The sequence below is a fragment of the Nocardia sp. NPDC056541 genome (assembly GCF_042794235.1).
In the GTDB taxonomy this organism is placed as follows: domain Bacteria; phylum Actinomycetota; class Actinomycetes; order Mycobacteriales; family Mycobacteriaceae; genus Nocardia.
Genome location: NZ_JBHTUD010000005.1, coordinates 115344 through 172091 on the forward strand (window position 1 = coordinate 115344; position 56748 = coordinate 172091).

Here is a 56748-nt window from a genome sequence, read left to right on the forward strand (position 1 = left end):
ACTGAACGCGGCACCGGCGGTTCGGGCGCGGGCGGCATCCGCGGCCAAGGTCACCGTCAGCCGTGCCGCTCGATTCATCGGCCAGAACTCCGTTCAGCTACACGGTGCGATGGGCATGACCGAAGAACTCGCCGTCGGCCACTACTTCAAGCGGCTGACCGCGATCGAGCACGAATTCGGATCCACCGACCACCACCTCGCTCGCTACGCCGAGCTGACGAGGCCATAGTCGTGACCAGCGGCGAAAGTTCGTCGCCGCAACCGGAGGACCCGGCCTCGAGCACACCTGCGAAACCGGCGCGCGAGGATGTTGTCGACCTCGCGCGCCGGTGGTTCCTCGAGGGCCGCCGAATCGATATGCAACAGCTGGCCCGGACATCCGGGATCGGCCGCGCCACGCTGTATCGCTGGTGGGGAAGCCGGGAAGTCGTCATCGGTGAAGTGGTGTGGCGGATCATCGCGGAGGCGATCGGTCGCGTCGAGGCACGTGGCGCGAGTGTGTCCGAGGATCCCGCCGGACGCTTCGTCCGCCACTTCGGCACCCTCGCGGATACGGTCCGCACCTTCGAACCGCTGACCCGATTCGTCGCCGACGACCCGGAATACGGCTTGCGCGTACTGACTTCCGGATACTCCGTCGTCCAGGGCCGAATGATCGACTGGGTCGCCTCACGACTGACCGACCTGCCCGATCTGGATCCGCGTATCGAAGTCCGCGATCTCGCCTACGCGATCGTGCGCGTCGGCGAAGCTTTCGTCTGGAGCGACATCATCACCGGCGACCCGCCACAGTCCGGCAAGGCCACCGCCATGGTCGAGCTGCTCGTGTCCGCCGCATCCGGCAAACGCTGAACCGAGGAGTCGAATTGTCCTACAAAACCATCATTTACAGCGTTGATGCGGCTGTCGCCACCATCACGCTGAACCGTCCCGAGGCGCGCAACGGCTTCACCACCGCGATGGCCGACGAACTCGGCGCTGCCTTCACCGAAGCCGACCGCGACGACGCCGTTCGCGCGGTGATCTTCGCCGCCGAGGGACGTGACTTCTGCGTCGGCATGGATCTCACAGCGGACGGATCCGAGGAGGACGTCACCGATCCCGACTGGGTCGAATGGTCCACCCGGGTCGTGCGCCCGATGACCGACCTGAACAAACCCGTCATCGTCGCCATGCAGGGCGCCGCCATCGGTGTCGGCCTCTCCATGACCCTCGCCGCCGACTTCCGCCTTGCCGCAACCGATTCTCGCTTCGGTTTCGTCTTCGCCCGCCGGGGCCTGTTCCCCGAGGGTGGTTCGCTCTGGTTCCTGCCGCGCATCGTCAGCCTGGCCAAAGCCAAGGAGTGGATGATCACCGGCCGCGTTTTCGGCGCCGACGAGGCCCTCGCCGCAGGCCTGGTCACCAGCCTGCACGCCCCCGAAGACCTCCTGCCCGCCGCTCGGGCCCTTGCCGCGGAACTGACAACCCAGGTCGCCCCCGTCTCCGTAGCCGCCATCCGTCGCGGGCTGGTCGCCATGTCCGGCGACAAGACCCCCGACGACGTCTTCGCACTCGACGCCCGCCTCATCTCCTACGCTTTCTCCAGTGCCGACCTCCGCGAAGGCATCATGTCCTTCCTCCAGAAGCGCCCACCTCGCTTCACCGGCACTGTGGCCACCGAGCTCCCCCACCTCGACGATTGGCTGTCCTGAACTGGCGCAGCTGCTTCGGCAGGCTGTCCCGCCCGGCTGAGGACTGTCCCCGGCCGGGACAGCGGGCATTTTTGTTCGTAAAGTTCATGATTGTGTCACCGAACTCGAATACCGCGGCTGTGGCCGGGGCGCTGTCCTTACTGACTGTGAGACTCGATCGCCTCCTGCGCCTGCATCACACCGACCAGCCGATCTCGTTGGTCCAACGCTCAGCGCTCACCACCCTCGTCCGCGACGGCGCCATGTCCTCGGGCGCGCTCGCCGTCAAAGAAGGAGTGCGGCCGCCATCGATGACGCGCACGATCAACGCGTTGGCGGCGCTGGGACTGATCGAGCGCAGACCCCACCCGTCCGACGGCAGGCAGGTCGTCGTCGCGGCCTCGCGATCGGGCCGGTCACTGCTGACCGACAAAGTCTCGGCTCGTGATGCCTGGCTCGCCGGGCAGTTGAGCAAGCTCTCCGACGAGCAGGCCACCCTGCTGAGGCAGGCCGTGGTGATCATGAGCCACATCGGCGAGCCGGAACCCCTCCCTGAATGATCGTCTCGCCAGGGCGTGATGGACCGGTCGGCTCGCCTCGAGCTCACCGGCCACAGCGATGTCAGGCGACCGTCGTGGCTGGATCCGCCTCAGATCCGGCGCATGAAGGCGAGCGTGTAGTAGACGTTGTCGATGTTGCGCTCGACCACGCTGACCAGTTGCCACCCCTGCGATTCGAGCATCTCGACACCGTTGAGCAGGTGCACGACAGGTTCGAAGATCGCGCGCTGATACGCGGCCGAACCGAACACAAAGCCGCCGGTCTGCGGTGAGCTCAGCACCAGGTTGCGACGCGGATAGGACCGCAGGTCCACCGCACCGTTCAACACGGCGATGACATCGAAAACAGGCCCGGGCGCAGGAGCATTCACGCCCTCATCGTCCTACACCCACCGGGCGCCCGGCACCTTTCGTACCACCACGACCGAACGCGGAGATCGTTCTCGCCGTGACCTATCCGCGCGAGGCCACGGTTTCGGCTGTCTTGTCGGTGCGGCGTCTGCCCGGCGCCCACACGGCGATGAGTACGGCCGCCCCGATGGTCAGGAATCCCAGCACGGTCGCGGACTCCTGCATGCCGTGGATGAACGCGGACTTCGCGAAATCGCCGAGCTGCTGCGCGGGCGGGCCCACGCGCTCCACCACCTCGAGCGCGGCCGCGAGCGAGTCACCGACCGGTTCACGCGCGGCCTCGGGGAGGCTGGGCAGGGCGGGGGCGATGCGCTCGCCGTAACCCGCCGCGAGCACGCTGCCCGCGATCGCGATGCCGATGGCGGCACCGATTTCACGGGCGGCATCGTTGACCGCCGCGGCTACACCGTGCTTCTGCACGGGGGTGCCGTCGACGATCGCCGCTGTCGCCGGCGCGGTGGACAAACCGATCCCCGCGCTCATCAGCAGCAACGGGCCGAGGAGGTCCCCATAGGAAGTGTGCGAATCTACTTGCGCGATCATGAGCATCGCGACCCCGATCGCCAGCAAACCGGCAGAGGCGGGGATTCGCAGGCCAACCCGTTCCGCCACCCTGGGCGCGATCACGGAGATCACCACCATCGGGATGCCCATGGGAGCGAGCGCGAGTGCCGACATCAGCGGACGGTAGCCCAGAATCAGCTGAAAGTACTGCACGACCAGCATGAACAGGCCGAAGGTGACCAGGAACTGCACCGTCACTATCGCGGTGCCGCTGCCGAAGCCCCGGTGCGCGAAGAGCCGGATATCGATCAACGGGTGCGCGACCCGTCGTTCGATAGCGACGAAAGCTGTTGCCACGGTCAGCCCTACAGCGGTCGCGCCGATCACTATCGGATCGAGCCAGCCGCGTACGGGCACCTCGATCGCCGCGACCACGATCGCACCGATCGCCACGGCGCTGGTGACCGCACCGAGCGGGTCCATCGCGGACCTCGAGGTGTCCACCGACTCGGGCAGTGTGAAGGCTGCCACCGCGAGCATCGCGCCCGCGACCGCCATCCCGGCGAAGATCGCAGCCCAAGACCAATTTTCGATCAGAACGCCCGAACCGAGGATGCCGAGGATCGCGCCGACGCCCGCGACACCGGCCCACAATCCGACCGCGCTGCTCCGCCGTTCCTCCGGAAATCCGGCGGTCAGCAACGACAGCGTGGACGGCATCACCAGCGCCGCGCCGACTCCTGTCACGACCCGCGCGACGATCAGCCACGTCGGGCTGTCGAGCAACAAGGGAGCCGCTGAAGCGAACGAGAAGATGACGAGCCCCGTGACGAGAACGACGCGCCTGCCGTACCTGTCACCGATCGCACCCCCTGGCAGGACGAGGCAGGCCAGCGCCAGCGTGTAGCCGTCGACAATCCAGGTGAGTTCGGCCTGGCTCGCCCCGGTGTCGGCCGCGATCTCCGGCAACGCCGTATACAGCGCGGCCATCGACGACGTGACGAGAACTACCGCGAGACAGGACAAGGTGAGCAGCCAACGCTGGGCCGCGGACAATCGGTCGCGTCCGGGGGGAACCATCGGGCCTCCGCTACTGTCAGTATCGCTTCGCTACTATGTGTAGCATAAGTATCTGACGGGAGGTAGACCGTGGGAAAGGTCCACCGGCAGAGGAATACTGGACGATATGAGCGGAACTGACGCCGCCGAGGTCGACCCACGCCGGGTGCGCTCACGCGCCCGGCTACTCGACGCGGCCTCCGCGCTCCTCCAGGACGGCGGCGTGGAAGCGGTCACCGTCGAGGGCGTGACCAGGTTGTCCAAGGTCGCCAGAACCACCCTGTACCGGCATTTCGACAACGCGATTCAGCTACGCGCCGCCACCATCGAACGGCTGCTGCCGTCGGCCCTGGAGACCCCGCCCGAAGGCCCGCTGCGCGACCGCCTAGTCGCTCTGCTGGAACGCCAGGCCGAGGCGATTCGAGACACGCCACTGCAGGTGTCGACCTTGGCGTGGCTGGCGACCGGCTCGGACCACAACGCCGACAACGCGGCCGTCAGCTCGCTGCGCCAGCGCATCATCGACCACTATCGGGTGCCGTTCGACCAGGTGCTCGATACCCCCGAGGCCCACCGGCAACTGGGCGAATTCGACACGTACTTCGTACTGTCGCAATTGGTCGGGCCACTCGTTTTCGCGAAGCTCATCGGTCTACGCGCATCGACCCCGCAGGATTGCGCTCGGATCGTCGACGACTTCCTCGCGGCGCGCGCCGAGACTCCTCCGGCGTCCTGAATCCCGCCTGCGCGCCACCATCATTCGCACCACCGTCGACGCAGTCCACCCGGCTGTGCTGCCGATCGCCGGGACCGGCAGCACGACATCACAGATCCGATGTCAGCGAGTTGCCCTCGGGAATCGTGCCGCAACTCGATCCAGCGGCCTCGCCGGCGAAGCGCGCATCGATCCACGAGACAGCGCCGACACTCCACGCAGCCAAGGTCGGGATGTGGCTGAGCTCGTCGTATTGCCGGTATTCGACGAAGGGGTTGCCGTCCGCGCAGTACCGGCGGGCGAGGCTACGGACATCTCCGGCGACCATGACGCCGTCACCGGCGCCGACTGTCGGCTTGCTCCCGTCCGTACCTTCCATGACCCCGTTGGCGCCCTGGGCGATGTAGAGCGGGATGGTCGGGGTCGGCGCGTTCGCGAGGTTGACCTTCTCGACCGCTTCCACCAGGGGCGCAACACTATTGGGGTCGGCGTACTCGGGCTTGACCATCTGCTGCCACGACAGGCCGGGATACTGGAACAGCACGTTGGCGATCGACGCGGACCGCAGTGCGGCGACGACCTGCGCGCCGTACGCACTCAGGTAGGGCGAGAAATCGAGGTCATAGGAGCGGGCGACACCGATGACCGCCATCGCGGCGACACCGGACCAGCCGACGCTGCCGCTGACGTAGCGCAGGTTGTGCGCGGGATTGACCAGCAGACCGCCCTGGGTCGCGCCGACGAGCGCGGCGTTCACGTCGGGGGCGTAGTCCGGCGCCAGCGCCGCGGCCCAGTCGGTCGCGATCGCGCCGCCGGAATAGCCGACCAGACCGATCCGTGTCTGCGCCGTGAGCCCGGTGGCCTCCGAACGGACCGCCGCGCGGATCGAGTCGAGTGTGTTCATGCCGTACTCGGGCCCCGCCGCGAAATTCGCTTGCTGCCCTTCGGTATCGGCGATGATCACCGTGTAGCCGCGCGCGAGCAGGTCCGCGATCACCGCGGCCTCCGAGGTCAGCACCATACCGCCGAAGCTGACGTCACCGGCGATCGAACGTGAGGGTCCGTGCTCCGGGTCGAGCGAGTCATAGAAGGACTGGTAAGCGACCGCCCGAGTCGGATCCACTCCACCGGGCGGGATCAGGATCGAGGTGACGTTGGCACTCGGCCGATACCGGGCATCGGTGGTCCGGTACAGCAATTGCACCGCGGTGATCGGCGTGGGGATGCCGACGAGGTGATAGGTCGTGGTCCGGCTGTCGAGGACAGCTCCGGGCGCGAGGTCGGCCAGCGGCGTGTCGTCGCGGTAGCTGTAGAACGGGTCCGATGCCGCAGAGACCGGTGGCGCGAACACTGTGGTCGAGGCGAACGCGACCGACAGCGCGGCGATCGCCGACATCATCGGGGCGACCGAGCGTGCATTCTTCAAGAATTTCCCCTGAAATCTGATACCGCCACCGGATGAAATCCAGCAGCCATTCGAACGAGGCCGAGTACGGGATCGACACGAATTCCCGACCACAACCGGACACGAGTATCCGGTTGCTGGAACGTATTGTTGACGAAATGGCCCCGCTCCGTCAAGTACTCGAGTTCTAGTCACACAGGGCGTGCAGCAACAGGCCCCGGCATTTGCCCGCCACCGATGCCCGTTCACATTCCGGCGTCTTGTTCAGCAGCGCACCCAGCATTCCCACGGCGAGGAAGATCTCCTCGGCGGTGACGCCCCGGCGCACACTGCCACGACGGCTGTCGTCGGCGAGTTTCTCGTCGAGCAAGGCGTACAGGCGGGCGATGATGCCCACCAGGCGCGGGTCGCTGCTGTCCGCGACACGGAACAGATCGAACAGCACAGCAACCTCGACGATTTGGTCGAAGATCTCCGCCAGCAGCTCGTCCAGCGTCGAGTCGACATTGGCGACCATCGACTCCAGCTGGCCGAGATTTTCCTCGAAGACCGCGAGGATGATCGCCTCTCGGTTCGGAAAGTGCCGGTACAGGCTGCCTTGACCGACGCCCGCCGTCCGCGCGATCAGGTTCAGCGGAACGTCCAGGCCGTGTTCGGCGAATGCGGCCTTCGCCGCGACGAGCAGGGCGAGACGATTCTCCGCGGCGGCAGCAGGTCCCCTGTTGGTACGGCGCGGCGAGCTCATCCGGCCAACGTTACCCATCGGCCGATCCCGTCCGGCACCGAACGGCGCCGGACGCTGGTGTCGATGCGCGCGCCCGAGCCCCGTCGACGCGCGCCCATCACCTGAAGAATTGTTGAATCAACAATTCGAAGAATTGAGCCGACGCCAGACAGCTTCCGGCACCACACTGTACGGAATTCATACGCGGCCCGGCGTTGACCTATTCGAATCTAGCAGCGAAACCCTGCCTTACCAAACGAATGTCAGACATTTGTCCGCCGTTCCAACCGCGAATGCGCGATTGGTACGCCCCCACAATCTCTACCCGCCTTCCATCGCGGACCGGGAAACATCCGGACACAACAGTCCGGTTGCGCTAAGGTGCACCTATGCCGGCTTCCGCTCCCTCCGACAGCACATCCGGGCGCCGCGCGCGGCCGACCCGGCGCGACCACCACCTGACCGTGCGGTGAAGACGGCGATCCCGCGCACGCAACGCCACGTCCGCGAGCCGATGCCCGCGTCCGCGGAGGACACGGCGCCGGCCTTCGAATGGCTCACGGCTTTCGCACTGCGGATGCGATCCGAGGCCGAGTCCGAGCCGATCCTGTCCGCCGTCGACTCCGCGATCCAGGAGACCTTCCCGCACTACCTCGCCGACGTCGAAGTCCATCGAGAAGTCCGGGCGGCCACCAGAGCCCACTGGTTGGGCTTCCTCGCGGTGATCGGGCGCACGCAGTTCGAGGCGCGGCCACCCGCCGAGGCAGTGAACGGCGCGCGGACCGTGGCCCGCCGCGGCTACGGAGTGGACATGCTGCTCAAGACCTACCGCGCCGCGCAGCGGGGGTTGTGGCGATACATCACCCAGGTGCTGCACCAGCAGATCCCCGATCCCGAACTGCGCGGGGCTGTCCTGGTCATCTTCTGGGAGCACAGCACCCTGTGGCTCGATACCTGCCTCGACGGCATCGTCGCCGCCTACATGGACGAGCGTGAGCACCACACCCGCAATTCCGATGCCCAGCGCACAGAGATCGTGCAGGCCATCTTGCGCGGGGAACCGGCACCACCGGCCGATTCGCCCGACAAACTCGCACACTCGATGGACAACGTCCATGTCGCGCTTGTTCTCTGGACCGACCCCGAGGTGCCGGCTCGATACGCCACCGGTCTGCTGCGTGACTACGCGGCCCAGATCGCGCGCGCACTCGGGGCGCCCCCTCCGCTCCTGATCAGCAGCGGCGTCCACGGTTTGTGGGCCTGGATCGCGACGTCGCATCTCCCGGACATCGCCGCGGTGGCGCCGCCGCCGAGCGCACACCTTCACCTCGCGCTCGGCACCCCCCGCCCCGGTGTGGCGGGCTTTCGGCGAAGCCATCTGGAAGCCTGTGCCGCTCAGCGGATCGCGACCAGCGCACAGAATTCCGGCGCGGTCACCGCCTACCAGGACATCGACCTGGTCTGCCTGCTCACCGGCGACGGAGACATCGAGTCCGTGCGCGCGCTCATCGAACGCGAACTCGGGCAACTCGCCGATCGGAGCGAGCAAGGCGCCCGTCTCCGCGACACCGTGTTCGAATTCCTCTGTGCCGGAGGCACTATCGATGCGGCCGCGAGCCGGCTCGGTGTGCACGGCAATACCGTCCGGTACCGGCTCAAGCAGGCGGAGCGCCGGTTGGGTCATCCGATCGAGAGCCGACGGGTCCACCTCGAGCTGGCGCTGCGCTGCCTCGAAGTCTATGGCGAGCAACTACTTCCAGCACCGTAGCCTCGCGAACGACGGGCGGGCGGGTCGATACGACACCGCCCGCCCGTTCTCGTTCGCGTCCCTTGCTCAGATCACGACACCCACATCGGTGCGCACCAGGACATCCACCGCGCGTTCGGCGATCGCGGCGATGGTCATGGACGGGTTGCAGGCCGCGGTGTTGCCGGGCATGAGGGCGCCGTCGAGCACGTAGAGGCCGCGCTGACCGCGCACCCGACCGTCCAGATCGCACACGCTGTCCATGTTCGCGCCGCCGAGCGGGTGCCAGGTGGACGGGAAGACCGCGTTGGTGTCGAGCACCTGCGCGCCCGGTCCCGCGATCCGCCGCACGGCGGGGTCGATGTGGCCCACCTGGATAGCCTGGTCGCCGTCGGAGGGCCAGCGCAGCGTCGCGACATCCGAGCCCGTGTCGTAGACGAATTCGCCGCGGCTCTCGCTCACGCCGTAGCCGACCAGCATGGTGCTGCCCGCGTCCATCGACAGCGGCGGCAGCGACGCCTGGATCACCGTGAACGCCGAGTGCGGATCGTCCCAGTTCTTGCTGCCGTAGACGACCGGACCGCCCTGCGCGGTACCGAAACCCGCCGCCGGATCGCGCCAGACATAGATGCGGTCGGCATTGGTGCCCCAGCCCTTGCCCAGTTCGTCCGGCAGATCCGGGATCGCGCCCGTGGCGCCGGCCCGCACCAGCAGACGGGTGGTGTTGAGGCTGCCCGCTGCGAGCACCAGGGTGCCCGTGGTGATGATCTTGTTCTCCTGAACAACGCCCGCGGTGTCGAGACGGTCGACCCGCACCACCCAGCGACCGTCGGGCGCCCGCTCGATGTCGGTGACCTCGTGCAGGGTCTGCACCTCCACCTTCCCGGTTGCCTCGGCGGCCGCGACATAGGTGACGTCGACGGTGTTCTTGCCGCCGTTGTTCACGCCCATCGCACCGTCGCCGTTGGTGTAGGACGGTTTCATCTCCCCACGCAATTCGGCCAGCGCGTAGTTCCAGTCGATCGGCATCGGGATCTTCGACAGCGGCATCCCGGCCCCGCGCACCCGATCGGCGAAGACCCGTGCGGCCGCGTAGGGCGCGCTGTCGACCAGCTCGTCCGGCGCGGTCGCGAGGCCGAGCATGCGCGCGACGCGGGGGTAGTACACCTGATCCATCTGCTGCCAATTCAGCCCGGCCGGGAAGTGCGTTTCGAACACCTCGCGGGTCGGCTGGAGCGACATGCCCTGATACACCAGTGATCCGCCACCGAGACCGGCCGCGCACAGCGCCGTCATCCCGCTGCCCGAGACAGCTTCGACCAGTCCGGTGTAGGGCTCGAACAGCAGTGGCGTACCGAACAGCGTCGGACTGGAGCGATGCCAGAGCAACCGCTTGTCGGGCTGGGTGGCATGCGGGAAGGTCTCCGCGTTCGGCCCGGTGACCCAGCGCTTCCCGCGCTCGAGCATCAGCACCGGCACCCCGGCCTGGGCCAGTCGTAGCGCGGTGACGCCGCCGCCGAAGCCGGAGCCGATCACCACCACCCTGCGTTCCTCCCTGGTCAGCGGGACACCACCGGTGCGGGCGGCTGGCCCGTTCTCCGCGGCGGCGGCACGCGACGATGCGAGCAGTAAGCCCGCGGCGGCGGCACCACTGAACAGGGAACGGCGGGTCATCGTAGACATAGCGGTACCTTCATCGTGTCGTTGTCCGGGCACGGGTCAGACCCCGCGCCGGTTCAGCAGGAGGGACATCAGCCCGATTTCCTGCCCCTGGGTGCGCACCATCTCGCGGGCCGAGCGGTCGACCTCGCCTCCGGTGAGCAGCGCATCGGCAGCGGCGGCCATCTCGACCCCACCGGCGTGATGGCGCCGCATCAGCCGCAGGAAAATGATCTCGGCCTGTGTTCCGCGCGCGACGGAAAGCTCGTCCAGTTCGGCGGCCGAGGCAGTCCCCGGCATCGTCCGGTCCGTCTCGGTGCCCGAATGCCCGTGTGACTGTTCGCCATTCGGCATCCACGCCATCCGGCGCGGATTGACAACCGGTGCGCCGGCCAAGCGGAGCCAACCGAGCAGCATGCCCAGTTCGGTGCGCTGGCTGTCGGCGATCTGCCGGGCCAGACCGACGACGAACGGATCAGCGTCGGCGTCGAGCCGCTGGGTGAGCACCAGTGCCTGGCCGTGATGGGCCACCATGTCCTGAACGAAACCGACCTCGGTTTCGCTCAGAACCGCCGGTGCGGTGGCGCCGGCGGGCAGCACGGGCCGCAGCGCCGCGCCCATCGCGAGCAGCAGCAGGGCGAGCGCACCGAACGCGGCGAAGCGGAATCCGCTGCGCCTGATCATGATCCGGTGGTCGAGTTCTGGTCGGACGGCGGGGTGTAGACCTGCGGCGAGAGTTCGAGCGCCAGAAATCCATTGTCGGCGCAGGTGGTCCAGAGCTGATTTCCGCGCCATTCCGGCGGCGAGAAGCACCAGTCGGTCGACAGGTCCCCGACGGCCGCGCCGGTCCGTGCGCTCAGCGCCTGCTCCGGATCGAATTCGCCCCGCAGGATCGCCTGCGCGACAGAGGGCGCCGACAGTAGCGGCAGACCGATGATCGAGGCCAGCGCGTGCGATGAGTTCGACAGCGCGAAATGTTCTCCGGTGCGGGCGGGCGGGTTGAAATAACCGATCTCGCTGACCTTTCCGGGATCACGCACGTCGAAGACGCGGATTCCCGACGAGGTCCAGCCGCAGGCCAATGCCGTGGGATCGACGGGCCGGTCGGCCGCGCAGTAGTGCGCGTCGTAGGAGAACAGCGACCCACCGCCGGCTGAAGCGAGCAGCGAGTCCTGGTGTTCGGGCTGGTTGATCTCGAGCTTGATCGAGCCGGAGATCCGCGGATGCCGCTCGTCGGAGACATCGATGAGTTTCACCCCACCGGACCCGGCTTCGTCGACGGCGAACACATGGGGCACTCCCCCGTATGTCACCGGAACGGTGTGCTGTGTCGCCCAGCCGTCCGACCAGGTCAGATCGGCGAGCTCGGGCACCTGCGGTGCGAGGTCACGCCGCTGGACCGCGCTGATGTCGAGGATCTTCATCCCGCCGAGGTTGTTCGCCAGGTAGAGGCGGTTGCCATCCGGGGAGACGCCGACCCCGTGCATGGACAGCCCGGGCAGGCCCTGCCACACCACTCGCGGATTCGCCGGGTCGGTCAGGTCGACCGCGCTGAGCAGGCCGGGCGCTGTACCCGAGCTCCAATAGGTACGACCGTCCGGAGAGAAACCGCCCTCATGAGCGGTGATCGGCAGCGGCAAGGACAGATCGGTCCCGGTGCCCTGGTTGAGCAGGCGCGGATGCGCGCAGTCGCTGATGTCGTACACCGACAGCAGACCCGCGCCGGTCAGGAAGGGCACGCCCGCGCCGACCAGCAGTTTGCGAGCCTTGTTGACCTTCAAACTCTCCCAGGTTCCCGCCAGCATCGCGGGCTCGGTCAGTGTGGCGGTGTGCACGGGTGCGGCCGGGTCGCGTACATCGATGACCTGCACGCCGGCGTCGGGTCCGAGTAGGTCACCGGGAAAGAATGTGCCGACGTAGGCGCAGTGGTCGAAGGTCACCGAGGTGATGCCACCGCCCCGGCCGCCCGCGGCACCGAGTAGCCGGATGTTGCACCGGAATCCGTCCCGAGAACGACCGCTGTCACGGTCGGCGGCGGGAACGTCACCCTGTAGCCCGGATTCAGGGGCCGAGCCGGGCAGGCAGTCGGCGCGGGTCGCGGGCGGCGCAGAATGCGCGGTCACCGCGCCCATCGACACCAGGAGCGCGGCGGCCAGTATCAGTCCGGCGCGCCGATGCGCACGGGCAGAAAAAGTGATCATGAGTGCTGTCGTCGCCCCGATCAGAGGCGCCTTTCTCGAGTAGTAACCGTGTTACTGGTCGCAGACGGTACCACTCGAGAAGCGCCGGGAAACGGAATCCGGCGAATCGGTTCAGCGCACCCGGTCGCGCCGCTCCCCCTCGACTTCACGCAGGAACGACTCGATGAGATCGACGACGTCCGCGTGGCCGGTGTCGACGTCGAAGGCTTCCTCCATCCGCAGGAAGCGGGAGATACTCGACATCAGCAACACCAGGGCGCCGGGCGTGTAGCCGGCCGCGCTCGCGCCGTAGCCGGCGAGGATCTCGGCCACGGCGTCGAGTTGAAGCGAGCGGAATCGGCGCGAGGAATCGGCGATCTCGGCCCGGATCGCCTTCCGGTGGTTTGCCAGCGCGACGAATTCCATGGTCAGTGCGGTGTGCGACTGGTCGTGAATGGAGTCCCACAGCGCCCAGAGCGGCTGGGCCGATTCCAGTGCCCGTAGCTGACGTTCGTAGCTACGGTCGGCTCCTCGCCGGAACAGTTCGACGAACAAGTTGTCCATGTTGCCGAAGTAGTAGTAGACGAGCGCGGGATTCACCCCGGCCCTGGTACCGAGACGCCGGGAACTGACGGCGGCGTAGCCCTCCTCCAGCATGATGCGCTCGGCCGCGTCCAGCAGCGCGGAGCGGGATGTGGAGTTCTCGGCGTCAGAGCTGTGCTCGGGCTTCACATGGAGACCTGTCTGTCGTGCGACAGGCGCTGTGGTCTGTCGCGTGGATCGCGGTTCATGGTCAGACAGCGCCCAGCGGTGTTGGGGTTCACCAGTTTACGGCCGTGCGGGGCCGCGATCGCTGACAAGGCCGGTTCACGAATCGGACTCTTGACAGTGGTGAGCGCCGTCACGTATATCTTAATCACTCGCTCAAATTGAGCACTCGATTAATAAAGGAACGAGCCTTCTCGGCCTTTCCTGCAGCCCACCGACGGCTGGTCCATCGCGACCCACCCCATCCCTGGAGGATGTGCCTCCCCCGCGCCGACCACGGCGCCATCCCGCACTGGGATCCGGCGACGGCCCACCTTGCCGACGAGCAGAGGAACACGGATATGAGCAACACAGCCACAACGGCCTCGGCGGCGGTAGGCGGCCGGTCACCAGCTCGGGTTGCGGTGGTCACCGGCGGCGCCTCCGGTATGGGCCTGTCGATCTGCGTGGCGTTCGCCGCTGCCGGACATCGGGTCGCGGTCCTCGATGTGGACGGCGCGGCCGCGCAGCGAGTCGCCGAACAGTTGCGCGCGACCGGCGCGACGGCGATGGCCTGCGCGGTCGATGTCACCGATCGCGACGCGGTCCGGGAGGCGATCGGCAAGGTCCGGGTCGAGTTCGGCGCGATCGAAATCCTCGTCACCAGTGCGGGTTCCGTCGATTTCGCGCCGTTCACCGACATCACGCCACAGGCGTGGAACCGCGTTGTCGACGTGAACCTGAACGGGGTGTTCCACTGCGCGCAAGCCGTTGTGCCGGACATGGTCGCGGCCGGATGGGGTCGTATCGTGACGATCTCGTCGTCGAGTGCGCAGCGCGGCTCGCCGGGCATGGTGCACTACACCGCGTCCAAAGGCGCTGTCCTTGCGATGACCAAGGCCTTGGCGCGCGAGTACGCCGCCGCCGGTATCACGGTCAATACGATTCCGCCCTCGGGCATCGATACGCCCATGTCGCGCCAGTCGCAGGCGGCGGGCCATCTGCCCGCGAGCGCCGTGATGGCCGCGGCAATCCCGGTCGGGCACTTGGGAACCGGCGAGGACATCGCCGCCGCGTGCGTCTTCCTGTGCTCGGAGCAAGCCGGCTACATCACCGGGCAGGTCCTCGGCGTGAACGGCGGGTCGGTGATATGAACCTGTCCGCCGCTGCTCGACTGGTGCCCCTGCCGGTCCGGGAGTGGGACGAGAAGACACGCGCGATGTTGCGCGGACACGTGAAATCGGCCGATCGGTACCTCTCTGGAGCACCCGATGCCCCGGCGATGCCGGGCGTCCTCGGCGTGCTGGCCCATCACCCCGAACTGGCCGGTGCGTGGTTGGCCTACAACGGTCTGCTGATCGAGCGTCCCACCGTGGACCCGCGTGAGCGCGAACTGGTGATCCTGCGGGTCGCCTGGCGCAGCGAGTCGGATTACGAATGGGCACAGCATGTTCGGATCGCCACGTCGCTCGGCGTCGACTCGGAGCAGATCGAGGCGGTGCGCTACGGACCGCAGGCACCGGTGTGGTCGCCGGTGCAGCGCGCACTGCTGGCGATGACCGACCAACTGCTGGATCGACATCGCGTCGACGACGCCGTCTGGGCCCAGCTCGAACTCCATTTCGACAGTCGGCAGCTGATCGAGCTGCTGTTCGTCGCCGGCTCCTATCTGTGCCTGGCGATGGTGTTCAACAGCGTTGCCCTGCAACCGGACCCCGAACAGGAGGAACGATCATGAGCAAAGTCGTCCACGAACCGGCCGCGTCCCATCGATGGCCGAGACCGCCCGAAGGCACCTGGACTCAGCACTATCCCGAGCTCGGAACGTCGATGATGTCGTTCGAGGATTCGGTGTCGCCAGAATTCTTCGAACTCGAGCGCGAGGCCATTTTCAAGCGCGCCTGGCTCAATGTGGGTCGGGTAGAGCAAGTGCCGAAGACCGGGAGCTACTTCACCAAGGAACTCGATGTGGCGCGCGCGTCGATTGTCGTGGTGCGCGACCGCGACGGCGCCGTCAACGCGTTTCACAATGTGTGCCGCCATCGCGGAAACAAGCTGGTCTGGAACGAATTTCCCAAAGAAGAGACCTCGGGAACATGCCGCCAGTTCACCTGCAAGTATCACGGTTGGCGCTACGGCCTCGACGGGGCACTGAGCTTCGTCCAGCAGGAGAACGAGTTCTTCGACCTCGATAAATCGCAGCTCGGCCTGAGTCCGGTGCACTGCGACGTGTGGGCCGGCTTCATCTTCGTCAACCTCGACGCCACGCCCCGGCAGACACTGCGAGAATTCCTCGGCCCGATGATCACCGATCTGGATGGCTACCCGTTCGACAAGATGACCGAATGGTATGAATTCAGCGCCGACAACCAGAGTAACTGGAAGTTGTTCGCCGACGCGTTCCAGGAGTACTACCACGTGCCCGGGCTGCACTCGCAGCAGGTTCCCAGCGCGGTGCGCACCCCGGGCAAGGGTTTCGAGTGCGCGCATTTCCAGGTCGACGGCCCCCATCGGATGGTCTCCACCGGCGGCGCGCGACGCTGGACATTGCCGGCGGAGTTCATGTATCCGATCGAACGGGTGACCCGTAGTGGCCTGGTCGGCCCGTGGGAGTCGCCGGAGCTGGGCGAGCTGCCCAAGGGCTTGAATCCCGGCCGGATCGAGCCGTGGGGTATCGACAACTTCCAGATCTTCCCCAATATCGAGATCCTCATCTACCGCGGCTGGTATCTGCTCTACCGCTATTGGCCGACCTCCTACAATTCCCATCGGTTCGAGGGAATGTTGTGCTTTCAGCCCGCGCGCACAGTGCGCGAAAGGGTCGAGCACGAGGTCGCCTCGGTCGTCTTCAAGGAGTTCGCACTCCAGGACGCGGGCATGCTCACCGGCACCCAGACCGCGCTGGAATCGGCCTATCGCACCGCCGGCCTGACCCACTTCCCGGTCAACGATCAGGAAATCCTGGTGCGCCACTTCCACAAGGCCGTCGCCGACTGGGTCGACGTCTACCGGCACGATCTCGCCGGGGCGGACGCGCGATGACATCGACCATGCTGCCGCCCGCCTTCGCCGACCTCGAACGGTTCGCCGTCGACTGGTGCCTGCCGACCGAAGCCGAGCGCTACGCCCGCCGCCTGGCCAGCCCCATGCAGGAATTGATCGACTTCTACGACGCGTGCTTCCCGCGCGTCGAGGACGCCCTGTCCTACTGCGACAAGTTCTCGCTCGAGGAATTGCCCGAGGACGCGATACACCTGCTGCACCTGGTGTATTCGCTGGTCATGGTCGCGATGGCCGTCGAGATCTTCCAACAACCCAAGCCCGTCGACAGCGCCGACGCCGAACTCGCGCGCATCAGCGCTCCCTGGCCGTAGGACACGAAGGAACTCCACCATGACGATTACCATCGAGAAACTCGGCCAGGCCGTCGGAGCCGAGGTCATCGGCATTCGGCGCGAGCAATTGCTCAGCGACAGCAGCGTCGCCGCGACCGTGATGTCGGCCCTCGAGGAGAACGGAGTGCTGGTCTTCCGGGACCTGCATCTAGACCCCGAAACCCAGGTGGCGTTCTGCCGCACGCTCGGACAGGTGGACACCTCACCCGGGCACCATCCGGTGGAGGGCATCTATCGGGTCAGTCTCGACACCACCAAGAACTCGTCGGCGAGCTATCTGCGCGCGACCTTCGACTGGCATATCGACGGCTGCACGCCCGAAGACGACGCGTACCCGCAGATGGCGACCGTGCTCACCGCCAAGGCCGTCGCCGCCATCGGCGGTGAGACCGAATTCGCCAGCACCTACAAGGCTTTCGACGACTTGACCACCGAGGAGCAGACGTCGCTGCGGTCCTTGCGCGTGGTGCATTCGCTCGAGGCGTCGCAGCGCGGGGTGAATGCGGACCCGACGCCCGAACAGCTGGTGGCGTGGCGCCGACGTCCGATCAAGGAACACCCGCTGATCTGGACACACAAAACCGGACGGCGCTCGCTGGTTCTCGGCGCGTCGACCGATCACGTGGTCGGAATGCCCGCCGACGAGAGCCGGGCCCTGCTCGACGGACTGCTGAACCGCTGCACCGCACCCGACCGCGTCTACCGCCACACCTGGGCGGTCGGGGACACGGTGATCTGGGACAACCGCGGTGTCATCCACCGCGCCGCGCCCTACCCGTCGGGTTCCGCGCGAGAGATGTTGCGCACCACGGTGCTCGGTGAAGAACCGATCGAATAGTCCACCGATACCGTCTTTTCAGGAGTACATCATGGCTCGTTGGCCCAAGCCCGCAGAGGGTAGCTGGACCCAGCACTACCCCGAACTCGGCACCGCGCCGATGTCCTACGAGGACTCGATCTCGCCGGAGTTCTTCGAACTCGAGCGCGACGCGATCTTCAAACGCGCCTGGCTCAATGTCGGTCGCATCGAACAGCTGCCACGCACCGGCAGCTATTTCACCAAGGAGATCCACGCCGCGCACTCCTCGATCATCCTGGTCCGTGATCGCGACGGCAGTGTCAACGCCTTTCACAATATCTGCCGGCATCGCGGAAACAAGCTGGTGTGGAACGAGTTTCCCCGCGAGGAGACCTCCGGCACCTGCCGCCAGTTCACCTGCAAATACCACGGCTGGCGCTACGGACTCGACGGCGCGCTGACCTTCGTGCAGCAGGAGAGCGAGTTCTTCGACCTGGACAAGGACAGCCTCGGGCTCGCGCGCGTGCACTGTGAGGTCTGGTCGGGATTCATCTTCATCAATCTCGCCGCGCAACCACGTCAGACACTGCGTGAATTCCTCGGCCCGATGGTGACCGGTCTCGAGGGATACCCGTTCGACGCGCTGACGGAACGGTATTCCTACAGGGCCGAGGTCGGCGCCAATTGGAAGCTCTACCTGGACGCGTTCCAGGAGTTCTACCACGCGCCGATTCTGCACGGAAAGCAGACGCCCGACAATTTCTCCGTGGCCGCCCAGCAGGCCGGATTCGAAGCACCGCACTACCAGCTCGACGGGCCGCACCGGCTGGTCAGCACCTCCGGGGTGGTGACCTGGGAACTCGACGCGTCGATGCGTAAACCGATGGAGGACATCACCCGCAGTGGCCTGTTCGGCCCCTGGGACGTGCCCGATCTCGGTGCGATGCCGGCCGGGCTCAACCCCGCGGGCTGTGACCCATGGGGGCTGGATTCGTTCCAGCTGTGGCCGAACTTCACCATTCTCATCTGGTCCGGCGGCTGGTATCTCACCTACCAGTACTGGCCGACCTCGCACAACACCCACATTTTCGAGGGCAACCTGTACTTCACGCCCGCCCGTACCCCCCGCGATCGCGTCGCCCGCGAAATGGCGGCGGTCACCTTCAAAGAATATGGGCTGCAGGACTCTTCGACGCTGGAAGCGACCCAGCTCATGCTCGAGTCGCGCGCGGTGACGACATTCCAGCTCAACGACCAGGAGATCCTGCTGCGGCACCTGCACAAGGTCGCCGCGGACTGGGTCGGCGACTATCAGCGCGAGCGTACGGAGGCCAAGCGATGAGCGCGCAGCTACTGCCGATCGAATTCGCCGATCTCGAGCAGTTCGCCGAGAAATGGTGTCTGGCTGACGAAACCCAACGCTACGACCAGCGCTTGGGCTCCACGATGCCCGACATGCAGCGGTTCTATGACGCGATCGCCGCACGAGCTGAGGACGCGCTCACCTACTGCGACAAGTTCTCGATCGACGACATGCCCGAGGACGCCAAAAACCTGATGTACCTGCTGTATTCGATGATTCAGGTGTCGTTCCCCATCGAGGTGTGGCGACAGCCGCGCATCCCGGACACCGGGTCGGCGTCGTTGACCTGCGTGATCGAGCCCGCCCTGTGAGCGGCCGGTCCATCGTGTTGCGGGCCGCGGCCTGGGTCGACGTCGAGACCGGGCAGCGGCACACGCCGGCGGTGATCGTCGTGGACGACAACAGGATCACCGCGATCAACCCGGTCGAGGTGCCCGCCGACGCGCAGGTCATCGATCTCGGTGCGCTCACGCTGCTGCCCGGATTGATGGACATGGAGGTCAACCTGCTCATCGGCGGGCCCGACAATCCCTCGGGATTGCCCAACCCGATGCACGGTGTGCAGGACGATCCGGTCTATCGGACACTGCGGGCCTCGGTGAACGCCCGCGTCACCCTGCACGCCGGATTCACCACCGTCCGCAACCTCGGCCTGATGGTGAAGACCGGCGGCTATCTACTGGATGTGGATCTGCACCGCGCGATCGAACAGGGCTGGCTGGAGGGCCCGCGCATCGTGTCGGCCGGGCACGCCATCACCCCGACCGGCGGTCACCTCGATCCGACGATGTTTCAGCGTCTGGCCCCGCACATCATGCCGATCACCGTGGAGGAGGGCCGCGCCAACGGCGTGCCGCAGGTCCGCGAATCCGTGCGCTACCAGATCAAATACGGCGCCGAGGTCATCAAGATCTCGGCATCGGGCGGGGTGATGTCGCACGGCACCGTCGCCGGAGCGCAGCAGTACTCCGACGAGGAACTGGCCGCGATCGTCGACGAAGCGCATCGGGCCGGGGTGCACGTGGCCGCGCACGCCCACGGCGACGCGGGCATCCGCGCCTGCCTGCGCGCCGGGGTCGACTGCATCGAGCACGGCTCCCTCGCCGAGGACGACACCATCGCGCTGATGGTCGAGCAGGGCACCTTCCTGGTGCCGACGAGCTACCTCTCCGAAGGGCTCGATGTCTCCAAAGCCGCACCCGCGCTCCAGAAGAAGGCCGCCGAGGTCTTCCCACGGGCGCGCGAGACCCTGCGCAAGGCCATCCGCGCCGGCGTCAAGATCGCCTGCGGCACCGACGCGCCCGCGGTTCCGCACGGCCACAACGCCAAAGAGCTCTGGGCGCTGGTCGACCGCGGCATGACACCGGCGCAGGCGCTGCGCGCGGCGACGATCACCAGCGCCGAACTGATCGGTGTCGACGACCGAGGACGGCTGGCGCCCGGGCTGCTGGCCGACATCATCGCCGTACCCGGGGACCCCACCGCCGACATCACGACCATCGAGGACGTTCGGTTCGTGATGAAGGACGGCCGGGTCTACAAGAAGCCCTGATCGGCGAAAACCGTTCGACCGCAGTCCGAATACGCGCATCAGATCCGAGGTAGCAATGTCGCCACGTCAGCAGCTCTACATCGGCGGTCGCTGGGTCGACCCAGCCACCGACCAGACGGTCGAGGTGATCTCGCCGCACACCGAGCAGGTCATCGCCCGGGTCGCCGACCCGACGACCGCCGATGTCGATCGCGCGGTCGCGGCCGCGCGCGCGGCGTTCGACACCGGACCGTGGCCCCGCACGGATCCGCAGGAGCGCGTGGCGATCATCCGCGAGCTGGTGCGGTGCTACCGCGCCCGCGAAGACGAACTCGCGCAGCTGATCACCACCGAAATGGGTGCGCCGATCACCTTCTCGCGCTCGGCGCACGCCAAGCTGCCCGGGATCATGATGAGCGCTTTCGCCGACACCGCGGCCGAATACCGGTGGCGTGAGACCCGAGCCGGGTTCCTCGGCCGTGATGTGGTCGTCGGCCACGAACCCGTCGGGGTCGTGGCCGCGATCATCCCCTGGAACATGCCGATGTTCCTGATGGTGGGCAAGCTGATTCCCGCACTGCTCGCCGGGTGCACGGTGGTGCTCAAGCCGTCGCCGGAGACGGCGTTGGACGCGCATCACATGGCCGAACTGCTCGATCAGGTCGGGTTGCCACCAGGGGTGGTCAGCATCCTGCCCGCCGGGCGCGAAGTCGGCCGGCACCTGGTCGCGCACCCGGGCGTGGACAAGGTCTCGTTCACCGGATCCACCGGGGCGGGTAGACAAGTCGCCGAGGTCTGCGGCGCGGCACTGCGCAAGGTCAGCCTCGAACTCGGCGGCAAATCAGCCGCAGTGGTGCTCGATGACGCCGATCCCTCTGCCGTGGCCACCGGCATGATGGTGGCCGGGCTGATGAACAGCGGCCAGGCCTGCGTCGCCCAGACCCGAGTCCTCGTCCCGCAGCATCGCCGCGACGAATTCGTCGACGCGTTGGTGAGTGTGATCGAAAACCTCACCGTCGGTGACCCGTTCGATCCGGCGACCCGAGTCGGCCCGATGGTCTCGCACCGTCAACAGCAGCGCGTTCGGGACTACATCGACCTGGGGCAGCGCGAAGGAGCCCGCCTACTCGTCGGCGGCAGCGACCTGCCCGAGGGCATCGAGCGTGGTTGGTACGTCCGGCCCACCTTGTTCGCCGACGTGGACAATTCCATGCGGATCGCACAGGAGGAGATCTTCGGTCCCGTCCTGAGCGTGATCGCCTACGCCGACGACGAACACGCGTTGCATCTCGCCAACGACAGCGAGTACGGGCTCTCGGGCTCGGTGTGGTCACCCGATATCGAACGCGCCACGGCGATCGCGCGCCGGGTGCGCGCGGGCACCGTCGGCATCAACGAGCCCTACAGCATGGATCCCGTGGCGCCTTTCGGCGGCGTCAAGAACAGCGGCATCGGCCGCGAGTTCGGCGCCGAGGGCCTCGAGGGCTACCTCGACACCGTGTCACTCTCGATGCGCCCCCCGGCGAATTCCGCACTGCTGCAGGCGAATCCCCTCTCCCCCCGAGCCATGGCCCCGCCGAGCGGGATCCGCAGCTCATGAGCGGCCGGGGCCGGGATTCGCGATCAGGGCAGCTTGATCGCGGACATGTACATCTCGAGGATCGGTCCGTAGAGGTCGACGCTGTCGAGTTCGGTGCCCAGCACAACGGAGGGCGTCGTGTGGATGAGCACCCTCGCCATCGTCATCGGCGGAATCAGCGATGTCGCTCCCAGCCGGTCCAGATTCTCGATGATGAACTGCCCCAAGGCTTCCACCGTCTCTTCCCGCCGGGCGGCGACCCGTTCCCTGACCTCGGGGTTACGCAGCAGATACAGGGTGAATTCCATCCCCAGCGCGGCGTGCTCGGTGCCGCGATCGGCGCCGAGCCGACGCCACAGCTCGCCGACTCGGTCCAGCTCTTCGGCTCCCACCTTCGACGCCGCCGCCAATACCTCGGTGAAGGTATCGAAGTAGCGCTGCATGTATCGGTCGTTCACCCCGAGGAACAATTCCTCCTTGGTGGCGAAGTGCTTGTAGATCGCGCCCTTGGTGTAGCCGGCGGTATGGGCGATGTCGTCGAGTGTCGCCGCCGCGAAGCCCTTTTCGGCAAATACTTCTTCGGCGGCCTCCAGGAGCAGCCCCCTGGTGCGCTCGAGTCTCCGATCCCTGGTCCACCGCTCAGCCATGTCAACGATTATGGCACGAATCCAAGAAACTCCTCAGTATCTGAGATTCTCAGTGGTATATTTCAGGTTGTACAGATACTTCAGGAGCGTGATCGATGACTCCCCCATCGACTTCCATGGCCATCGCCGATTCCATTCCGAATTTCGAGCGTATCGACGCACATCGGACCACCACAATTCATCGAGGAGGTGCGCTGTGAGCGGACCATCGGAGCCGAAAAAGGGAACCACCGTCACCGAGCCACTCAGCAACGTGGCCGCCCTCGGCGCGAAAGTTCAGGGCACCAGCAAAGCGGTGAAAATCTGGGCAACCCTCGGCGGGTTGATCCTCGCCCTTCAGATATACGTGTGGCTGCGCTGGATCACCGGACCCAATTTCGAACGCGTCCCCACCGGACCGAGCGATCCGCCGACTTTCATGAAGGTGATTCTCACCGTCTGGACCGCGGTGATCCTGCTTGGCCTGCCGGTCGGCGCGTATTTCTTCATCATCCGGCCATGGCTGCGTGAGCGGCGAATAACGCTCGACGGCATGCTGTTCGTGGCCTGCGGCCTGATGTTCTTCCAGGACCCCCTGCTCAACTACTTCAATACGTGGAGTACCTACAACACCTGGATGTTCAACAGGGGCTCGTGGGTACAGGACGTACCGGGCTGGCAATCCTATGGCGAACCGGGCGCCATGATGGCCGAGCCGATCCTGATGAACGCACCGGGCTATTCCTATGGCGTGCTGCTCTGCACGATTCTCGGCTGCTGGGTGATGCGAAAGGCCAAGCAGCGCTTCCCGAATATCAGCACCGGTGCGCTGATCGGTGTGCTGCTCGTCTGGACATTCTTCTTCGATCTCGTCATCGAAGGCCTGTTCCTGATGCCGATGGGCCTTTTCACCTACCCCGGCGCACTCCAGGCATGGTCGATCAATGCCGGCACCTATTACCAGTGGCCGCTGTACGAGGGGCTCATGTGGGGCGGTGTTCAGGCCGGCCTCTGCTCGCTGCGCTATTTCACCGACGACCGCGGACGGACCATTGTCGAGCGTGGCCTGGACCAGATTCAGGGCGGATTCGTCAAACAACAGTTCACGCGTTTTCTGGCGATCTTCGCGGCCGTCAGCACCTTCTTCTTCGTGGGCTACAACCTGCCCGCGCAGTTCTTCGCCCTGCATACCGATCCCTGGCCCGAGGACATCCAGAAGCGCTCGTACTTCAACATGGGTATCTGTGGTGAGGGGACCGACCGGCTCTGCCCGCATCCCGATCTGCCGGTCCCTTTCCGCAACAGCGGCTACATAGATTCGACCGGGAAACTCATCCTGCCGGACGGTGCGGAATTGCCGAAGATCATTCCCTTCGCCGACACCGACAAAGGAAACTGACATGACCAATCGATCCAGCGCTGTACTCGATGTTCCGCGTGCACCGTTCTATCGGGCGGTCGGCGACGAGGTCGAGGTCTTCCGGGCGGCGGCCGTAGGCGGCCTCCCACTTCTCCTCAAGGGGCCCACGGGCTGCGGAAAAACCCGCTTCGTGGAAACCATGGCCGCCGAACTCGGCCGCGAACTGATCACCGTCGCCGGACACGAGGACATGACCTCGGCGGATCTGGTCGGACGTTTCCTGCTCAAGGGCGGCGAAACGGTCTGGGTGGACGGGCCGTTGACGCGGGCGGTGCGCTCGGGTGCCATCTTCTATCTGGACGAGGTCGTGGAGGCGCGCCAGGACACCACCGTGGTGATCCACCCGCTCGCCGATCACCGCCGCGAACTTCCGGTCGACCGACTCGGCGTGACCTTGCCCGCGGCACCTGGGTTTCAGCTGGTGATCTCCTACAACCCCGGCTATCAGAGCGTGCTGAAGAACCTCAAGGAGTCGACTCGGCAGCGCTTCGTCGCGATCGAACTCGGCTTCCCGCCCCCCGAGATCGAGCGCGAGGTGATCGCCCACGAAGCCGGGGTCGACGCCGAGACCGCGCGGGCATTGGTCGCGGTCGGCAGCGCCATCCGCAACCTGGACAACTCGCCGCTGCGCGAGGTGTCCTCCACCCGGATGCTGATCCTCGCCGGCGGCCTCGTCGCGGGCGGATTGGCCCTGCGTACCGCCGTGCAATCGGCTGTGGTGCAGGCGCTCTCGGATGACGCGGATATCGTCGCCGCCCTCGGCGAACTCGTCGACGCTGTCCTCCCACGACCATGATCGACAACGATCCGAACGGGCCGGAGCGGTTCAGGCTCCTGGCCACCTATCTCGCCGGCAGGTCTGTGGGTATCGCAGAACTGCCGGCGGGCGGGACCCCGTATACGAACGGCCGGATCGTGTTCGTGTCCGGCGGTGCGACCGATGCCGAGCAGCGGCGCGAAGTGCTCGTACAGAGCGCGCTGCTCGGCACCGGGAGCCTGGATCCGGCGTTGGTGCGGTCCTTGCGCGGGCGTCCGACGGCGGCTCGTCGCTATCTGGCGCTCGAAGGCCGTCGCGTCCTCACCGAACTCGCCCAACGACTTCCGCTCGCCACCGAGGTCGGGCTCTGCGGTACCCCCGCGACCACGACTGCCGCAGATTCGCTCGCGGCAGCCAAGGGGAAAACGCCGGTCGAGGAGCCACCCGCCTGGTTCGGCACCCTCAAACCCTCCCAGTTGGTGGCCTCGGACCCCGGTCCGGGCGGGCGAGCGAGCGAGCGCGAACTGCGCCTGGAGTTCGACCTCAGCGAAATCCCCGAGGCCGATGACGAGATCGAGGACAGCGTCGAGAAGTCCGACGAGAGCAAGATTCTCAAACTCTTCGAGAATCCCCTCTTCAGCGGCAAATCGGCGATGGAATTCCTGCGCAAGGCCATGGGCAGTTCGCGTTCGGACGGTGACTCGCCCGGCGGCACCGAGGCACCGGTCAGCGCGGTACGGCGGGCGCGGATGGTCGGGCCCGAAGCGCGGCCGCTGCCCACCCGGATCAGGTTCACCGACGCCGACAAGCCGGGCGCTGCCGCCGGAATCGGCGGCGCGCTCCATCCCGAGTGGGACGTGTTCAACAACCGGTACAAGCCGGATTGGTGCCGGGTCGTCGATTTCCCACTGACCGCTCCCACCGATATCGCGGCAGCGCGCGTACCGGAAGACGACGTGCTGCGGCGGCGGCTGGCTCGGGTCGGGCTCGGTCCGAAGGTGCTGCGCGGTCGAGCCGATGGTGACGAGCTCGATATCGAGGCGCTCATCGACCTTTTCGTCGATCTGCGTTCGGGCTACTCGCGGCCGGAGAACGTGTACCTCGAACACCGCAGGCTCGAACGCAATCTCGGCGTCATGATCCTGCTCGATGCCTCCGGCTCGTCCACCGACGCCGACCTGGAGGGCCTGTCCGTGCACGAGCACCAGCGGCGCGCGGCCGCCACCCTGGCCGTGACGCTCGAAGAGCTCGGTGACCGCGTCGCGGTGTACGCCTTCCGCTCCGAAGGCCGCCACGCGGTGTACCTGCCGGCGATCAAGACCTTCGACCAGCGCTTCGGCGCTGTCGGTCGAGCCAGACTCAATCAGCTCGCGCCCTCGAACTACACCCGGCTCGGGGCGGGGATCCGTGGCGCGGGCGAGATTCTCAAAAAGGAAGCGGGAACACAGAATCGGCTGTTGGTGGTGCTGTCGGACGGCTGCCCCTACGACGACGGCTACGAGGGCCGCTACGCCGAGGCCGACGCCGCGAAGGCGCTCGAGGAACTGCGCGCCGAAGGCGTGGCGTGCCTGTGCCTGTCCATCGGCGCCACCACGCCCGCCGACGCCCTCGAACGCGTCTTCGGCTCCGTCGGTCATGCCGGCGCGGCCACCCTGAGCGAACTGAGCCCGCGCATGGACGAACTGTTCCTGGCCTCCCTTCGCGAACTCGCCGCGCCCACACCGGGCTGACGCGACGTCGACATCGGAAAGAGAGCTCGCAGTGGAACCCAGCGCATCAGCGGTCACCGAGATCAAAGTTTGGTCGAAGCAATACAGCCGGCGACACCCTGTCGCCTCGCTACAGACCGTCGGACGGCAGGTCGAACTCGGCCGGGACGCCTTTCGGTACCTGGTCACCGACATCGCGGGGCGGCGCTTTCCCTTCGACGAATTCGTCGGGCAGGCGATGTTCATGGTGAAGACCTCGCTGCTGCCGACGGTGGCGGTGGCGGTGCCGATCAGCGCGACCCTGTCCATCCAGTTCGGTTTGCTGGCAGGACAGGTCGGGGCGACTGCACTGGCGGGCGCCGCGAGTGGCCTGGCCGTGATCCGGCAGTCGGCGCCGCTGGTCACCGCGATTCTGCTGGCGGCGGCGGTGGGTTCGGCGCTGTGCGCCGATCTCGGGTCACGCAAGATCCGCGAGGAGATCGACGCCATGGAGGTGATGGGGGTCTCGGTGCTGCGCAGGCTCGTGGTGCCGCGGCTGGCCGCCGGGATCCTGATCGCGATGGCGCTCACCGCGGTGAGCTGTTTCGTCGGGTTTCTCGCCGGCTACCTGTTCAATGTCTATGTCCAGGACGGGACTCCGGGCAGCTACATGGCGACCTTCTCCTCCTTCGCGACCTCGGGTGATCTGTACCTGGCGATGGTCAAGGCCGCGGTGTTCGGCGTGATCGTCGTCGTCATCGCGTGCGAGAAGGGCCTCAACACCCGGGGTGGGCCAGGCGGCGTGGCGAATTCGGTCAATGCCGCCGTGGTGGCGTCCATCGTGGTGCTGATGGTCGTCAACCTCGGATTCACCCAGATCTACACGATGTTGTTCCCGAGGACGACCCTCTGATGGCCAGTGTGTATCGCCCGCCCGGCGCGCGGGCCGTGCTCGCCGTGGTGGCGGGGCCGTGGCGCGGCATCATCCGGTTCGGGCACATGTTCACGTTCTTCGTGCGCGCGGTGATCTCGATACCGGTGGCGCTGCGCCACTACAGCCGCGAATCGCTGCGCATCCTGTCCGATGTGACCTGGGGCAACGGCTCGCTCATCGTCGGTGGCGGAACGGCGGGGGTGATGATCATCCTGGGCGCCGCCGCCGGCGGCATCGTCGGCATCGAGGGCTTCAACGCCTTGAAACTGCTCGGCATGGAGCCCGCGACCGGCATGATCGCCGCGACCGCGGCCACGCGCGAACTCGCCCCGATCATGGCCTCGATCGCCTTCGCCGCGCAGGCGGGGTGCCGGTTCACCGCGCAGCTGGGCGCGATGCGGATCGCCGAGGAGATCGATGCCCTCGACGCGATCGCGATCCGGCCGGTGCCCTTCCTGGTCTCGACGCGGCTGATCGCCTCGATCGTGGCGGTGATCCCCCTGTTCCTGGCCGCGCTGGCCGCGGACTACCTGGCCGTCGAATTGTTCGTCGGGCTGGTCGGCGGACAATCCTTCGGCACCTACGCCCACTACTTCGACCTGGTGCTCAGCGGCACCGACGTCGTGTTCTCGCTGTTGAAGGCGATCGTGTTCGTCACCATCACCACCACGATCCAGTGCTACTTCGGCTACTACGCGCGTGGCGGACCACAGGGGGTCGGCGTCGCGGCCGGGCGGGCGATGCGCGCCAGCATCACGGTGATGATCTCGGTGAATCTGTTGATGACGTTGGCGCTGTGGGGTTTCGACGCCGGCTCCAGGATCAGTGGGTAACGCGATGTCGATAGTGTTCGAATCCGATGACCGGCACCTGAACAACACCAAGTTGTTCGTGCGCGGGATCGCCGCGCTGACCGTCGTCGCCGCCACCGTCGCGGCGATGGTCGCCCGATCCGAAGGCGCGTTCGCGCAGACGATCGAGGTCACCGCGATGCTGGTCGACGTGGGCGACGGGTTGCCGAAACGATCCGACGTCAAATATCGCGGCATCCTGGTCGGCAGCGTGCAGGAGGTGGTCGCCGCGGACCGCGCCCACCCCAACAGGGTGCGCATCGAGCTGACGCCCGAGCACGCGGCCACCATCCCGGCGACGGTGACGGCGCGGGTCGTCCCGAGCAACGTGTTCGCGGTGCCCTCGATCCAGCTCATCGACAACGGGCCGGGCCCCGCCCTGCGCGCCGGAGCATCGATACCGGAGGACCACAGCCGGGCCAGCGTGCAGCTGCAGACCTCGCTCACCGCGTTGAGCCGAATCGTCGACGCGGTGGGACGCCCCGACGCCGATCCCACCGTCGGGATCCTGGAAACCGTCGAACGCGCGACCCGCGGCCGCGGCGCGGACGCGCTGGCCGCGGGCACCCAGCTCGCGCGCATCGTGCGGGCCTACGACGCCGAACTCTCGGGCTCCGACGACACCGCATTGCTCACCGGGCTCTCCGACGCGGTACTCGGACTCCAGGAATCGGCTCCCGATCTGCTCGCCGCACTCCACAGCGCGGTCACTCCGCTGCGCAGCGTCGCCGAGCAGCGAATCCGCCTGTCCGAGTTGCTCACCGGCGGTATCGCGACCACCACGACAGTCGGCACCGCGCTGAACAACCGGACCGACACTGTCATCGACCTCAACTCCAGACTGGGCCCGGTGCTGCAGCTACTCGCCGCGGGCAGCGGCAACTTCGTGCAGATGACGACCTCACAGACCCGGATCGCGCAGGTGTTCGCGCGCGACTTCTGGCAACCCGCGACCCAGAGCGGCACCGCCAAGGTGATCGTCGAGCTCACCCCGCACAAGCAATACACCCGCACCGACTGCCCGCGGTACGGCGAACTGGCCGGTGCGAGCTGCGCGAACGGACCCGCCGCGGGCCCGGCGGTCATCGGCGCCGCCGACCAGCCGGTGAACACGCTCACCCAGCGCGACATTGTGGCCGAAAGCCTCGGTCTACCAAGGGAAGCCGCGAGCCTGGCCGAATTGCTCGGCCTGACGGTGCCCACCCAACCACCCACCGGAGAACCACGGTGAAAATGACACGCGACCTCGCCGGACTGACCGCTTTCCTGCTCGTCGCCGCCCTGCTGATCTGGATGGTCCGCGTGACCCTGCAACGTGATGTCACCGGTGACACCCACGCCTATTCCGCGGTGTTCAGCGATGTCTCGGGACTGCGCGTCGGCGACGACGTCCGGGTCGCCGGAGTACAGGTCGGCCGGGTGGACTCCATCCGCATCCATGGTCCCGATGCCGAGGTCGGCTTCCGGATTCAGCGAGATCAGCCCGTCTACGCCAACACCATCGCCTCGGTCACCTATCAGAATCTGATCGGACAGCGCTATCTCGGGTTGAGCAGGGCCGAATCCGGCGACCCGACGGCGCTGGCGCCCGGCGCGCGGATCCCTCTCGAGCGCACCGAACCGAGTTTCGATCTGTCGGGGCTGCTCAATGGATTCCAGCCGTTGTTCAGCGCCCTCGACCCCGCGGACGTCGACAATCTGACCTCCGCGCTGATCCGCGCCCTGCAGGGCGACGACGGCGCGGTCGCCGCCCTGATCACCGAGACCGCGACCCTGGTCCAGTCCTTCGCCGGGCCCGACCAGATCCTGGGCACCCTGATCGACAACCTGTCGGCGGTCATGACCACCCTGGCCGGGCAGAGCGCCGGACTACAGACGACGTTCACCCAGACCCGCAAGATCTTCGACGCACTCGAATCCCGCCGCGACACGCTGCTGGACCAGACCGCGCGGATCTCCACCGTCGTGGCCGACGCCGCCGCGGTGGTCGACGGCGCGAGTCCGTCGCTGACGGAGTTCATGAACCGCGAACCCGGCTTCGCGCGGCACTTCGTCGACGGCAAGCAACGTTTCGCCTTCCTCGGCTTCAATATTCCGTTGCTGTTCCAGGCCATGATCCGGGCCACCGACGCGGGCGCTTTCGTCAACGCCTACGTGTGCGATATCAGTTTCAGCATCATCCCCGGCATCGATCCGGTGATCGCGCAGATCCTGGGCGGCGCCTCCCCGACCGGTCGGCCCCAGCACTCCGCGATCTGTAGGTAGGACCCATGAAGACACCACTGCGCGCCCTCACTCGTGTCTCGACGCGCCGAGGTTCCGGCGCGATCGCCACCGACAAGTCGCTGCGAACCGGCCTCATCGCCGTGCTCTCGGTGGTGCTGGCGCTGCTCGTGCTGGTCGTGGTCAATTCGCTGAACCTCGGCACCCGCACGGTGCGGGCCGATTTCGCGCAAGCCGCGGGCATCGCCGCCGGTGACCCGGTGACCTGGGCGGGCATTCCCGTCGGCACGGTGACCGGCACCCGGCTCGCCGGCGACCACGTCGAGGTGAGCTTGTCGGTCGACGACGAGGTCGTCCTCGGCGCCGATGCCGCGGCCGCGATCAAACTCACCACACTGCTCGGTTCACGCTATGTCGAGCTGCGCTCGTCCGGCGGCGGCGAACTACGTGACAATCGAATTCCGTTGTCCCAGACCACCGTTCCCTACGACCTCGAGACCGCGCTACAGGACGCGACCACGACCTTCGACCAACTCGACGCCGATCAGATCGCCGAGTCGATGACCTCGCTGTCGCGCGGACTCGACGGCCTGCCGTCGCTGGTGCCGGGCATCCTGCGCGACATCCGGTCCCTGTCGACCACCATCGCGACCCGACGCGACCAAATCGGCACGCTGCTCACCAGTACCGACCAGGTCAGCACCGTGATCCGCTCCCAGCAAGCCGAACTCGCCTCGGTGGTCGGTCAGGGCGGCACGGTGCTGCGCCAGATCATCGCCCGCCAGGACGCGCTACGCCGACTACTGGACGCGATCACCACGCTGGTCGCGCGGCTGGAACCGATCGTGGTCGATGACCACGCCGAGGTCGAACAATTGCTGACCGACCTGCGTGACATGACCGCGATGATGGCAGGCCACGACGACCTGCTGCGCAACATCCTGCAGATCCTTCCGGTCCCCTGGCGCATGTTCGCCAACGCCACCGGTACCGGTGCCGAACTCAATGCCAGCGCCCCCGACGGCGCCTTCGTCGACTCGTGGATGTGCGCGTTGAGTGCCGTCGCCGTCGAGAACGGCCGCGTCCCCTATCACCAGGACTGTCGATGAAAGCCCTGATCTCCACCCTGAAACTCGCCGCGATCACGGTGAGCGTCGCCTGCCTGACCAGCTGCTCGGTCGGTTCGCAGGCGGACACCACCACCATCACCGCCGAATTCGCCAATGCCAACGGCCTCTACGAGGGCAACCCGGTCTCGGTGCTCGGCATGAAGGTCGGGCGGATCGTCCGGATCGAGGCCCGCGGCACCGAGGTCGTCGTCGAGATGCGAATCGACAGCGCGATTCAGCTACCCGCGGACGTGCAGGCGGTCACGATCTCGGATTCGCTGCTCACCGACCGTCACGTGGAACTCACCCCGGTCTATCGTGGCGGGCCCACCCTGCCCTCGGGAGCGGTGCTCGGTACCGCCCGCACGAAGTCGCCGGTCGAGTTCGATGCCTTGCTGTCGATGGCACAGAAGTTGTCGACCTCGCTGGGCGGTGACGGCAAGGGCGCGGGACCGGTCGCCGACCTGATCGATCTGGGGTCCGCCGCGACCACGGGCAACGGCGACGAGATGCGGGCGGCCCTGGGCGAACTCTCCCGGGCGTTGCGACAGGGCCAGGACAACGGTGCCGCCACCCGCGACGCGATCACCACCGTCGTCACCAACCTCGACGAGCTCACCGCGGCCGCCGCGCGCAATGACGGGACGCTGCGCGAATTCGGCGGCGCCGTCGCACAACTCACCGATTTCCTGGCCGAACAACAGCTGGGTTCCGGCGAGACCGGCGCCGCGCTGAACCGGATCATCGGCCAGGTCACCGAACTGCTGCGACGCCACCAGGGCACCATCTCCGGTCTCACCACCAACGCGAACACGGTGACCGGTTCCCTGGCCGCCTACGACTACAACCTCGCCCAGTTCCTCGATGTGTTCCCGATGGTCGTCGACAACGCCTACAACTCCGTCGACCCGAATGTCCGCGCGCTGCGCGCCGTGGTGGACATCAACCGGCTGCTGCTCGACGGCCAGATGGTCAAGGAGATCTGCAACCTGCTCCAGCTGCAGAACCAGGGCTGCGCGACCGGAACCATGCGCGATATGGGACCGGATTTCGGTATCACCGCCATCCTGGCGGGCATCGCGGGAAAGAGCGGCCGATGACACCTCGCACCCGGTTCGCGCCCCGACTCGCGGTCGCCGTCGCGCTCGCCCTGTCCACCAGTGGATGTGCCGTGGGACTGGACCAGTTGCCGCTGCCCGCACCGGGACTCGGCGGCGACACCTACACCCTCACCGCGACCTTCTCCAACGCGCTCAATCTGCCCATGAAGGCGAAGGTGACGCTCAACGGCGCCGATATCGGTCAGGTCGAGTCCATGTCGGCCCGCGACTACACCGCCCTGGTGACCCTGCGCATCACCTCGTCGGTCCGGTTGCCCGTCGGCACCTCGGCGCAGCTGCGGTCGGCCACCCCGATGGGCGACGTCTTCGTGGCGATGAAGCCGCCGCCGGTCGTCGAGCCCGGCGGCGCGGTACTCGGCGACGGTGCCGCGATCACGCTCGAGTCGACTTCGGCGGCCTCGACGATCGAGGAAATGCTCACTCGCGCATCGCTTCTGGTCAACGGCGGCACCATCCAGTACCTCACCACCGTCGTCGCCGCGCTCAGCGACCACGTCGGTGGCCGCGGTGACCGGCTCGCCGCACTGCTCGACGAGACCCGAACACTGTTGCGCGGCCTCTCCGATCGCACCGACCAGATCAACGGTGTCCTGCACGGCGCGGCCGATCTCAGCGCGACGGTGGCAGCCCAGCAGTCCACCCTCGCCGACACCGTGGCCGCGGCCGGACCGGCCGTCGAGGTCCTCGCCGAGAACACCGATTCCCTGGTCACCCTGGTCGATCGCGTCCATACGATCGCCACCCAGCTCGCGCGGTTCCCCAGTGTCGCGGGCACCAACAACACGAGCATGGCCGCCAACATCAACCGGTTGGCCGCCGGGCTCAACGCCGCGGCCCTCAATCCGGAGGCCGACCTCGACTCGGTGAACGAGATGATCAAGATCGTGCTCAAGATGATCAGTGGTCCCAACGGGCACGTCGCGGTCGATGTCGCCCAGCTCGCGATTCCCGACCCGGCGAATCCGGGCGGTGCCGGCGGCCGGGCCCCTGACATCACCGACTGGACCGCCTTCGTCGGCTCGCTCCAGCACATGATCGATCGGCTGGGCGTCCGGCTGGCAGGAGCACCACGATGACCACGACACCCCGGCCGAGCCGGATGGAAACACCGGCGCGCGCGCTCGTCGGGGTCGTCCGGGCCGCACACCGGCATCGGTCCGTGGTCTCGCTGGTCGGACTGCTCGCCATCCTCACCGGTGCCTGTTCGCACCTGATCCTGTCCACCTTCGGCGTCGATCCGCTCGATCACCCGTATCGGGTACGCGTCGAACTCACCCAGTCGGGCGGGCTGCTGCCCGGGCAGGAGGTGACCCTGCGTGGCGTGCGGGTCGGGCGCGTGGACTCGGTGCGGGTGGTCGACCAGAAGGTGATCGCGGTCGCCGCCATCGACGAGAATGTGCGAATCTCGGTGTCGGGGCAGGTGCGGGCGGCGGCCCTGTCCGCGGCGGGCGAGCAGTATCTCGACTTCCTGCCCGCGAGCAACGACGGCCCGTATCTGACCGACGGAGCGCTGGTCACCGCCGATCGCACCGCCACCCCCGTGCCGATGGCGGACATGCTGCAAAGCCTCAGTGGCACCCTCGCCCAGATCGATCCCGGCCGGCTCGCGACCATCTCGCGGGAACTGGGTGTCGGTCCGGCCGGGCCCGACAAGCTGGCCGACATCATCGACGGTGGCACGTTCCTCATCTCCACGCTCGACGCCGTGCTGCCCAACACCGTGAACCTGTTGCGCAACAGCCGAGTCGTGGTCACGACCCTGCACGATGGGCGCACCGTCCTGCGGGACACGTCGGCGAACCTCGCCGCGGTGACGGGCGGCATGGCGGCGATGACCGGCGGCTACGAACAACTGCTGGCGCAGACACCACCGCTGCTGACCGAACTCGACACCATCCTCGCGCAGAACTCACCGACGATGGTGCAGTTGCTGGGCAATCTCGTCACCGTCTCGCGGGTCGCCTACTCCCGGATTCCCGCCCTCGAGGAGTTCTTCTTTCCCCGCCAGCGCGCCGGATCCGCCCTCGACGCGGTGGCCTCGGCGTTCCACGACGGCGGTGTCTGGGCACTGGCCAGCATCTACCCCCGCTACGCCTGCGACTACAACGTGCCGCGCCGCGGCGGCTCGGTCCCCGACTACGCACCGCCCTACCTCCACGCGGACTGCACCGACCCCGATCCCACCCTCATGCCGCGCGGCGCCCGCAACGCGCCGCGACCGGCCGACGACCCCGTCCCCGCGCCACCGCCCGTCGATCCCTTGCAGACCGCCGAGCAGGCACCGGTGGGACCGCTGACCATTCCCACGCCGTACGGCGGCCCCTACACACCGGGTCCGCGGTGACGGTGCCATCATGAGTGCATGGCCGCTCCCGATCCCGACGCGACGAGTGTCGGCAGAAGTGCGCGGCCCACCCACGCCGATGTCGCCCGGCTGGCGAACGTATCCACGGCGACCGTCAGCTACGTCCTGAACAATTCCGCGGGCAAACGCATCTCCGCACGCACCAGGGAGGCTGTCTACCGCGCCGCCGGACAACTCGGCTATCGCCCCAATGTCGCCGCCCGAAATCTCGCGCGCGGCGAGAGCGGGGTGGTGCTGTCGATCCTGCCGCGAGTCGCGGTGGGCGACATGCCGATTCAGGCGGGCAGCCTGATGGCCGCCGCGCTCGCGCAGTACGGTTTGCTCCAGGTGCAGATCTTCGAGACCGAGGACTACGAACGCATCATCGACGCGATCGACAATCTCGATCCGATCGCGGTGGTGAGCCTGTTCCCGTTGAGCAGCGACGCGCGCGGCAAGGTGCGCGCCGCGAAGGTTCCCCTGATCGAGATCGGGCTGCTGCCCGCGCTCGGCGATCCCCTGCTCACCGTCGGGGCGATGCGCGTCGGGCACTTGGTCTCGCGTGGACATCGCAAGATCGCGTTCGGACGCACCGATATCGCCAAATGGCGTGCCCTCGGCGACTATTGGCTCCAGGGAATCGTCGAGGCCGCGCGTGCGCACGATCTGCCGCCGATCACCGTGGACGAGGTGACCGCGAGCGGTGCGGCCGAGCTGGTCACCAGGTGGGTGCGCGACGGGGTGACCGCGGTCTGCGCGCAGAGCGACGAGATCGCGGGGCTGGTGTTGCACGGTCTACGGGAGGCGGGTCTGCGCTGCCCGCACGACCTCGCCGTGATCGGCATCGAGGCCAATCCCATGGGGGCGCTGTGTGATCCGCCGCTGACGACGGTGGAGTACATCCCCGCCGCGGTGGCCGATGCCGCGATCGCCGCTGTCCTCACCGAACTGGGATATCCGGCACCCCCCGCGCCGCGGCCGACCGATGTCGCCCGCCTCATCGTGCGGGCTTCCACCTAGCTTCCCCGTTCCTCACCGGAGCCGATTTGGGGTCTGGACACCTCGATGGTTATGCGCCTAACCTTGCGACGACGGTGCATTCCGCGTACCGAATCCGTTGCGCTCGAGTCACCGCTGACATGCGAGGAGTTACGCCATGACCGTGCAGACTGTGCTGGACGAGATCCGCAACCGACCGGGCACCGGAGACGCGATCCCCGTCGTCGATCCCGTCACCGAGGAACAGCTCACCGAATTCACAGACGGCGGCTCCGAAGCTGTCGACGAGGCCGTCGCACGGGCGAAAGCGGCGTCGAAATCCGGCATCTGGAAGAACCTGGCGGGCAGCGAGAAAGCCAAGATCCTCTGGCGCGTCGCGGATCTGATCGACGAGAACACCGAGCTGCTGGCCGACCTCGAATCGGCCAACGCCGGAATCCCACAGAACCAGGCCGCGCTCACCGTCGGCATCGGCTCGGAATGGTTCCGCTACTACGCCGGTTGGTGCACGAAGATCGACGGCATCGCGCACGACATCAACGCCGGCGGGCTCACCGGCGTGGAATCGCGGCAGCACGGCTACACCCTCAAGGAGCCCTACGATGTCGTGGGGCTGATCTTCCCGTGGAACGGGCCGGTCTTCAACTACTGCGCCAAGGTCGCCCCCTCCCTCGCGGCCGGGTGCAGCAGCGTGGTGAAACCCGCCGAGGAGACTCCGCTTTCGGCGCTGGTACTCGACCGGCTCCTGGCCCAGGCCGGCGTACCGGAGGGCGTGGTCAATCTGGTCAACGGCTACGGACACACCACCGGTGCGGCGATCACCGCGCACCCTGACGTGGACAAAGTCGCCTTCACCGGCTCCACCGAGGTCGGCAGGGCGATCGTGGCGGCCTCGGCGGCGAGCAACCTCAACAAGATCACCCTCGAACTCGGCGGCAAATCACCGGTGCTGATCTTCGACGACGCCGATCTCGATATGGCGATCATGATGGCCGGCTTCGGCGCCTTCGTGCATTCGGGCCAGGCGTGTGTGTGCGGTTCGCGCGTCTTCGTGCAACGCGGCTCCTACGACAAGGTCGTGGCGGGCATCGCGAACCTGGCCGACAACATGAAGATGGGTGGGCCCAGGGAAGAGGGCACCATGGCCGGCCCGCTGATCAGCGCCAAGCAGCTCACCCGGGTGTTGGGTTATGTCGATCAGGGCAAATCCGAGGGCATCGAGTTCGTGGCCGGCGGTCAGCGTCTCGATCGAACCGGGTACTTCGTGCACCCCACCGTGGCCACCAATGTCGACCCCGCCACCAGCCGCCTCTACCGCGAGGAGATCTTCGGCCCGATCGTCACGGTCCTGCCCTTCGACACCGAAGAGGAGGTCGTCGCGATGGCCAACGACAGCTCCTACGGTCTGGCCGCCACCGTCTGGACCAAGGACATCGGCCGTGGCCACCGGCTGGCCAAACAACTGCAGGCCGGAACCATCTCGCTGAACTGCCAGATGGTCTTCGACCACTCCATGCCCTTCGGCGGATACAAGCAGTCGGGCTGGGGCTACGAGTCCGGCAAGGCGGGCCTGGAGGCCTACCTGCAGACCAAGGCCGTCTGGACGCAAATGTAGCGACTGAATATTGCCATGCGCATCTTGTGAGAATATGATTCTCACTAACCAACAAGGAGGCTCTCATGACGCAGCTGGATCTGCCGTATCAGTTGTTCGACGCGGACAATCACCTCTACGAAACCAAGGAGGCGCTGACCAAGTTCCTCCCTGCCGAGTACGAGGGGACCATCAAGTACGTCGAGATCAACGGGCGCACCAAGATCGCGGTCCTCGGCCAGATCAGCGAATACATTCCCAACCCCACCTTCGAGGTCGTCGCCCGTCCCGGCGCCATGGAGGACTACTTCAAGAACGGCAACCCCGAGGGTAAGAGCCGCCGGGAGATCTTCGGCAAGTCGATGAAGTCGATCCCGGCGTTCCGCGAGCCGGGCGCGCGCCTGGAGCTCATGAACGAGCTGCAGCTCAACCGCTCGCTGATGTTCCCCACGCTGGCCAGCCTCGTCGAGGAGCGGATGCGCCACCATCCCGATCTCATCCACGCGGTGATCCATTCGCTGAACCGGTGGCTGCTCGAAACCTGGGGCGAAGACGGCAATTTCGTCTACAAGGACCGCATCTTCACCGTGCCGGTGGTGAGCTTGCCGATCGTCGAGAAGGCGATCGAGGAGCTCGACTGGTGCGTCGAGCACGGCGCCAAGGCGATTCTGGTGCGCCCGGCCCCGGTCCCCGGTCTGCGCGGGCTTCGCTCGTTCGCGCTGCCGGAGTTCGACCCGTTCTGGAAGCGGGTGGTCGAGCACGACATCCTCGTCACCATGCACTCCTCCGACAGCGGCTACTCGCGGCACAACGCCGAGTGGGAGGGCTCCAGCCTGGAGATGCTGCCGTTCCAGACCAACACCTTCCGGATGACCACCGAATGGCGTCCGATCCAGGACGCGGTGGCCTCGTGGGTGTGCCACGGCGCGCTGTTCCGCTTCCCCGAACTCAAGGTCGCGGTCATCGAGAACGGCGCGTCGTGGCTGGCGCCGCTGCTGGAGAACCTCGCCGACGTCGCCAAGAAGGCGCCGGAGGGCTTCGGCCATCAGGATCCGGTCGAGGCGGTCAAGCGCAGCATCTTCGTCAGCCCGTTCTGGGAGGAGGACCTCGGCGGGATCGCCGACCTGCTCGGGGTGGACAACGTCCTGTTCGGTTCGGACTACCCGCACCCGGAGGGCCTGGCCGAACCGGCACGCTACATCCACGAGATCAAGGATCTGAGCCTGGAACATCAGGCCAAGATCATGGGCGGCAATCTCGCGAGGCTGCTGAAGGTATGACCTGGCAGACCATCCCGCAGATGGTCCTGAGCGCCGCCGATCGCTTCGGCACTGCCGAAGCGATCGTCGACGGGCCACAGCGGTTGAGCTTCATCGATCTCGCCCACCGGGTGCGCAAGGCCGCGGGCGCTTTCGCGGCGGCGGGCATCGAGCGCGGCGATCGGGCGGCGATCTGGGCGCCCAACTCGGCCGAGTGGATCATCGCCGCGTTCGGGCTGGTCACCGCGGGCGGCGTGCTGGTCCCGATCAACACCCGATTCAAAGCCGAGGAAGCCGCCGACGTCGTGCGGCGCAGCGGCGCCAAGCTGTTATTGGTGCAGCAGGGCTTCCTCGGGACGAACTACGCGGGCCCGCAGGGCGTGCCGGTGATCGACCTGAAATCGGATTTCCTCGCCGACGGTGAGCCTTTCGAACGGGCGGTCAACGGCACCGACATCGCCGACATCATCTACACCTCGGGCACCACCGGTCGACCCAAGGGCGTGATGATGAATCACCGCCAGACTCTGCGGCTGTACGCGGAATGGTGCGATCTGGCCGATCTGCGCGAGGGCGACCGCTATCTGATGGTCAACCCGTTCTTCCACACCTTCGGGTACAAGGCGGGGTTGATCAGCTCGCTCATCCGCGGCGCCACGATGCTGCCGGTGCCGGTGTTCGACGTCGAGCAGGTGCTCGAGCTCGTCGAACGGGAACGGGTGACCATGCTGCCCGGCCCACCCACCCTGTATCACGCCCTGCTCGACGCGCCCGCGACCCGGGATCTGTCGTCGCTGCGGGCCGCGGTCACCGGGGCCGCCGACATCCCGGTCGAACTGATCCGGCGGGTCAAGACCGAGCTGCCGTTCCAGTCGATCATGACCGGCTACGGGCTCACCGAAGCCGGCACCGCGACAGCGTCGCGGCCCGGCGATACCTTCGAGCAGGTCGCGACCACCGTCGGAACCCCTTGTGACGGTGTGGAAGTGCGCATCGCCGAGGACGACGAGGTGCTGGTGCGCGGCTACTCCGTCATGCAGGGCTACTTCGACGATCCGGACGCGACGACGGCGGTCATCGATGCCGACGGATGGCTGCACACCGGCGATCTCGGCAGCCTCGACCTGGACGGTCGCCTGCGGATCAACGGGCGCAAGAAGGACATGTACATCGTCGGCGGCTTCAATGCCTATCCGGCCGAGGTCGAAGCGTTTCTGCTCGAGCACCCCGCCGTGGCCCAGGTCGCTGTCGTCGGTGTACCCGACGAGCGGCTCGGGCAGGTCGGCCGCGCCTTCGTGGTCGCGAAAGGCCCGGTGTCAGAGGCGGAACTGGTGTCGTGGGCCCGCGACCGAATGGCCGGTTACAAGGCTCCCCGATCCGTGCGGTTCCTCGACGAGCTACCGCTCAACGCCACCGGCAAGGTCATGAAAGACCAACTGCGTTAACCGAATTCGCCTGACTTCGAGGAATCCTCCATGAACTTCTCTGACATGATCCTGGTCAGCATCGACGACCATGTGGTCGAGCCGGCCGATATGTTCGCCCGGCACACGCCCAGCAAGCACGCCGAGTACATCCCGAAACTGATCACCAACGACCAGGGCGTCGATCAGTGGGTCTATCGGGGTAAACCGGTGGGCGTCACCGGTTTGAACGCGGTAGTGGGGTGGCCGAAGGAAGAGTGGGACAAGAATCCGGCCCGCTACGCCGAGATGCGACCGGGGGTCTACGACATCCACAGCCGGGTGGCGGACATGAATGCCAACGGCATCCTGTCCTCGATGTGCTTTCCGACCTTCGCCGGATTCAGCGCCGGGCATCTGAGCCAGTTCAAGGACGAGATCACCATCGCGGTGATCTCGGCCTACAACAACTGGCACATCGACGAGTGGTGCGCCGCCTACCCCGGCCGGTTCATCCCGAACGCGATTCTGCCGCTGTGGGATCCCGCGTTGGCCGTCGCCGAGATCAACCGGGTCGCCGCCAAGGGGTTCCGTGGCGTGACGATGCCGGAACTGCCGCACATCGACGGGCTGCCCTCCTACCACGACGGCGAGTACTGGGGTCCGGTGTGGGCGGCGCTCGCCGATACCGGACTCGTGATGAACCTGCACATCGGGCAGGGTTTCGGGGCGCTTCGCCTGGCGCCGAACGCGCCGATCGACAATCTCATGTGCCTCGCGCCGACGGTGTCGCAGATCGCCATCCAGGACCTGCTGTGGGGACCGGCGCTGCGCACCTATCCCGGCCTCAAGGTCGCCCTGTCCGAGGGTGGGATCGGGTGGATTCCGTTCTACCTCGACCGCTCCGATCGCCATTACACCAATCAGAAGTGGCTGCGCCGCGACTTCGGCGGCCGGATGCCGAGCGACGTGTTCCGCGAGCACGTGATGGCCTGCTATGTCACCGACCGCAACTCGCTCAAGATGCGACACGAGATCGGGATCGACATCATCGCGTGGGAATGCGACTACCCGCACTCGGACTCGCTGTTCCCCGATGCGCCGGAATTCGTGCTCGAGGAACTCAACAGCGCCGGCGCCGACGACAGCGACATCCATCAGATCACCTGGCAGAATGCCTGCCGATTCCTCAACTGGGATCCCTTCACCCACATTTCCCGCGAGGACGCGACGGTCGCGGCACTGCGGGACAAGGCACGCGATGTCGACCTGACCATCCGGCCGCGCGCGGAATGGGCCGAGCGCTACGCCGCCCAGCACATCAGCTGAGCACCCGAACAACCGAAGGACATTGCCATGCATTTGATCGTTTTCTCCAGTCCCCGCGCGGGCATGGACGAGGAATACAACACCTGGTACACCGAGGTCCACATTCCCGACATGCTGTCGATCCCCGGCGTCGAGTCGTGCACCCGATTCCGCGCCCAACCGGTCGGCGGACAGGCCCCGGAATTCACCTATCAGGCCGACTACCTCATCGACGGCGATGCCGGTGCGGTACTGAAGGAGATCAAGGTTCGCTCCGCCGACGGGCGTTTCACGCTCAGCCCGGCCATCGACCCGGCAGCCATGAAAGTGACTGTCTGGGAATCACTCTGATGGACTTCGAGCTCTCCGACGACCAGCGGCTGTTCCGCTCGACCACGCGCGAATTCCTCGCCAAGTCCGTTCCGCTCGACGTCGTGCGCGGCCTCGCCGCCTCCGGCGTCGGGTTCGATCGCGCATGGTGGCGCCAGGGCGCCGAACTCGGCTGGACCGCACCGCTGGTCCCGGAGCGGCTCGGCGGCGGATCGGTCTCGGCGGTGCCGATGGCCGATCTCGCCCTGGTCGCGACGGAGTTCGGGCGGGCCTGCGCGCCCGGCCCGCTCATCACCACCAGTGCCGTGCTGACCTCGCTGGTCAGGGAGCAGAACCGCTTCGCGGACCTGCTCGCCGCGGTGCTCAGTGGTGAGACCATCGCCGCCTGGGCCCATTACGAGCCCGGACACGGGTTGGGGCCCGCGGCGGTGGATACCGTCGCGGTGCCAGAGGGCACCGGTTTCCGGATCTCCGGCGTCAAGGATCGGGTGGAGTACGGCGATCAAGCGGACGTGCTGCTGGTTTCCGCGCGCGGTCCCCAGGGGCCGGTCCAGGTGCTGATCGCCGCCGACGCACCGGGCGTCACCGTCACCCCGACCTGGACACTCGACCTCGTTCGCCGCACCGCGAAAGTCTCCTTGGTCGATGTCGTGGTCGGCGAGGACTCCGTCGTTCAGCGCTATCCCGGCGAGACCGCCGCCGCGTTGGAGACCCAGGTGCAGGTCGCCGCGGCGCTCACCGCCGCGGAGTCGACCGGCGCGGCCGAGCACGCCTTCGAACTCACCGTGCGGTGGATGTTCGACCGCTACACCTTCGGCCGGCAGCTGGCGTCCTATCAGGCGCTCAAACATCGTGCGGCCGAACACAAGACCTCGCTCGAGGCCTGCCGTGCCACCGCCTGGGCCGCGGCCAACGCGTTCCACGGCGACCCGACCAGAACCGCCGAGGCGGTCAGCGTCGCGAAGTCCTATATCGGGGCCGTCGTCCCCGGCCTGCTCCAGGACTGCGTGCAGATCCACGGCGGCATCGGGGTGACGTGGGAACACGATATGCATCTGTATCTGCGGCGGGTCACCCTCGGGCGCGCGCTGTACGGGACGCCGGAGGAGCATCGCCGTCGCCTCACCGATCTCCTGGACAGGAAGGTCGCATGACCGAACCGAGCACCACCGAGCTGGAGCCCGTCGACGAATTCCGCCTCCGCGCCCGACGTTGGCTGTCGGACAACCTCGAGCCCGCACCGCCCAATCAGCACGGGGAAACCAGCAAGTCCGAGGAATCCTGGCAGCGCGCCAAACAGCTGCAACGCATCCTCTACGACGGCGGCTTCGCCGGCATCTGCTTTCCGAAGGAGTACGGCGGGCTGGGCCTGACACCCGAGCACCAGCGAGTGTTCAGCGAGGAGTCGCGCGCCTACGAGATGCCGCTGGCGCTCAACATCCCGACCCTGACCGTCTGCGCGCCGACGATTCTGGACAAGGGCACCGAGGAACAGAAGCGCACCCACCTCTCGGCGGTGCTGCGCGGTGAGGAACTGCTCGTGCAGTTCCTGTCCGAACCGCGCGGCGGCTCGGACCTGGCCGGGCTCACCACCCGCGCCGAGCGCCGGGGCGATTCCTGGGTGCTCAACGGCGCCAAGATCTGGAGCTCGGGCGCGTACGCCGCCGACTACGGGCTGTGCCTGGCCCGCACCGATTGGTCGGTGCCCAAACACGCCGGGCTCACCATGTTCCTGGTTCCGGTGCGCGCGCCCGGTGTCACTATCCAGCGCATCACCCAGGTCGACGGGTCTCGGGAGTTCTGCCAGGAGTTCTTCGACGATGTCGTGCTGCCCGCGGAGGCGGTGCTCGGCGAGGTCGACGGCGGCTGGGAAACCACGAATCGTCAGTTGTTCCATGAGCGCAGCGCCGTCGGGGGCGCGTCGCCCTACTCCAGCGGAATCCAGACCCACAGTGGGCGTGATATCTCCGGTCTCATCGAATCGGCCAGGCGGACCGGGCAATTGGATGACCCGCGGGTCAGGGAGGATCTCGGTGAGGCGCGGGCGCTGAACATGGTGCACGATCAGCTGATCGGCCACATCACCCGCGGTATCGCGGCGGGTGAGTTCGTGCCCGCGGCCGGATCGATGGTCCGGTTGTTCAGCGCCCGGAATTCGTGGCTGCAAGCGGATATGGCGGTGCGGATCGCCGGCGCCGCCGCCGCGACGGGGTGCGACGCCGACGATGCCGCGACCGGCCAAGCCGGACAGGATTACCTGATGCGCCAGGCGTGGAGCCTGGCGGGCGGCAGCACCGAGATGGCCCTCAACCAGATCAGCGAGCGGGTCCTCGGGATGCCCCGGGAAGCCGCCGCCGATCGAGGATTGCCGTTCGATCAGGTCGAACACGGCCGCTGATCGGCTCGGCGCGCAAGCGAAGAAGAACAGAAAACGAGCGGCCCGCCTCGGTGCATCACCCGCGGCGGGCCGCTCGCTGTCGCGTTGGCTCGATCAGCGCGGAGCCGGTGGCATCCGCGACACCGCCGGTCCGAACAGAAAAGCTCCGGCGGGCACCACAGTGTGTGCCCGCCGGAGCTTTTCGTGATCGTGAGCCGATCTCAGGTGATCGCGCCCGCTGTCTTGAGAGCGATGACCCGCTCCCAGTCCAGCCCGAGGCCCAGCAGGATCTCCTCGGTCTGGGCGGCGAACTCGGGGCCGGGCGCCAGTTCGGGCGCGGTGACATCGAATTGCACCGGATTGGCGACCAATTCGAGCTCACCGGCGCGAATCAGGTACTCGTTGGCCCTGATCTGCGGGTCCGAGCCGACCTGCAGGCTGTCCTGGACCGGTGCCCACGGTCCCGACAGCGTTCCCAGGCGCTCGGTCCATTCGGCGAGGGTCCGGCTCGCGAACGCCTCGCGCAGGATCGCCACGGCCTCCTGGGTATTGGCCGCGATGTCGGCCGAGGTCCCGAAACGGGGGTCGGTCGCGAGTTCGGGACGGTCGATGTGGCGACACACGTCGGCCCAGAACTTCACCGGCTGCAACATCACCAGCGACAGGTAGCGGCCGTCGGCCGTGACGTACAGACCCGAGAGCGGATTGGTCGGCGCGCCATGGGCGCCCGGTACCGGCGCTACCATCGGCTCACCGAGATGGGCCGAGAGCGCGATGGTGTGGCCCATCGCCCACAGCCCGCTCCCGAGCAACGAGACATCGACCACCGACGGTTCGCCGGTGCGTTCCCGTTTGAGCAGCGCCGCCGCGATCCCACCCGCGAGGTTCGTCCCCGAGATGGTGTCGCCGAAGGCGGGCCCCGGGGGCGAGACCATGCCCTCGGTGCCCGGCGGGGTGATGGTGGCGGCGACCGAGCCGCGGCACCAGAAGGCGGTCATGTCGAACCCGCCCTTGTCCGATTCCGCGCCGCGCGGGCCGAGCGCACTGCCGCGCGCGTAGACGATCTTCGGGTTCACCGCGCGGATGTCGTCCACGTCGATCCCGAATTTGGTCCGCGCCTGCGGCAGGAAGCTGGTCAGGAACACGTCGGCCTCGCGGGCGAGGTCGTGGATCACCGCGCGCCCCTCGGGCACCGACATGTCCACGCCGATGCTGCGCTTGCCCCGATTGGCATGTTCGACATTGGGATTGGGGTCACCCTCGACCCGCATCCGGCCGATTTGCCGAAGGCCGCGTTGCGGATCGCCAGTGACCGCGTGTTCGACCTTGACAACATCGGCGCCCCAGTCGGCCAGGACCGCGCCCGCCGACGGCACGAAACCGTACATCGCGACCTCGAGGACGCGAATTCCCTCGAGCGGCCCCACTACTGGGCACCGCCCGACGCGTCGCTCAACCCGACGACCGCGGCGTAGGTCTTGCTCTCCAGGAATTCCTCCAGCCCGGCGACACCGCTTTCCCGACCGATCCCCGACTGCTTGAATCCACCGAAGGGAGCGTCCGGCTGGAAGTAGTTACCGCCGTTGATGCTGAACGTCCCGCTGCGGATACGCCGGGCGATCCCGAGCGCGCGCTCGGTATCGGCGCTGAACACCGCACCGGACAGGCCGTAGATCGAATTGTTCGCGATGCGCACCGCGTCGTCGTCATCGTCGTAGGGGATCACGACGAGCACCGGGCCGAAGACCTCCTCCTGCGCGATCTCGCTGTCGGGATCGACGCCGGCGAGCAGGGTCGGCGCGTAGAAGAAGCCCGGATCGACCTTCGTACCGCCGGTGACCAACGTGGATCCGGCGGCGACCGCGCGCTCGACCAGGCCGTGTACCTTGTCGCGCTGCTTGGCGCTGATCAGCGGTCCCATATAGGTTTTCGGGTCACTGGGATCCCCGCTGCTCACCCAGCCCAGATTGGTGGCGACCAGCTCGACGATCTCGTCGTGGCGCGCGCGTGGCACCAGCAGCCGCGAGGTGAGCGCGCAGCCCTGTCCCGCATGGGTACAGATGGTGAACGCGGCGAACACCGCCGTGGTGGCGAAGTCGGCGTCGTCGAGCAGGACCATGGCGGATTTGCCGCCCAGCTCGAGGAAGACCCGCTTGAGCGATTCGCTCGCCGCCGCCATGATCTGGCGCCCGACCGGAGTGGAGCCGGTGAAGGTGATCAGGTCCACGTCGGGGTGCGTGGTCATCAGCTTGCCGATCTCGACGTCGGCGGCGGACAACACATTCACCACGCCGGGCGGGATATCGGTGTGCTCGGCGATCAGCTCACCGAGGGCGAGCGTGGCCAGCGGGGTATCGGGGGCGGCTTTGAGCACCACCGTGCAGCCCGCCGCCAGGGCGGGCATGAGCTTGGCCAGGGCCAGCTGATGCGGGTAGTTGTAGGCCACGATCGCCGAAACGACACCGGCGGCTTCCTTCTCGATCCAGCGCCGGTGGCGCTCCCCGCGGATCTCGAGCTCGCTCAGTTCCTCGGTCAACGAGTACTCGGGCAGCAGGTCGGCGTAGAAGCGAGCGATCTCGATCGGGAAGTCGAGCTGGTTGCCGTGGGTGAGCCGCCGGGTGGCGCCGACCTCGGCGATGGTGAGCTCGCGCAGGTCCTCCACGTTGTCGAGCAGTGCCCGATGGAGTTGGTCCAGGCAGCGAGCCCGCAACGCCGCGTCGGTCGACCAGCTGGTCGTGTCGAAGGCTCGACGGGCGGCGGCGATGGCCGCCTCGGTCTGTTCGAGCGTGGCTTCGGGCGCGTAACCGTACACCTCGCCGGTCGCGGGATTGAGCGAGGCGAAGGTCTGTTCCGCCTCGACCAGCTGTCCGTCTATCAGCAATCGTTTGGTGACTGCCGTGGTCGGCGCGGACGCGCCGATCGAGTCCGTGTCCTGGGATGACATCCCGTCTCCTCGCTGAGCGTTGGAAATGTGATTCTCTCTTCTAGAGAACAATATATCCATATGCAAGGGCTCGCATCAGCCGAATGCCGCGACCGACACCGCGATCACCGGCGGCCCGTTTGCCGAAAAGCGGACATCAGCCCTTGCGGAGGAAACCTCAGCGAGAGTACGGTTCTCGCAACTGGAAGGGAGATTCTTGTGATCCACACTACAGCGCTGCGTCCCGCGATCGGGGTGGAAGTCACCGGCGTCGCCGATCTGCACGACGACACGGTGGTCAGCCGGTGCCTCGAAGCACTGAAATGGCGCGGTGTGCTGGTCGTGCGCGGTCTGCACCTCGATGACGAAGCGCAACTCGCGTTCTGCCGCGAGCTGGGCACGGTGTTGGCACCCGGCGGCCGGGAGATCTTCACGATCACCCTCGATCCCGCGAAGAACCGGGCCGCCAAGTACCTCGAGGGCACGTTCTTCTGGCATATCGACGACACCACCAACGAGGTGCCGGCCAAGGCCACCGTGCTCACGGCCCGCCACGTCGCCATGGAGGGTGGCGGCACCCAGTTCGCCAGCACCTACGCCGCCTACGAGAACCTCCCCGAAGCCGATCGCAAGCGCTACGAGGGTCTGCGCGTGGTGCACAGCTTCGAGGCGTCGCAGCGACTGGTGCATCCGGAACCGACCCCCGAACAGGTCGCGGACTGGCGTACCCAGCCGTCCCACGAGACGGCCCTGGTCTGGGAGCGCGCGGACGGCCGCAAATCCCTGGTGATCGGCGCCACCGCCGATCACATCGTCGGCATGGATCCCGCGGAGAGCCGGGCGCTGCTCGACGAACTGCTCGCCTGGTCGACGCAGGAACGCTTCGGCTACACCCACGACTGGACCGTCGGCGACCTGGTGATCTGGGACAACACCGGCATCCTGCATCGGGCGCTGCCCTATCAGGCGTCCTCCGAACGCGAACTGCACCGGACCACCCTCGCGGGCGAGGAGGCCTGGGCGTGAAAACCGCGGTGGTCACCGGCGGCGGCTCCGGTATCGGTCTCGCTGTCGCACAACGGCTCCAGGCCGACGGGTATCACGTGGCGACGCTCGATCTGCGCCCGACCGATACCCGATTCGCCCACACCGCCGACGTTTCCGATCCCGGGCAGGTGGGCGCGGCCTTCGCCGCGATCCGCACTCAGCTCGGCCCCGTGACGATCCTGGTGAATGCCGCGGGCCTGGACGGTACGGGGCGCTTCTCCAAAATCGACTTCGCGCAGTGGCAGCGGGTGATCGACGTCAACCTCAACGGCGTCTACCACTGCGTTCAGGCGGTGCTGCCCGACATGCTCGAGGCCGGGTGGGGTCGCATCGTGAACATCTCCTCGTCGAGCACACATTCGGGTCAGCCCTTCATGGCGCACTACGTCGCGGCCAAGTCCGCGGTGAACGGGCTGACCAAATCGCTGGCGCTCGAACTCGGTCCGGCCGGCATCACCGTCAACGCCGTCCCGCCCGGCTTCATCGACACCCCGATGCTGCGCAAGGCGGAGGCGGCCAAGCTGCTCGGCGGCACGATCGACGACCACATCCAGCGCACCCCTGTGCGGCGGGTGGGCCAACCCGAGGACATCGCCGCGGCGTGCGCGTTCCTGATCTCCGAGAGCGCCGGGTACATCACCGGGCAGATCCTCGGGGTCAACGGCGGCCGTAACACCTAGTCGTACCAATCCAGACAACGGGCTCACCGCCTTCCGGTGGGCACCGCGCACACCGAAAGGAATTCCCGTGGGACGTGTCGAGGGCAAGGTCGCCTTTATCACCGGAGCCGCTCGCGGCCAGGGCCGCAGTCATGCGGTGCGTCTGGCCGCCGAGGGCGCCGACATCATCGCCGTCGATATCTGTCAGGACATCGACACCATCCAGTACCCGCTGTCGCGTCCCGAGGATCTGGACGAAACGGCGCGACTGGTCGAGAAGTCCGGGCGGCGCATCGTCACCGTCCAGGCCGATGTGCGCGATGCCGCGCAGATGCGTGACGCGGTCGCGCACGGCGTACAGGAACTGGGCCGCCTCGACATCGTCGTAGCCCAGGCCGGGATCGCCGGGATGAAGGGCGAGCCGCAGTGGCAGGCCTGGACCGATGTGCTCGACACCAACCTGGTCGGCGTGCTCAACGCCATCCACGCCGCGCTGCCGCATCTGCAGGCCGGCGCGTCGATCATCGCCACCGGGTCGCTGGCCGCGCTGATGGACACCACCAAGGTGGACCAGCCCGGCAAGGATCCCGGCGGCGTCGCGTACATGGTCGCCAAGCGCGCGCTGTCGATGGTGGTGCACGAACTCGCCACCCACATCGCGCCGAAGAAGATCCGCGCCAACGTTATCCACCCCACCAACTGCAATACCCCGATGTTGCAGAGCGAGCCGATGTACCGCTCGTTCCGGCCCGATCTCGAGAATCCGACCCGCGCGGACGCCGAACCGGCCTTCCACACCATGCAGGCCATGCCGGTTCCGTATGTCGAGCCCGAGGACATCAGCGACGCGGTGCTGTTCCTGGCATCCGACGAGTCCCGTTTCGTCACCGGCAGCCAATTGCGGGTGGACGCGGGCGGATACCTGAAGTGGTACGACTACCACGCCTGAAAGGAATTCCCGCCGTGAAGGTTCGAGTCGATTCAACGCGCTGCCAAGGCCACACGCTGTGCGCGATGACCGCTCCCCGATCATTCGAGCTGAGCGACTTCGACGGTCATTCGTCGCCGGTCAGTGAGACCGTCGCGCCCGACGAGGAGGAGCAGGTGCGCGAAGCAGCGCACTCCTGCCCGGAACGCGCCATCGATATTTCCTGAGAGGACACCGCCATGAGCGTCGACGACGTGGCGACCGACGACACACGCAAGAAACCGAATTTCTCGTTCGATAGAATGACCCCCGAATATCGGGACCAATTCGTCGCGACCACCGAATCCATGCATGAGCAGTGCCCGATCGCCTGGACCGACACCCACGACGGGCACTGGGTCGCGGCGGGCAACCGTGAGGTCTTCGAACTCGCGCGTTGCCCGCACATCTCCAACGACCACGACACGGCCGGGGTCCGGCGCGGCTACAAGGGCATCTCTATTCCGAAAGCCCCACGGGCGAGCGGTGTTCGGGGCGGCATTCTGGAAATGGACGAGCCGGAGCATCGCGAGGTGCGCGCGGCGCTGAATCCGTATCTCTCCCCCGCCGCCGTGGCCCGCTGGATCCCGTTCATCGACGAGATCGTGCGCGCCGCGATCGACGAGAAGATCGAGTCGGGGCGGATCGATTTCGTCGACGAACTGGCCAATATCGTGCCCGCGGTGCTGACCCTGGGCATGCTGGGTATCCCGCTCGCCAAATGGACGATCTACAACGAGCCCGCGCACGCGTCGGTGTACACACCGCCGGATTCGCCGGAGTATCCGCGGGTCGCGGAAATGCATCGGACGATGGGCATCGATCTGCTGCAGAATCTGTTCGAGATCAGGGAGAACCCCCGGCCCGGCCTGATCAACGCGATCAACAACGCGACGATGAACGGCGAGCCGCTTCCCGATATGGAAATGCTGGGCATGCTCGGCCTGCTCATCGGCGGCGGCTTCGACACCACGACCGCGCTCACCGCGCACGCCCTGGAATGGCTCTCGGAGAACCCGGACCAGCGCGAGACACTGAGCCGCGAGCGCGACGATCTCCTCGATTCCGCCACCGAGGAATTCCTGCGCTACTACACGCCGGCACCGGGTGACGGGCGCACGATGGCCGAGGATTGCGAGGTCGTCGGCACCCAGTTCAAGGAAGGCGATCGGGTGTGGCTGTCGTGGGCGATGGCCAATCGGGATCCGGCGGTCTTCGACGACCCGAACGAGGTCATCCTGGACCGACGGCGCAACCGGCACTACAGCTTCGGGCTCGGCATCCACCGGTGCATCGGCTCGAACGTGGCACGCACCGTGTTCAAGCGCATGCTGCTCGCCGTGCTGGACCGGATGCCGGACTACCGCTGCGATCCCGAGACCGCGGTGCACTACGACACCATCGGGGTCATCCAGGGCATGCGGCACCTCCCGGCGACGTTCACTGGGGGCGTGCGGCTGGGAGCCGGACTCGAGGAGACGCTGGCGAAACTCCAGACGATCTGTGACGAACAGCAACTCGCGGCACCCGTCACAGCCCAGCGCGACGCCAGTACCTAGTGAGCAACGCGATGGCCGAGCCATCGGTGAACAACAAGATGGCCCAGCCATCGGTGAGGAACGAGATGGCCGAGCCATCGGGGCGGCCCCTGCCCCAGGTGACCGCGGAGAACGAGTTCTTCTGGACCGCGGGCGCCGACGGGCGCCTGCGGATCCAGGAGTGCGGTTCTTGCGCGGCCCTGATCCATCCACCGCAACCGGTGTGCCGGTACTGCCACGGGCACACCCTCGGGGTCCGGGAGGTCTCCGGCTTCGCCACCCTGGTCGGCTTCACCGTCAACCAGCGGTTCAGCGTGCCGGGGCTACCCGCGCCGTATGTGGTGGCCCAGGTCGCGGTCGAGGAGGATCCCCGGGTTCGCCTGACCACCAATGTGGTGGGCCGCGACCCGGCCGACCTCGTGCTGGGGATGCGGATGGAGGTCGTGTTCGAACAGGACGCGGATGTGTGGTTGCCGCTGTTCCGGCCGACCGCCGAACAGCCCGAACCCGCGCCGCTGCCCGCCGACGCGATCGAACCGCACCGGTTCGGCGAGCACGTGCGGCCGATGATCGGCCGGGACAAGTTCGAGGACAAGGTCGCCATCACCGGGATCGGGATGTCGGATATCGGTCGGCGGCTGATGGTTTCGCCGCTGTCGCTGACGATCGCGGCCTGCGAGCGCGCGGTCGCCGATGCCGGGCTCACCATGGCCGACATCGACGGCTTGTCGACCTATCCCGGCGGCGGCAATGTCGGCGGTTTCGGCGAGGGCGGCGTGACCGCGCTCGAGGCCGCGCTGGGTCTGCGGCCGACCTGGTACAACGGCGGTTTCGAGACCTTCGGTCCCGGCGGGTCGGTGATCGCGGCGATGCTGGCCGTCGCCGGCGGGTTGGCCAGGCACGTCCTGTGCTTCCGCACCGTCTGGGAGGCGACGTACAACGAACTCATGCGCACCGGCAAGATCACGCCGACGGGCGGCCGGACCACCAGTTGGATGATGCCCTTCGGCGCCACCTCGGCCGCGCATACGTTGGCGCAGAACGCCCAACGGCATTTCCATCGCTACGGCACCACCAGGGAAACGCTCGGCTGGATCGCGCTGAACCAGCGCGCCAACGCCGAGCTGAATCCGACGGCGGTCTATCGCGAACCCCTGACGATGCCGGAGTACCTCGACGCCAGGCCGGTCACCACCCCGTTCGGGCTCTACGACTGCGATGTCCCCTGCGATGGCGCGGTCGCCGTGCTGGTCTCGGCGATCGACACCACCCCGGATCTGGCGAAGCCGCCGGTGCGGGTCGCCGCGGTCGGTACCCAGATCCTCGAACGGATCGAATGGGACCAGAGCACCCTGACCCATGAACCACAGGTCCTGGGCCAGGCCGCGCACCTGTGGTCGCGTACCTCGCTGCGCCCCACCGATGTCGACGTCGCCGAACTCTACGACGGATTCACCTTCAACTGCCTGTCCTGGATCGAAGCCCTCGGCTTCTGCGGGATCGGCGAGGCCAAGGACTTCCTCGACGGCGGCAAGAACATCGCGCGCGACGGGCTGCTCCCGCTCAACACCCACGGTGGCCAGCTCTCCCACGGCCGCACCCACGGTATGGGGCTGTTGCACGAGGCCGTCAGCCAATTGCGCGGCGAGGCGGGCCCCCGCCAGGTCGAGGGCGCGCGGGTCGCGGTGACCAGCAGCGGCGGGCTGACCCCGAGCGGTGTCCTCCTGCTGACCAGCGACAACTGACCCGATTCGACCGAGCCACCCTGTCGTGGCTCAGGAGGTGAACCCATGGATGTCACCGAGGTGGCGCCGACTCTGATCCGGCTCGTCGTCGGCGCCACGATGATCGCGCACGGTCTCAACCACTGGCTCGGTGGCGGGCGGATCGCGGGCACGGCCCGCTGGTTCGCCGGCCTCGGCCTGCGCAACGGCGTCTTGCAGGCGTGGGCGAGTGTGGTCGCCGAGATCGGGGCGGGCGTGCTGCTGATCCTCGGCCTCGCCACACCGTTGGCCTGCGCGGCGGTGATCGCGGTCATGCTCGTCGCCGGGCTGCTCGCGCACCGCGCGAACGGATTCTTCGTCTTCAAGGAGGGGTACGAGTACGTACTCGTCCTGGCGGTGGTCGCGCTGGCGCTGGCCTTCACCGGCCCGGGTCGCCTGTCGATCGATCACGCCGCCGGAATCACTGTCACCGGCTGGGCCGGGGGCGTCATCGCACTCGGCGCCGGCGTGGCGTCGACCACCGGACTGCTCGCGCTGTTCTGGCGCCCGCGGCCCGAACCTACTGCGTGAGTGGCATATCGAATAGGAGGTGCGCTGATGCGCATCGGATTCATCGGGTTGGGTAGTCAGGGTGCGCCGATGGCGCAGCGAATCGTGGCGGCCGGGTATCGGACCACCCTGTGGGCACGCAGACCCGCCACGCTCGAGCAGTTCGCCGAGACCGCGGCCGAGATCGCGCCCACCCCGCGCGCCCTCGCCCAGGCCAGCGACCTGGTCTGTTTGTGCGTGGGCAACGACGCCGACATCCGTGAGGTCCTGACCGGCGAGGACGGCGTGCTCGGTGGACTCGCGCCGGGGGCGATCGTGGCCGTGCACAGCACTGTTCATCCCGACACCTGCCGCGAGCTCGCCGAAATCGCTGCGGCACAGGGCGTTACGTTGATCGACGCCGCGGTCAGCGGCGGTGCGCCCGCGGTCGCCCAGGGGCGATTGCTCGTCATGGCCGGTGGCCCGGTCGAGGCGGTCGAGAAGTGCAGGCCGGTGTTCGGCACCTACGCCGATCCGGTGGTGCACCTGGGCGATACCGGGGCGGGCCAGGTCACCAAGCTGCTCAACAATCTGCTGTTCACCGCGAACCTCGCGACCGCGGCGAGCACTCTGGCGCTCGGGCGCGACCTCGGCGTCGATCAGGCCAAGCTCGGCGAGGTGATCGCGCACGGGTCGGCGAACAGCTTCGCCCTCGGTCGTATCCTGGCCGGCACGCTGGCGCGGATCGGTGAGCACGCCGGGCACACCCTGCGCAAGGACGTCGGGCTGCTCGCCGAACTCGCCACCGGGGCCGACGCCGAGACCGGTGTCGCGCTGACCGCGGCCGACGAGACACTGAGCCTTATCGGCCATCCGCGATGACCGCCTTGCGGATCGGGTTCATCGGGGTGGGGCGGATGGGCGCTCCGATGGTGCGCCGTCTCGTCGCGGCGGGGCACGAAGTGCGCGCGCTCGGTCGGTCCGGCGACGCGCGCCGACGGATCACCGAGTTGGGCGCTGAGCCCGTGTCGTTCACCGCCGCGGTCGGCACCGGGGCCGACGCCGTCGTGGTCTGTGTGTTCAGCGACGCCCAGGTCCGCGAGGTGTGCCTCGATACTCCGCTGCTGGCGAGCATGCCCGGCGGGTCGGTGCTCATCGTGCACACCACCGGAAGCCCGCGAACCGCCGACGACATTGCCGCACAAGCCAATTCCTCCGACATCGGAGTGGTCGACGCGCCGGTCAGCGGCGGGCCACACGATATCGCCGCCGGCACGCTCACCGTGTTCACCGGCGGCGCCGAAGACGCCGTCGCCCGTGCCTTTCCGGTACTGCGGTGCTACGCGGACCCGGTGCTGGCGGTGGGTCCACTCGGCACGGGCCAGTGCGTGAAGCTGGTCAACAACGCGCTGTTCGCGGCCCAGCTCGGCCTGATCACCGAAGCCGTGCAGCTGGCAGGCGAACTCGGCGTCGACGAGGCGACCGTGCTGTCGGCGCTCCAGCAGGCCAGCGGAGCCAGTCGCGCCGCCGCCAGTGTGGCGGCGAAGGGTTCGGTGGCCGCGTTCCATGCCGCGGTCGGTGAGTTCCTCCGCAAGGACGTCGCCACGGTGCGGACGCTGGCCGCCGAACTCGGCGCGACCATGGGTGCGCTCGACACCGCGATCGACGCGCAATTCCTCGACATCCCGCGCGGCGTGTGACCGCAACGCGCGCTGCGCGTGACCGAATTGCGCTGCGCGTGAACGTATTGCGCTGTGTGTGAAGGTATTGCGCTGTGTGACCTGGATCGGGATCGCCCTCATGTGGGGGCGATCCCGATCTCGATCAGGCGCTCATCACGCCACGGACGCGGCGTCGTCCAATTGAATTTGGTTCTCCGACAGACGATCACCGAGCTGGTTCAGATCGTAGGACTGGCGTGCCATCCAGAATCGCAACACACCGGTGAGCGAGTAGCGGACGAACAGCGCGGCGCCGACGACACTGAGCGCCACCCCGACCAGCGCGAGCGCCAGTGCGTCGCGCTGGGCCAGCGGATCGGAGGTGTTGTGCGCCAGGAAGTAGGCCACCACGGCGAGCGCCGGGCCCGCCACCATCGCGGTCGCGCCGAGGCGCAACCACAGACTCCCCCGGCCCGCGGCGGGATCGGGGATCTTCAATTCGGCCAGTTCGCGAGCGAAGCGGTCGGCACGTGTTTCGGTCATCAGTGACTTCCTAGGTAGAGGTTGGCCAGTTCGCGGCGGAGTTCGCCGTCGGCGGGCCCCTGGTATTCGATGCGGCCGCGCACCAGCACGGCCGCGTGGTCGGCGATGTCGAGGACGGCGGCGGCGAACTGCTCGACGACCAGCACCGCCACGCCTTGCCGGGCGATCTCACCGACCTGTTCGTAGAGCCGCTCGACCACCAGCGGGGCCAGGCCCATGGACAGTTCGTCGAGCAGCAGCACGGCGGGGTCGGTGGCCAATCCCCGGGCGAGCGCGAGCATCTGCTGTTCGCCGCCCGACATCGTGCCCGCGATCTGGTCGGCGCGTTGGGCCAGAATCGGGAATCGGCTGAACGCCACCTCCTCGATCTCGGCATGGGTCTTGCCGGTGAACGTCATCATGAGCAGGTTGTCGCGGACCGACAGGTTGGGGAACACGCCACGGCCCTCGGGGATCAGGCAGACTCCGGCGGCCGCCAGATCGCGGGGGTCGGCCCCGGTGACGTCTCGGCCACCGAGGACCAGTCGGCCCGCGGTGACCGCACGCACCCCGGCCGCGACCCGCAGGGTGGTGGTCTTACCCGCCCCGTTGGGACCGAGCAGGGCGACCACCTCGCCGGCGCCGACCCGCAGGTCGACACCGTGCAGCACCGTGATCGCGTCGTAGGCCGCGCGGACACCGTGTAATTCCAGTGACGAGGTCATCCTTCTCCCAGGTAGGCGGCGAGTACGGCGGCGTCACGGCGGATCACCTCGGGCGGCCCGGAA

Annotated in this window: 56 protein-coding genes and 1 pseudogene (2 of these 57 running past the window's edge); 43 read left to right on the plus strand and 14 right to left on the minus strand. The window is 67.2% G+C overall.

The window, feature by feature from the left end; all coding sequences use genetic code 11:
- The 4 genes from ACFQ9R_RS10435 to ACFQ9R_RS10450 all read left to right on the plus strand — a co-directional run.
- On the plus strand, positions 1–229 hold the 3' portion of the coding sequence (locus ACFQ9R_RS10435) for an acyl-CoA dehydrogenase family protein (protein ID WP_378990150.1). The gene continues 920 nt to the left of window position 1, outside the view; only the last 229 of its 1149 coding nucleotides appear in the window; its start codon lies off the left edge, out of view; it ends in the stop codon at positions 227–229.
- A gap of 2 nt (positions 230–231) precedes the next feature.
- Positions 232–852, plus strand: a complete 621-nt coding sequence (locus tag ACFQ9R_RS10440; protein WP_378990151.1) for a QsdR family transcriptional regulator — start codon at positions 232–234, stop codon at positions 850–852.
- Between the two features lie 14 nt (positions 853–866).
- Complete coding sequence (locus ACFQ9R_RS10445) at positions 867–1691, plus strand: enoyl-CoA hydratase-related protein (RefSeq protein WP_378990152.1); 825 nt, start codon at positions 867–869, stop codon at positions 1689–1691.
- A gap of 86 nt (positions 1692–1777) precedes the next feature.
- Positions 1778–2230: a MarR family winged helix-turn-helix transcriptional regulator gene (locus ACFQ9R_RS10450; protein WP_378990154.1), complete on the plus strand. Its 453-nt coding sequence runs from the start codon at positions 1778–1780 to the stop codon at positions 2228–2230.
- A gap of 89 nt (positions 2231–2319) precedes the next feature.
- On the opposite strand, the gene ACFQ9R_RS10455 is transcribed toward ACFQ9R_RS10450, so the two are convergent.
- Together ACFQ9R_RS10455 and ACFQ9R_RS10460 are read right to left on the minus strand one after the other, a co-directional pair.
- Positions 2320–2601 (minus strand): hypothetical protein, encoded by a 282-nt coding sequence (locus tag ACFQ9R_RS10455; RefSeq protein ID WP_378990155.1) that lies wholly within the window; start codon positions 2599–2601, stop codon positions 2320–2322.
- 82 nt (positions 2602–2683) lie between these two features.
- Positions 2684–4225 carry an MFS transporter gene (locus tag ACFQ9R_RS10460; protein WP_378990157.1) on the minus strand — a complete coding sequence of 514 codons (1542 nt, stop codon included), beginning with the start codon at positions 4223–4225 and terminating at the stop codon, positions 2684–2686.
- A 106-nt stretch (positions 4226–4331) separates the two neighbouring features.
- On the opposite strand from ACFQ9R_RS10460, the gene ACFQ9R_RS10465 reads away from it, so the two are divergent.
- A complete protein-coding gene (locus tag ACFQ9R_RS10465) occupies positions 4332–4940 on the plus strand; it encodes a TetR/AcrR family transcriptional regulator (RefSeq protein WP_378990159.1) in 609 nt (202 codons plus the stop codon).
- 88 nt (positions 4941–5028) lie between these two features.
- Here the strand turns inward: ACFQ9R_RS10465 and ACFQ9R_RS10470 are convergent, their stop codons facing one another.
- Together ACFQ9R_RS10470 and ACFQ9R_RS10475 are read right to left on the minus strand one after the other, a co-directional pair.
- Positions 5029–6345 carry a lipase family protein gene (locus tag ACFQ9R_RS10470; protein ID WP_378990160.1) on the minus strand — a complete coding sequence of 439 codons (1317 nt, stop codon included), beginning with the start codon at positions 6343–6345 and terminating at the stop codon, positions 5029–5031.
- Positions 6346–6511: 166 nt separating this feature from the next.
- Positions 6512–7069 carry a TetR/AcrR family transcriptional regulator gene (locus tag ACFQ9R_RS10475; RefSeq protein ID WP_378990161.1) on the minus strand — a complete coding sequence of 186 codons (558 nt, stop codon included), beginning with the start codon at positions 7067–7069 and terminating at the stop codon, positions 6512–6514.
- 448 nt (positions 7070–7517) lie between these two features.
- Here ACFQ9R_RS10475 and ACFQ9R_RS10480 point away from each other — a divergent pair, with 448 nt between their 5' ends.
- Positions 7518–8816: a PucR family transcriptional regulator gene (locus ACFQ9R_RS10480; RefSeq protein WP_378990162.1), complete on the plus strand. Its 1299-nt coding sequence runs from the start codon at positions 7518–7520 to the stop codon at positions 8814–8816.
- A gap of 66 nt (positions 8817–8882) precedes the next feature.
- On the opposite strand, the gene ACFQ9R_RS10485 is transcribed toward ACFQ9R_RS10480, so the two are convergent.
- From ACFQ9R_RS10485 to ACFQ9R_RS10500, 4 genes are all read right to left on the minus strand, one after another.
- Positions 8883–10478, minus strand: a complete 1596-nt coding sequence (locus ACFQ9R_RS10485; RefSeq protein ID WP_378990163.1) for a GMC oxidoreductase — start codon at positions 10476–10478, stop codon at positions 8883–8885.
- Between the two features lie 36 nt (positions 10479–10514).
- Positions 10515–11138 carry a DUF305 domain-containing protein gene (locus ACFQ9R_RS10490; protein ID WP_378990164.1) on the minus strand — a complete coding sequence of 208 codons (624 nt, stop codon included), beginning with the start codon at positions 11136–11138 and terminating at the stop codon, positions 10515–10517.
- On the minus strand, positions 11135–12586 hold the full coding sequence (locus tag ACFQ9R_RS10495) for an LVIVD repeat-containing protein (protein WP_378990422.1): 1452 nt from the start codon (positions 12584–12586) through the stop codon (positions 11135–11137). Before ACFQ9R_RS10495 ends, ACFQ9R_RS10490 begins: the two co-directional genes overlap by 4 nt.
- Before the next feature lie 180 nt (positions 12587–12766).
- Positions 12767–13366, minus strand: coding sequence for a TetR/AcrR family transcriptional regulator (locus ACFQ9R_RS10500; protein ID WP_378990165.1), 600 nt, complete (start codon positions 13364–13366; stop codon positions 12767–12769).
- 377 nt (positions 13367–13743) lie between these two features.
- On the opposite strand from ACFQ9R_RS10500, the gene ACFQ9R_RS10505 reads away from it, so the two are divergent.
- The 9 genes from ACFQ9R_RS10505 to ACFQ9R_RS10545 are packed head-to-tail and all read left to right on the plus strand — an operon-like array spanning position 13744 to position 22069.
- Complete coding sequence (locus ACFQ9R_RS10505; protein WP_378990166.1) at positions 13744–14535, plus strand: SDR family NAD(P)-dependent oxidoreductase; 792 nt, start codon at positions 13744–13746, stop codon at positions 14533–14535.
- A complete protein-coding gene (locus ACFQ9R_RS10510) occupies positions 14532–15119 on the plus strand; it encodes a carboxymuconolactone decarboxylase family protein (RefSeq protein WP_378990167.1) in 588 nt (195 codons plus the stop codon). The genes ACFQ9R_RS10505 and ACFQ9R_RS10510 overlap by 4 nt, the downstream gene beginning before the upstream one ends.
- Entirely contained in the window at positions 15116–16423 is a 1308-nt protein-coding gene (locus ACFQ9R_RS10515; protein ID WP_378990168.1) for an aromatic ring-hydroxylating dioxygenase subunit alpha, read from the plus strand. The genes ACFQ9R_RS10510 and ACFQ9R_RS10515 overlap by 4 nt, the downstream gene beginning before the upstream one ends.
- The gene (locus tag ACFQ9R_RS10520; protein WP_378990170.1) at positions 16420–16755 is read left to right on the plus strand and encodes a hypothetical protein; all 336 of its coding nucleotides are present in this window, start codon (positions 16420–16422) and stop codon (positions 16753–16755) included. Before ACFQ9R_RS10515 ends, ACFQ9R_RS10520 begins: the two co-directional genes overlap by 4 nt.
- Before the next feature lie 19 nt (positions 16756–16774).
- Positions 16775–17614 (plus strand): TauD/TfdA dioxygenase family protein, encoded by an 840-nt coding sequence (locus ACFQ9R_RS10525; protein WP_378990171.1) that lies wholly within the window; start codon positions 16775–16777, stop codon positions 17612–17614.
- 31 nt (positions 17615–17645) lie between these two features.
- Entirely contained in the window at positions 17646–18917 is a 1272-nt protein-coding gene (locus tag ACFQ9R_RS10530) for an aromatic ring-hydroxylating dioxygenase subunit alpha (protein ID WP_378990172.1), read from the plus strand.
- Positions 18914–19249 carry a hypothetical protein gene (locus ACFQ9R_RS10535; RefSeq protein ID WP_378990173.1) on the plus strand — a complete coding sequence of 112 codons (336 nt, stop codon included), beginning with the start codon at positions 18914–18916 and terminating at the stop codon, positions 19247–19249. The genes ACFQ9R_RS10530 and ACFQ9R_RS10535 overlap by 4 nt, the downstream gene beginning before the upstream one ends.
- Positions 19246–20490, plus strand: a complete 1245-nt coding sequence (locus ACFQ9R_RS10540) for an amidohydrolase family protein (RefSeq protein WP_378990174.1) — start codon at positions 19246–19248, stop codon at positions 20488–20490. The genes ACFQ9R_RS10535 and ACFQ9R_RS10540 overlap by 4 nt, the downstream gene beginning before the upstream one ends.
- 55 nt (positions 20491–20545) lie before the next feature.
- Complete coding sequence (locus ACFQ9R_RS10545; RefSeq protein WP_378990176.1) at positions 20546–22069, plus strand: aldehyde dehydrogenase; 1524 nt, start codon at positions 20546–20548, stop codon at positions 22067–22069.
- A 23-nt stretch (positions 22070–22092) separates the two neighbouring features.
- On the opposite strand, the gene ACFQ9R_RS10550 is transcribed toward ACFQ9R_RS10545, so the two are convergent.
- A complete protein-coding gene (locus ACFQ9R_RS10550) occupies positions 22093–22695 on the minus strand; it encodes a TetR/AcrR family transcriptional regulator (protein ID WP_378990177.1) in 603 nt (200 codons plus the stop codon).
- Between the two features lie 253 nt (positions 22696–22948).
- Between ACFQ9R_RS10550 and ACFQ9R_RS10555 the strand changes: the two genes are divergently transcribed.
- The 19 genes from ACFQ9R_RS10555 to ACFQ9R_RS10645 all read left to right on the plus strand — a co-directional run bounded on the left by ACFQ9R_RS10555 (position 22949) and on the right by ACFQ9R_RS10645 (position 44412).
- Complete coding sequence (locus ACFQ9R_RS10555; protein ID WP_378990178.1) at positions 22949–24073, plus strand: spirocyclase AveC family protein; 1125 nt, start codon at positions 22949–22951, stop codon at positions 24071–24073.
- A gap of 1 nt (position 24074) precedes the next feature.
- Positions 24075–24890 (plus strand): CbbQ/NirQ/NorQ/GpvN family protein, encoded by an 816-nt coding sequence (locus ACFQ9R_RS10560; protein ID WP_378990180.1) that lies wholly within the window; start codon positions 24075–24077, stop codon positions 24888–24890.
- Positions 24887–26581, plus strand: a complete 1695-nt coding sequence (locus ACFQ9R_RS10565) for a nitric oxide reductase activation protein NorD (RefSeq protein WP_378990181.1) — start codon at positions 24887–24889, stop codon at positions 26579–26581. Before ACFQ9R_RS10560 ends, ACFQ9R_RS10565 begins: the two co-directional genes overlap by 4 nt.
- A 31-nt stretch (positions 26582–26612) precedes the next feature.
- Positions 26613–27452 carry an MlaE family ABC transporter permease gene (locus ACFQ9R_RS10570; RefSeq protein WP_378990182.1) on the plus strand — a complete coding sequence of 280 codons (840 nt, stop codon included), beginning with the start codon at positions 26613–26615 and terminating at the stop codon, positions 27450–27452.
- Positions 27452–28306 (plus strand): ABC transporter permease, encoded by an 855-nt coding sequence (locus ACFQ9R_RS10575; protein WP_378990183.1) that lies wholly within the window; start codon positions 27452–27454, stop codon positions 28304–28306. The genes ACFQ9R_RS10570 and ACFQ9R_RS10575 overlap by 1 nt, the downstream gene beginning before the upstream one ends.
- Before the next feature lie 4 nt (positions 28307–28310).
- Positions 28311–29555 (plus strand): MCE family protein, encoded by a 1245-nt coding sequence (locus ACFQ9R_RS10580; RefSeq protein ID WP_378990184.1) that lies wholly within the window; start codon positions 28311–28313, stop codon positions 29553–29555.
- A 2-nt stretch (positions 29556–29557) separates the two neighbouring features.
- Entirely contained in the window at positions 29558–30589 is a 1032-nt protein-coding gene (locus tag ACFQ9R_RS10585; protein ID WP_378990185.1) for an MlaD family protein, read from the plus strand.
- Between the two features lie 5 nt (positions 30590–30594).
- Positions 30595–31656: an MCE family protein gene (locus ACFQ9R_RS10590; RefSeq protein ID WP_378990186.1), complete on the plus strand. Its 1062-nt coding sequence runs from the start codon at positions 30595–30597 to the stop codon at positions 31654–31656.
- Positions 31653–32756: an MCE family protein gene (locus ACFQ9R_RS10595; RefSeq protein WP_378990188.1), complete on the plus strand. Its 1104-nt coding sequence runs from the start codon at positions 31653–31655 to the stop codon at positions 32754–32756. Before ACFQ9R_RS10590 ends, ACFQ9R_RS10595 begins: the two co-directional genes overlap by 4 nt.
- Complete coding sequence (locus tag ACFQ9R_RS10600) at positions 32753–33853, plus strand: MlaD family protein (RefSeq protein ID WP_378990189.1); 1101 nt, start codon at positions 32753–32755, stop codon at positions 33851–33853. The genes ACFQ9R_RS10595 and ACFQ9R_RS10600 overlap by 4 nt, the downstream gene beginning before the upstream one ends.
- Complete coding sequence (locus tag ACFQ9R_RS10605) at positions 33850–35121, plus strand: MlaD family protein (RefSeq protein ID WP_378990190.1); 1272 nt, start codon at positions 33850–33852, stop codon at positions 35119–35121. Before ACFQ9R_RS10600 ends, ACFQ9R_RS10605 begins: the two co-directional genes overlap by 4 nt.
- Positions 35122–35139: 18 nt before the next feature.
- On the plus strand, positions 35140–36141 hold the full coding sequence (locus ACFQ9R_RS10610; RefSeq protein WP_378990191.1) for a LacI family DNA-binding transcriptional regulator: 1002 nt from the start codon (positions 35140–35142) through the stop codon (positions 36139–36141).
- Positions 36142–36277: 136 nt separating this feature from the next.
- Positions 36278–37735, plus strand: a complete 1458-nt coding sequence (locus tag ACFQ9R_RS10615) for an aldehyde dehydrogenase family protein (protein WP_378990192.1) — start codon at positions 36278–36280, stop codon at positions 37733–37735.
- A gap of 65 nt (positions 37736–37800) precedes the next feature.
- On the plus strand, positions 37801–38994 hold the full coding sequence (locus tag ACFQ9R_RS10620) for an amidohydrolase family protein (RefSeq protein WP_067444964.1): 1194 nt from the start codon (positions 37801–37803) through the stop codon (positions 38992–38994).
- Entirely contained in the window at positions 38991–40418 is a 1428-nt protein-coding gene (locus ACFQ9R_RS10625) for a FadD3 family acyl-CoA ligase (protein ID WP_378990193.1), read from the plus strand. The genes ACFQ9R_RS10620 and ACFQ9R_RS10625 overlap by 4 nt, the downstream gene beginning before the upstream one ends.
- Positions 40419–40448: 30 nt before the next feature.
- Positions 40449–41705, plus strand: coding sequence for an amidohydrolase family protein (locus ACFQ9R_RS10630; protein WP_378990194.1), 1257 nt, complete (start codon positions 40449–40451; stop codon positions 41703–41705).
- Between the two features lie 27 nt (positions 41706–41732).
- Positions 41733–42035 (plus strand): hypothetical protein, encoded by a 303-nt coding sequence (locus ACFQ9R_RS10635; protein WP_378990195.1) that lies wholly within the window; start codon positions 41733–41735, stop codon positions 42033–42035.
- Positions 42035–43168: an acyl-CoA dehydrogenase family protein gene (locus ACFQ9R_RS10640; RefSeq protein ID WP_378990196.1), complete on the plus strand. Its 1134-nt coding sequence runs from the start codon at positions 42035–42037 to the stop codon at positions 43166–43168. Before ACFQ9R_RS10635 ends, ACFQ9R_RS10640 begins: the two co-directional genes overlap by 1 nt.
- Positions 43165–44412 carry an acyl-CoA dehydrogenase family protein gene (locus tag ACFQ9R_RS10645; RefSeq protein WP_378990197.1) on the plus strand — a complete coding sequence of 416 codons (1248 nt, stop codon included), beginning with the start codon at positions 43165–43167 and terminating at the stop codon, positions 44410–44412. The genes ACFQ9R_RS10640 and ACFQ9R_RS10645 overlap by 4 nt, the downstream gene beginning before the upstream one ends.
- A 200-nt stretch (positions 44413–44612) precedes the next feature.
- Here ACFQ9R_RS10645 and ACFQ9R_RS10650 read toward each other — a convergent pair whose 3' ends face one another.
- Positions 44613–45818, minus strand: coding sequence for a CaiB/BaiF CoA-transferase family protein (locus tag ACFQ9R_RS10650; RefSeq protein WP_067444950.1), 1206 nt, complete (start codon positions 45816–45818; stop codon positions 44613–44615).
- Entirely contained in the window at positions 45818–47335 is a 1518-nt protein-coding gene (locus tag ACFQ9R_RS10655; protein WP_378990198.1) for an aldehyde dehydrogenase family protein, read from the minus strand. The genes ACFQ9R_RS10650 and ACFQ9R_RS10655 overlap by 1 nt, the downstream gene beginning before the upstream one ends.
- 198 nt (positions 47336–47533) lie before the next feature.
- Here ACFQ9R_RS10655 and ACFQ9R_RS10660 point away from each other — a divergent pair, with 198 nt between their 5' ends.
- The 9 genes and pseudogenes from ACFQ9R_RS10660 to ACFQ9R_RS10700 form a co-directional block, all read left to right on the plus strand.
- Positions 47534–48340 carry a TauD/TfdA family dioxygenase gene (locus ACFQ9R_RS10660; protein ID WP_067444945.1) on the plus strand — a complete coding sequence of 269 codons (807 nt, stop codon included), beginning with the start codon at positions 47534–47536 and terminating at the stop codon, positions 48338–48340.
- Entirely contained in the window at positions 48337–49041 is a 705-nt protein-coding gene (locus tag ACFQ9R_RS10665; protein WP_378990200.1) for an SDR family NAD(P)-dependent oxidoreductase, read from the plus strand. The genes ACFQ9R_RS10660 and ACFQ9R_RS10665 overlap by 4 nt, the downstream gene beginning before the upstream one ends.
- 67 nt (positions 49042–49108) lie before the next feature.
- Positions 49109–49969 (plus strand): mycofactocin-coupled SDR family oxidoreductase, encoded by an 861-nt coding sequence (locus ACFQ9R_RS10670; RefSeq protein ID WP_378990201.1) that lies wholly within the window; start codon positions 49109–49111, stop codon positions 49967–49969.
- 14 nt (positions 49970–49983) lie between these two features.
- Positions 49984–50175, plus strand: coding sequence for a ferredoxin (locus tag ACFQ9R_RS10675; RefSeq protein WP_067444937.1), 192 nt, complete (start codon positions 49984–49986; stop codon positions 50173–50175).
- A 12-nt stretch (positions 50176–50187) separates the two neighbouring features.
- Positions 50188–51546: a cytochrome P450 gene (locus tag ACFQ9R_RS10680; protein ID WP_378990203.1), complete on the plus strand. Its 1359-nt coding sequence runs from the start codon at positions 50188–50190 to the stop codon at positions 51544–51546.
- A gap of 65 nt (positions 51547–51611) precedes the next feature.
- On the plus strand, positions 51612–53270 hold the full coding sequence (locus ACFQ9R_RS10685) for an OB-fold domain-containing protein (protein ID WP_378990204.1): 1659 nt from the start codon (positions 51612–51614) through the stop codon (positions 53268–53270).
- Between the two features lie 45 nt (positions 53271–53315).
- Positions 53316–53819, plus strand: coding sequence for a DoxX family protein (locus ACFQ9R_RS10690; RefSeq protein ID WP_378990206.1), 504 nt, complete (start codon positions 53316–53318; stop codon positions 53817–53819).
- Between the two features lie 27 nt (positions 53820–53846).
- Positions 53847–54659: an NAD(P)-dependent oxidoreductase gene (locus ACFQ9R_RS10695; protein ID WP_378990207.1), complete on the plus strand. Its 813-nt coding sequence runs from the start codon at positions 53847–53849 to the stop codon at positions 54657–54659.
- Positions 54638–55477 (plus strand): annotated as a pseudogene (locus ACFQ9R_RS10700) (NAD(P)-dependent oxidoreductase); the annotation flags it as partial. The gene ACFQ9R_RS10695 and the pseudogene ACFQ9R_RS10700, both read left to right, overlap by 22 nt.
- A gap of 135 nt (positions 55478–55612) precedes the next feature.
- On the opposite strand, the gene ACFQ9R_RS10705 reads toward ACFQ9R_RS10700, so the two are convergent.
- The 3 genes in view from ACFQ9R_RS10705 to ACFQ9R_RS10715 are tightly spaced (each overlapping or abutting the next) and all read right to left on the minus strand, a layout consistent with a single transcriptional unit that may run on beyond the window.
- Entirely contained in the window at positions 55613–55981 is a 369-nt protein-coding gene (locus ACFQ9R_RS10705) for a hypothetical protein (RefSeq protein ID WP_378990208.1), read from the minus strand.
- Positions 55981–56685, minus strand: a complete 705-nt coding sequence (locus ACFQ9R_RS10710; protein ID WP_378990209.1) for an ABC transporter ATP-binding protein — start codon at positions 56683–56685, stop codon at positions 55981–55983. The genes ACFQ9R_RS10705 and ACFQ9R_RS10710 overlap by 1 nt, the downstream gene beginning before the upstream one ends.
- Positions 56682–56748: the 3' portion of an ABC transporter ATP-binding protein gene (locus ACFQ9R_RS10715; protein WP_067444920.1), read on the minus strand. It continues 647 nt past the right edge of the window; the window shows 67 of its 714 coding nt (coding positions 648–714); the start codon falls outside the window, past its right edge — the gene reads right to left on this strand; its stop codon occupies positions 56682–56684. Before ACFQ9R_RS10715 ends, ACFQ9R_RS10710 begins: the two co-directional genes overlap by 4 nt.

Coding starts and splice junctions, on each gene's coding strand:
- ACFQ9R_RS10490 (WP_378990164.1), bottom strand. CDS start 11,138: ATGATCAGGCGCAGCGGATTCCGCTTCGCCGCGTTCGGTGCGCTCGCC.
- ACFQ9R_RS10515 (WP_378990168.1), top strand. CDS start 15,116: ATGAGCAAAGTCGTCCACGAACCGGCCGCGTCCCATCGATGGCCGAGA.
- ACFQ9R_RS10465 (WP_378990159.1), top strand. CDS start 4,332: ATGAGCGGAACTGACGCCGCCGAGGTCGACCCACGCCGGGTGCGCTCA.
- ACFQ9R_RS10645 (WP_378990197.1), top strand. CDS start 43,165: ATGACCGAACCGAGCACCACCGAGCTGGAGCCCGTCGACGAATTCCGC.
- ACFQ9R_RS10505 (WP_378990166.1), top strand. CDS start 13,744: ATGAGCAACACAGCCACAACGGCCTCGGCGGCGGTAGGCGGCCGGTCA.
- ACFQ9R_RS10640 (WP_378990196.1), top strand. CDS start 42,035: ATGGACTTCGAGCTCTCCGACGACCAGCGGCTGTTCCGCTCGACCACG.
- ACFQ9R_RS10585 (WP_378990185.1), top strand. CDS start 29,558: ATGACACGCGACCTCGCCGGACTGACCGCTTTCCTGCTCGTCGCCGCC.
- ACFQ9R_RS10565 (WP_378990181.1), top strand. CDS start 24,887: ATGATCGACAACGATCCGAACGGGCCGGAGCGGTTCAGGCTCCTGGCC.
- ACFQ9R_RS10510 (WP_378990167.1), top strand. CDS start 14,532: ATGAACCTGTCCGCCGCTGCTCGACTGGTGCCCCTGCCGGTCCGGGAG.
- ACFQ9R_RS10475 (WP_378990161.1), bottom strand. CDS start 7,069: ATGAGCTCGCCGCGCCGTACCAACAGGGGACCTGCTGCCGCCGCGGAG.
- ACFQ9R_RS10710 (WP_378990209.1), bottom strand. CDS start 56,685: ATGACCTCGTCACTGGAATTACACGGTGTCCGCGCGGCCTACGACGCG.
- ACFQ9R_RS10690 (WP_378990206.1), top strand. CDS start 53,316: ATGGATGTCACCGAGGTGGCGCCGACTCTGATCCGGCTCGTCGTCGGC.
- ACFQ9R_RS10560 (WP_378990180.1), top strand. CDS start 24,075: ATGACCAATCGATCCAGCGCTGTACTCGATGTTCCGCGTGCACCGTTC.
- ACFQ9R_RS10655 (WP_378990198.1), bottom strand. CDS start 47,335: ATGTCATCCCAGGACACGGACTCGATCGGCGCGTCCGCGCCGACCACG.
- ACFQ9R_RS10525 (WP_378990171.1), top strand. CDS start 16,775: ATGACGATTACCATCGAGAAACTCGGCCAGGCCGTCGGAGCCGAGGTC.
- ACFQ9R_RS10630 (WP_378990194.1), top strand. CDS start 40,449: ATGAACTTCTCTGACATGATCCTGGTCAGCATCGACGACCATGTGGTC.
- ACFQ9R_RS10520 (WP_378990170.1), top strand. CDS start 16,420: ATGACATCGACCATGCTGCCGCCCGCCTTCGCCGACCTCGAACGGTTC.
- ACFQ9R_RS10495 (WP_378990422.1), bottom strand. CDS start 12,586: ATGGGCGCGGTGACCGCGCATTCTGCGCCGCCCGCGACCCGCGCCGAC.
- ACFQ9R_RS10680 (WP_378990203.1), top strand. CDS start 50,188: ATGAGCGTCGACGACGTGGCGACCGACGACACACGCAAGAAACCGAAT.
- ACFQ9R_RS10625 (WP_378990193.1), top strand. CDS start 38,991: ATGACCTGGCAGACCATCCCGCAGATGGTCCTGAGCGCCGCCGATCGC.
- ACFQ9R_RS10605 (WP_378990190.1), top strand. CDS start 33,850: ATGACCACGACACCCCGGCCGAGCCGGATGGAAACACCGGCGCGCGCG.
- ACFQ9R_RS10530 (WP_378990172.1), top strand. CDS start 17,646: ATGGCTCGTTGGCCCAAGCCCGCAGAGGGTAGCTGGACCCAGCACTAC.
- ACFQ9R_RS10595 (WP_378990188.1), top strand. CDS start 31,653: ATGAAAGCCCTGATCTCCACCCTGAAACTCGCCGCGATCACGGTGAGC.
- ACFQ9R_RS10580 (WP_378990184.1), top strand. CDS start 28,311: ATGTCGATAGTGTTCGAATCCGATGACCGGCACCTGAACAACACCAAG.
- ACFQ9R_RS10620 (WP_067444964.1), top strand. CDS start 37,801: ATGACGCAGCTGGATCTGCCGTATCAGTTGTTCGACGCGGACAATCAC.
- ACFQ9R_RS10705 (WP_378990208.1), bottom strand. CDS start 55,981: ATGACCGAAACACGTGCCGACCGCTTCGCTCGCGAACTGGCCGAATTG.
- ACFQ9R_RS10615 (WP_378990192.1), top strand. CDS start 36,278: ATGACCGTGCAGACTGTGCTGGACGAGATCCGCAACCGACCGGGCACC.
- ACFQ9R_RS10610 (WP_378990191.1), top strand. CDS start 35,140: ATGGCCGCTCCCGATCCCGACGCGACGAGTGTCGGCAGAAGTGCGCGG.
- ACFQ9R_RS10460 (WP_378990157.1), bottom strand. CDS start 4,225: ATGGTTCCCCCCGGACGCGACCGATTGTCCGCGGCCCAGCGTTGGCTG.
- ACFQ9R_RS10545 (WP_378990176.1), top strand. CDS start 20,546: ATGTCGCCACGTCAGCAGCTCTACATCGGCGGTCGCTGGGTCGACCCA.
- ACFQ9R_RS10450 (WP_378990154.1), top strand. CDS start 1,778: ATGATTGTGTCACCGAACTCGAATACCGCGGCTGTGGCCGGGGCGCTG.
- ACFQ9R_RS10590 (WP_378990186.1), top strand. CDS start 30,595: ATGAAGACACCACTGCGCGCCCTCACTCGTGTCTCGACGCGCCGAGGT.
- ACFQ9R_RS10600 (WP_378990189.1), top strand. CDS start 32,753: ATGACACCTCGCACCCGGTTCGCGCCCCGACTCGCGGTCGCCGTCGCG.
- ACFQ9R_RS10575 (WP_378990183.1), top strand. CDS start 27,452: ATGGCCAGTGTGTATCGCCCGCCCGGCGCGCGGGCCGTGCTCGCCGTG.
- ACFQ9R_RS10550 (WP_378990177.1), bottom strand. CDS start 22,695: ATGGCTGAGCGGTGGACCAGGGATCGGAGACTCGAGCGCACCAGGGGG.
- ACFQ9R_RS10685 (WP_378990204.1), top strand. CDS start 51,612: ATGGCCGAGCCATCGGGGCGGCCCCTGCCCCAGGTGACCGCGGAGAAC.
- ACFQ9R_RS10695 (WP_378990207.1), top strand. CDS start 53,847: ATGCGCATCGGATTCATCGGGTTGGGTAGTCAGGGTGCGCCGATGGCG.
- ACFQ9R_RS10535 (WP_378990173.1), top strand. CDS start 18,914: ATGAGCGCGCAGCTACTGCCGATCGAATTCGCCGATCTCGAGCAGTTC.
- ACFQ9R_RS10635 (WP_378990195.1), top strand. CDS start 41,733: ATGCATTTGATCGTTTTCTCCAGTCCCCGCGCGGGCATGGACGAGGAA.
- ACFQ9R_RS10485 (WP_378990163.1), bottom strand. CDS start 10,478: ATGTCTACGATGACCCGCCGTTCCCTGTTCAGTGGTGCCGCCGCCGCG.